The organism is Pseudomonas sp. Rh2 (assembly GCF_040762985.1).
In the GTDB taxonomy this organism is placed as follows: domain Bacteria; phylum Pseudomonadota; class Gammaproteobacteria; order Pseudomonadales; family Pseudomonadaceae; genus Aquipseudomonas; species Aquipseudomonas taiwanensis.
Map to the genome: position 1 here is coordinate 4,492,146 of NZ_CP142890.1, position 55,336 is coordinate 4,547,481.

The 55,336-nt window shown below is 61.6% G+C and carries 57 protein-coding genes and 2 tRNA genes (2 of these 59 only partly in view); 19 read left to right on the forward strand and 40 right to left on the reverse strand.

Features of this window, described 5'->3' with window-relative positions; genetic code table 11:
* A protein-coding gene (locus VXM67_RS20480; RefSeq protein WP_104881365.1) for an aldehyde dehydrogenase (NADP(+)) crosses the window boundary here: on the forward strand, positions 1-953 show its 3' portion. It extends 625 nt beyond the left edge of the window; only the last 953 of its 1,578 coding nucleotides appear in the window; the start codon falls outside the window, past its left edge; it ends in the stop codon at positions 951-953.
* Between the two features lie 2 nt (positions 954-955).
* Positions 956-2,203, forward strand: coding sequence for an FAD-dependent oxidoreductase (locus VXM67_RS20485; RefSeq protein WP_104883384.1), 1,248 nt, complete (start codon positions 956-958; stop codon positions 2,201-2,203).
* Between the two features lie 59 nt (positions 2,204-2,262).
* Here the strand turns inward: VXM67_RS20485 and xenA are convergent, their stop codons facing one another.
* Positions 2,263-3,354: a xenobiotic reductase XenA gene (gene xenA / locus VXM67_RS20490; protein ID WP_023381785.1), complete on the reverse strand. Its 1,092-nt coding sequence runs from the start codon at positions 3,352-3,354 to the stop codon at positions 2,263-2,265.
* A gap of 53 nt (positions 3,355-3,407) precedes the next feature.
* On the opposite strand from xenA, the gene VXM67_RS20495 reads away from it, so the two are divergent.
* Positions 3,408-3,743 carry a helix-turn-helix transcriptional regulator gene (locus VXM67_RS20495; protein WP_023381786.1) on the forward strand — a complete coding sequence of 112 codons (336 nt, stop codon included), beginning with the start codon at positions 3,408-3,410 and terminating at the stop codon, positions 3,741-3,743.
* Positions 3,744-3,880: 137 nt separating this feature from the next.
* Here VXM67_RS20495 and mqo read toward each other — a convergent pair whose 3' ends face one another.
* Entirely contained in the window at positions 3,881-5,518 is a 1,638-nt protein-coding gene (gene mqo, locus VXM67_RS20500; RefSeq protein ID WP_023381787.1) for a malate dehydrogenase (quinone), read from the reverse strand.
* Positions 5,519-5,850: 332 nt separating this feature from the next.
* The gene (locus tag VXM67_RS20505) at positions 5,851-6,369 is read right to left on the reverse strand and encodes a carboxymuconolactone decarboxylase family protein (protein ID WP_023381788.1); all 519 of its coding nucleotides are present in this window, start codon (positions 6,367-6,369) and stop codon (positions 5,851-5,853) included.
* 129 nt (positions 6,370-6,498) lie between these two features.
* Between VXM67_RS20505 and VXM67_RS20510 the strand changes: the two genes are divergently transcribed.
* Positions 6,499-7,329, forward strand: a complete 831-nt coding sequence (locus tag VXM67_RS20510) for an AraC family transcriptional regulator (protein ID WP_027907417.1) — start codon at positions 6,499-6,501, stop codon at positions 7,327-7,329.
* A 66-nt stretch (positions 7,330-7,395) separates the two neighbouring features.
* Here the strand turns inward: VXM67_RS20510 and VXM67_RS20515 are convergent, their stop codons facing one another.
* The 3 genes from VXM67_RS20515 to VXM67_RS20525 all read right to left on the reverse strand — a co-directional run bounded on the left by VXM67_RS20515 (position 7,396) and on the right by VXM67_RS20525 (position 11,492).
* Complete coding sequence (locus tag VXM67_RS20515) at positions 7,396-8,763, reverse strand: MFS transporter (protein ID WP_023381790.1); 1,368 nt, start codon at positions 8,761-8,763, stop codon at positions 7,396-7,398.
* A gap of 99 nt (positions 8,764-8,862) precedes the next feature.
* Complete coding sequence (locus VXM67_RS20520) at positions 8,863-10,446, reverse strand: aldehyde dehydrogenase (NADP(+)) (protein ID WP_027907416.1); 1,584 nt, start codon at positions 10,444-10,446, stop codon at positions 8,863-8,865.
* 101 nt (positions 10,447-10,547) lie between these two features.
* Complete coding sequence (locus tag VXM67_RS20525; protein ID WP_027907415.1) at positions 10,548-11,492, reverse strand: LysR family transcriptional regulator; 945 nt, start codon at positions 11,490-11,492, stop codon at positions 10,548-10,550.
* Between the two features lie 115 nt (positions 11,493-11,607).
* Between VXM67_RS20525 and VXM67_RS20530 the strand changes: the two genes are divergently transcribed.
* Complete coding sequence (locus tag VXM67_RS20530; protein WP_027907414.1) at positions 11,608-12,789, forward strand: fumarylacetoacetate hydrolase family protein; 1,182 nt, start codon at positions 11,608-11,610, stop codon at positions 12,787-12,789.
* A gap of 274 nt (positions 12,790-13,063) precedes the next feature.
* A complete protein-coding gene (locus VXM67_RS20535; RefSeq protein WP_027907413.1) occupies positions 13,064-14,851 on the forward strand; it encodes an IlvD/Edd family dehydratase in 1,788 nt (595 codons plus the stop codon).
* A gap of 321 nt (positions 14,852-15,172) precedes the next feature.
* Here VXM67_RS20535 and VXM67_RS20540 read toward each other — a convergent pair whose 3' ends face one another.
* Both VXM67_RS20540 and VXM67_RS20545 read right to left on the reverse strand, forming a co-directional pair.
* Complete coding sequence (locus VXM67_RS20540; RefSeq protein WP_027907412.1) at positions 15,173-16,516, reverse strand: ATP-binding protein; 1,344 nt, start codon at positions 16,514-16,516, stop codon at positions 15,173-15,175.
* Positions 16,513-17,172, reverse strand: a complete 660-nt coding sequence (locus tag VXM67_RS20545; RefSeq protein ID WP_023381798.1) for a response regulator transcription factor — start codon at positions 17,170-17,172, stop codon at positions 16,513-16,515. Before VXM67_RS20545 ends, VXM67_RS20540 begins: the two co-directional genes overlap by 4 nt.
* A 132-nt stretch (positions 17,173-17,304) precedes the next feature.
* Between VXM67_RS20545 and VXM67_RS20550 the strand changes: the two genes are divergently transcribed.
* The 4 genes from VXM67_RS20550 to VXM67_RS20565 are packed head-to-tail and all read left to right on the forward strand — an operon-like array spanning position 17,305 to position 21,103.
* Entirely contained in the window at positions 17,305-17,475 is a 171-nt protein-coding gene (locus VXM67_RS20550; RefSeq protein ID WP_155950781.1) for a hypothetical protein, read from the forward strand.
* Positions 17,472-17,942: a DUF2271 domain-containing protein gene (locus VXM67_RS20555; protein WP_027907411.1), complete on the forward strand. Its 471-nt coding sequence runs from the start codon at positions 17,472-17,474 to the stop codon at positions 17,940-17,942. Before VXM67_RS20550 ends, VXM67_RS20555 begins: the two co-directional genes overlap by 4 nt.
* Before the next feature lie 25 nt (positions 17,943-17,967).
* A complete protein-coding gene (locus VXM67_RS20560; RefSeq protein WP_367237346.1) occupies positions 17,968-20,148 on the forward strand; it encodes a PepSY domain-containing protein in 2,181 nt (726 codons plus the stop codon).
* Positions 20,138-21,103, forward strand: coding sequence for an FAD:protein FMN transferase (locus tag VXM67_RS20565; protein WP_023381802.1), 966 nt, complete (start codon positions 20,138-20,140; stop codon positions 21,101-21,103). Before VXM67_RS20560 ends, VXM67_RS20565 begins: the two co-directional genes overlap by 11 nt.
* 78 nt (positions 21,104-21,181) lie before the next feature.
* Here VXM67_RS20565 and VXM67_RS20570 read toward each other — a convergent pair whose 3' ends face one another.
* A complete protein-coding gene (locus tag VXM67_RS20570; RefSeq protein ID WP_023381803.1) occupies positions 21,182-21,487 on the reverse strand; it encodes a DUF6482 family protein in 306 nt (101 codons plus the stop codon).
* Positions 21,488-21,776: 289 nt separating this feature from the next.
* Here VXM67_RS20570 and VXM67_RS20575 point away from each other — a divergent pair, with 289 nt between their 5' ends.
* Together VXM67_RS20575 and VXM67_RS20580 are read left to right on the forward strand one after the other, a co-directional pair.
* Complete coding sequence (locus tag VXM67_RS20575) at positions 21,777-22,268, forward strand: DUF1543 domain-containing protein (RefSeq protein WP_023381804.1); 492 nt, start codon at positions 21,777-21,779, stop codon at positions 22,266-22,268.
* 56 nt (positions 22,269-22,324) lie between these two features.
* On the forward strand, positions 22,325-22,540 hold the full coding sequence (locus VXM67_RS20580) for a TIGR02450 family Trp-rich protein (protein WP_023381805.1): 216 nt from the start codon (positions 22,325-22,327) through the stop codon (positions 22,538-22,540).
* Between the two features lie 68 nt (positions 22,541-22,608).
* On the opposite strand, the gene VXM67_RS20585 is transcribed toward VXM67_RS20580, so the two are convergent.
* The 8 genes from VXM67_RS20585 to dapA form a co-directional block, all read right to left on the reverse strand.
* Positions 22,609-23,067, reverse strand: coding sequence for a DUF3429 domain-containing protein (locus VXM67_RS20585; protein WP_027907409.1), 459 nt, complete (start codon positions 23,065-23,067; stop codon positions 22,609-22,611).
* Positions 23,068-23,137: 70 nt separating this feature from the next.
* Positions 23,138-23,695: a GTP cyclohydrolase I FolE gene (gene folE / locus VXM67_RS20590; protein WP_023381807.1), complete on the reverse strand. Its 558-nt coding sequence runs from the start codon at positions 23,693-23,695 to the stop codon at positions 23,138-23,140.
* Positions 23,680-24,093 (reverse strand): thiol-disulfide oxidoreductase DCC family protein, encoded by a 414-nt coding sequence (locus VXM67_RS20595; RefSeq protein ID WP_023381808.1) that lies wholly within the window; start codon positions 24,091-24,093, stop codon positions 23,680-23,682. Before VXM67_RS20595 ends, folE begins: the two co-directional genes overlap by 16 nt.
* A 237-nt stretch (positions 24,094-24,330) precedes the next feature.
* Positions 24,331-24,420 (reverse strand) — tRNA-Ser (locus VXM67_RS20600).
* Between the two features lie 92 nt (positions 24,421-24,512).
* The gene (gene purC, locus VXM67_RS20605; RefSeq protein WP_104883379.1) at positions 24,513-25,223 is read right to left on the reverse strand and encodes a phosphoribosylaminoimidazolesuccinocarboxamide synthase; all 711 of its coding nucleotides are present in this window, start codon (positions 25,221-25,223) and stop codon (positions 24,513-24,515) included.
* Positions 25,224-25,255: 32 nt separating this feature from the next.
* The gene (locus VXM67_RS20610) at positions 25,256-26,014 is read right to left on the reverse strand and encodes an MBL fold metallo-hydrolase (protein ID WP_367237347.1); all 759 of its coding nucleotides are present in this window, start codon (positions 26,012-26,014) and stop codon (positions 25,256-25,258) included.
* Positions 26,015-27,133, reverse strand: coding sequence for an outer membrane protein assembly factor BamC (bamC, locus tag VXM67_RS20615; RefSeq protein WP_023381873.1), 1,119 nt, complete (start codon positions 27,131-27,133; stop codon positions 26,015-26,017).
* Between the two features lie 17 nt (positions 27,134-27,150).
* Positions 27,151-28,038, reverse strand: coding sequence for a 4-hydroxy-tetrahydrodipicolinate synthase (gene dapA / locus VXM67_RS20620; RefSeq protein WP_023381874.1), 888 nt, complete (start codon positions 28,036-28,038; stop codon positions 27,151-27,153).
* Positions 28,039-28,297: 259 nt separating this feature from the next.
* Here dapA and VXM67_RS20625 point away from each other — a divergent pair, with 259 nt between their 5' ends.
* On the forward strand, positions 28,298-28,858 hold the full coding sequence (locus VXM67_RS20625; protein WP_023381875.1) for a glycine cleavage system protein R: 561 nt from the start codon (positions 28,298-28,300) through the stop codon (positions 28,856-28,858).
* Between the two features lie 11 nt (positions 28,859-28,869).
* Positions 28,870-29,343: a peroxiredoxin gene (locus VXM67_RS20630; protein WP_023381876.1), complete on the forward strand. Its 474-nt coding sequence runs from the start codon at positions 28,870-28,872 to the stop codon at positions 29,341-29,343.
* A gap of 32 nt (positions 29,344-29,375) precedes the next feature.
* Here the strand turns inward: VXM67_RS20630 and VXM67_RS20635 are convergent, their stop codons facing one another.
* The gene (locus VXM67_RS20635) at positions 29,376-30,446 is read right to left on the reverse strand and encodes an AI-2E family transporter (protein ID WP_023381877.1); all 1,071 of its coding nucleotides are present in this window, start codon (positions 30,444-30,446) and stop codon (positions 29,376-29,378) included.
* A gap of 20 nt (positions 30,447-30,466) precedes the next feature.
* Positions 30,467-30,706: a sulfurtransferase TusA family protein gene (locus VXM67_RS20640; RefSeq protein ID WP_023381878.1), complete on the reverse strand. Its 240-nt coding sequence runs from the start codon at positions 30,704-30,706 to the stop codon at positions 30,467-30,469.
* Between the two features lie 110 nt (positions 30,707-30,816).
* On the opposite strand from VXM67_RS20640, the gene VXM67_RS20645 reads away from it, so the two are divergent.
* On the forward strand, positions 30,817-32,253 hold the full coding sequence (locus tag VXM67_RS20645; protein ID WP_023381879.1) for a M48 family metalloprotease: 1,437 nt from the start codon (positions 30,817-30,819) through the stop codon (positions 32,251-32,253).
* 75 nt (positions 32,254-32,328) lie between these two features.
* Here VXM67_RS20645 and nadA read toward each other — a convergent pair whose 3' ends face one another.
* Entirely contained in the window at positions 32,329-33,387 is a 1,059-nt protein-coding gene (nadA, locus tag VXM67_RS20650; protein ID WP_023381880.1) for a quinolinate synthase NadA, read from the reverse strand.
* A 302-nt stretch (positions 33,388-33,689) separates the two neighbouring features.
* A complete protein-coding gene (locus VXM67_RS20655) occupies positions 33,690-35,198 on the reverse strand; it encodes a YdgA family protein (RefSeq protein WP_027907407.1) in 1,509 nt (502 codons plus the stop codon).
* Positions 35,199-35,749: 551 nt separating this feature from the next.
* On the opposite strand from VXM67_RS20655, the gene VXM67_RS20660 reads away from it, so the two are divergent.
* The 4 genes from VXM67_RS20660 (at position 35,750) to VXM67_RS20675 (ending at position 41,114) form a co-directional block, all read left to right on the forward strand.
* Positions 35,750-37,102: an APC family permease gene (locus tag VXM67_RS20660; RefSeq protein WP_023381882.1), complete on the forward strand. Its 1,353-nt coding sequence runs from the start codon at positions 35,750-35,752 to the stop codon at positions 37,100-37,102.
* A 65-nt stretch (positions 37,103-37,167) separates the two neighbouring features.
* Positions 37,168-39,234: a methyl-accepting chemotaxis protein gene (locus tag VXM67_RS20665; protein WP_027907406.1), complete on the forward strand. Its 2,067-nt coding sequence runs from the start codon at positions 37,168-37,170 to the stop codon at positions 39,232-39,234.
* A 76-nt stretch (positions 39,235-39,310) separates the two neighbouring features.
* A complete protein-coding gene (locus VXM67_RS20670; RefSeq protein WP_023381884.1) occupies positions 39,311-40,270 on the forward strand; it encodes a cation transporter in 960 nt (319 codons plus the stop codon).
* A 154-nt stretch (positions 40,271-40,424) separates the two neighbouring features.
* Positions 40,425-41,114 carry a CatB-related O-acetyltransferase gene (locus VXM67_RS20675; RefSeq protein ID WP_023381885.1) on the forward strand — a complete coding sequence of 230 codons (690 nt, stop codon included), beginning with the start codon at positions 40,425-40,427 and terminating at the stop codon, positions 41,112-41,114.
* A 40-nt stretch (positions 41,115-41,154) separates the two neighbouring features.
* Here the strand turns inward: VXM67_RS20675 and VXM67_RS20680 are convergent, their stop codons facing one another.
* From VXM67_RS20680 to VXM67_RS20770, 19 genes are all read right to left on the reverse strand, one after another.
* The gene (locus VXM67_RS20680) at positions 41,155-41,670 is read right to left on the reverse strand and encodes a GNAT family N-acetyltransferase (RefSeq protein ID WP_049818777.1); all 516 of its coding nucleotides are present in this window, start codon (positions 41,668-41,670) and stop codon (positions 41,155-41,157) included.
* A gap of 172 nt (positions 41,671-41,842) precedes the next feature.
* Positions 41,843-41,918: transfer RNA gene (locus VXM67_RS20685), tRNA-Lys, on the reverse strand.
* 61 nt (positions 41,919-41,979) lie between these two features.
* A complete protein-coding gene (queC, locus tag VXM67_RS20690) occupies positions 41,980-42,654 on the reverse strand; it encodes a 7-cyano-7-deazaguanine synthase QueC (protein WP_023381894.1) in 675 nt (224 codons plus the stop codon).
* 18 nt (positions 42,655-42,672) lie between these two features.
* Complete coding sequence (gene queE, locus VXM67_RS20695; RefSeq protein ID WP_023381895.1) at positions 42,673-43,320, reverse strand: 7-carboxy-7-deazaguanine synthase QueE; 648 nt, start codon at positions 43,318-43,320, stop codon at positions 42,673-42,675.
* 160 nt (positions 43,321-43,480) lie between these two features.
* A complete protein-coding gene (gene ybgF, locus VXM67_RS20700; RefSeq protein ID WP_027907403.1) occupies positions 43,481-44,296 on the reverse strand; it encodes a tol-pal system protein YbgF in 816 nt (271 codons plus the stop codon).
* 6 nt (positions 44,297-44,302) lie between these two features.
* Positions 44,303-44,800, reverse strand: coding sequence for a peptidoglycan-associated lipoprotein Pal (pal, locus tag VXM67_RS20705; protein WP_023381906.1), 498 nt, complete (start codon positions 44,798-44,800; stop codon positions 44,303-44,305).
* A 53-nt stretch (positions 44,801-44,853) separates the two neighbouring features.
* On the reverse strand, positions 44,854-46,134 hold the full coding sequence (tolB, locus tag VXM67_RS20710) for a Tol-Pal system beta propeller repeat protein TolB (RefSeq protein WP_177325266.1): 1,281 nt from the start codon (positions 46,132-46,134) through the stop codon (positions 44,854-44,856).
* Between the two features lie 17 nt (positions 46,135-46,151).
* Positions 46,152-47,228: a cell envelope integrity protein TolA gene (tolA, locus tag VXM67_RS20715; protein WP_023381908.1), complete on the reverse strand. Its 1,077-nt coding sequence runs from the start codon at positions 47,226-47,228 to the stop codon at positions 46,152-46,154.
* Positions 47,228-47,680, reverse strand: a complete 453-nt coding sequence (gene tolR, locus VXM67_RS20720; protein ID WP_012315816.1) for a protein TolR — start codon at positions 47,678-47,680, stop codon at positions 47,228-47,230. The genes tolA and tolR overlap by 1 nt, the downstream gene beginning before the upstream one ends.
* A gap of 14 nt (positions 47,681-47,694) precedes the next feature.
* Positions 47,695-48,390, reverse strand: coding sequence for a protein TolQ (tolQ, locus tag VXM67_RS20725; protein ID WP_023381909.1), 696 nt, complete (start codon positions 48,388-48,390; stop codon positions 47,695-47,697).
* Positions 48,391-48,392: 2 nt separating this feature from the next.
* Complete coding sequence (ybgC, locus tag VXM67_RS20730) at positions 48,393-48,845, reverse strand: tol-pal system-associated acyl-CoA thioesterase (protein ID WP_023381910.1); 453 nt, start codon at positions 48,843-48,845, stop codon at positions 48,393-48,395.
* A gap of 125 nt (positions 48,846-48,970) precedes the next feature.
* The gene (gene ruvB, locus VXM67_RS20735) at positions 48,971-50,017 is read right to left on the reverse strand and encodes a Holliday junction branch migration DNA helicase RuvB (RefSeq protein WP_023381911.1); all 1,047 of its coding nucleotides are present in this window, start codon (positions 50,015-50,017) and stop codon (positions 48,971-48,973) included.
* The gene (gene ruvA / locus VXM67_RS20740) at positions 50,014-50,631 is read right to left on the reverse strand and encodes a Holliday junction branch migration protein RuvA (protein ID WP_023381912.1); all 618 of its coding nucleotides are present in this window, start codon (positions 50,629-50,631) and stop codon (positions 50,014-50,016) included. The genes ruvB and ruvA overlap by 4 nt, the downstream gene beginning before the upstream one ends.
* Positions 50,632-50,740: 109 nt before the next feature.
* Complete coding sequence (gene ruvC, locus VXM67_RS20745) at positions 50,741-51,265, reverse strand: crossover junction endodeoxyribonuclease RuvC (RefSeq protein WP_004375291.1); 525 nt, start codon at positions 51,263-51,265, stop codon at positions 50,741-50,743.
* Between the two features lie 130 nt (positions 51,266-51,395).
* A complete protein-coding gene (locus VXM67_RS20750; protein WP_023381913.1) occupies positions 51,396-52,142 on the reverse strand; it encodes a YebC/PmpR family DNA-binding transcriptional regulator in 747 nt (248 codons plus the stop codon).
* Between the two features lie 112 nt (positions 52,143-52,254).
* The gene (aspS, locus tag VXM67_RS20755) at positions 52,255-54,030 is read right to left on the reverse strand and encodes an aspartate--tRNA ligase (protein WP_027907400.1); all 1,776 of its coding nucleotides are present in this window, start codon (positions 54,028-54,030) and stop codon (positions 52,255-52,257) included.
* 94 nt (positions 54,031-54,124) lie between these two features.
* Entirely contained in the window at positions 54,125-54,346 is a 222-nt protein-coding gene (locus tag VXM67_RS20760; protein WP_023381915.1) for an FmdB family zinc ribbon protein, read from the reverse strand.
* Positions 54,347-54,438: 92 nt separating this feature from the next.
* Positions 54,439-54,756 carry a ribbon-helix-helix domain-containing protein gene (locus VXM67_RS20765; protein ID WP_104882341.1) on the reverse strand — a complete coding sequence of 106 codons (318 nt, stop codon included), beginning with the start codon at positions 54,754-54,756 and terminating at the stop codon, positions 54,439-54,441.
* Between the two features lie 170 nt (positions 54,757-54,926).
* Positions 54,927-55,336, reverse strand: the 3' portion of a protein-coding gene (locus tag VXM67_RS20770) for a Dps family protein (protein ID WP_367237348.1). 64 nt of this gene lie beyond the right edge of the window; the window shows 410 of its 474 coding nt (coding positions 65-474); its start codon lies off the right edge, out of view; its stop codon occupies positions 54,927-54,929.

Genomic DNA, 55,336 nt, shown 5'->3' on the forward strand with positions numbered 1-55,336 from the left:
TGCCCGAGGGCGTGTTCTCGCTGTTGTACGGGGCAGGCCGTGAAGTCGGCATCGCCCTGGTCAGCGACCCGCGTATCAAGGCTGTCGGCTTCACCGGCTCGCGCAGCGGTGGCATCGCTTTGTGCCAGGCTGCCCAGGCGCGCTCGGAACCTATCCCCGTCTATGCGGAAATGAGCTCGATCAACCCGGTGTTCCTGTTCGAAGCCGCGCTGCAAGCCCGTGGCGAGGCACTGGCCCAAGGCTTCGTCGCCTCGTTGATCCAAGGCGCGGGCCAGTTCTGCACTAACCCCGGCCTAGTGATCGCTCGCCAGGGGCAGGCCCTGCAACGCTTCATCCAGGCAGCCAGCGAGCAGCTCCGGCAGGCGGACGCACAGACCATGCTCGCCCCTGGCATCTTCGCCGCCTATGAAGCCGGCGTCGGCGCCCTGGCCGCGAACGCCAATGCCCAGCATGCGGCCAGCGGCAAGCCGCACACTGGCCCGAACCAGTGCCAGGCGCAGCTGTTCATCACCCAGGCCAGTGCATTGCTTGCCGACCCGGCGTTGCAGGCAGAAGTGTTCGGCGCGGCTTCGTTGGTGGTGGCCTGCGACAATGACGAGCAGATGCGCCAAGTTGCCGAACACCTGGAGGGCCAACTCACCGCCACGCTGCACCTGGACGATGCCGATATCGGCCGCGCACGTGCCCTGCTGCCGACACTTGAACGCAAGGCCGGGCGCATTCTGGTCAACGGCTGGCCGACCGGCGTCGAAGTGTGCGATGCCATGGTCCATGGCGGGCCGTTCCCGGCCACATCCGATGCACGCAGCACCTCGGTCGGTACTGCGGCGATCCTGCGCTTCCTGCGCCCGGTGTGCTACCAGGGCATGCCTGATGCACTGCTGCCGCCGGCACTCAAGCACGACAATCCGTTGCAGTTGCGCCGCCTGCTCGACGGTAGACGGGAAAGCTAGCCATGGTCGAAACCCTTGAAACCGATATCGCCGTGGTTGGCGCCGGCATCGTCGGAGTCGCCTGTGCCCTGCAACTGGCCCGACAAGGCCGCCGCGTGCTGCTGATCGACCGTCAGCAACCAGGCCTTGGCGCCTCCTACGGCAATGCCGGACACCTGGCGACCGAGCAGGTGTTCCCTATCGCCGACCTGTCGATACTCAAGCGCCTGCCCCGCATGCTGTTGGACCCGATGGGCCCGTTGCGGCTGGACTGGAAGTACCTGCCAAAGGCCTTACCCTGGTTCACCCGCCTGCTGCTCAACCTGCGGCCGGCACCGTTCCAACGCAGTGTGGCCGGCATCCGGGCGCTGAACGAAGCCAGCCTGGGGGCATGGCAGCGGTTGCTGGGGTCGATCGGGCGCAACGACCTTTTCAAGGAAGATGGCTCGTTGCTGGTGTTCGAGCGACCGGAAACGCGGCAGGCGCTCGATGCCCTGCAGGCGCGCATGCGTGAGCAGGCCGTGCCGGTGGAATACTGGTCCGGTTCTGCTGTTCAGACGGCGGCGCCGCAGCTCAATGCGCAGATCCAGGGCGGCTTGTTCTTCCCCCGTACCGGGCATTTCCTGGACCCTCACCGCGTGGTCGCCGAGCTGTTCGACGCTGCACGATCCTGTGGCATGCAGTTCGCTCGCCATGAAGTCGTGGGAGCCACACTGGAAGCGCATGGCGTGACCTTGGCCACCGCCCAACGTCAGCTCAAGGCGCGCCAGGTGCTGATCGCCTGTGGTGCCCATTCGGCGAAACTCACCAGCGCTCTGACCGGCAAACCGGTGCCGTTGGACACCGAGCGCGGCTACCACCTGATGTTGCCTGACGAGCAGCAGCGGTTGCCGTTCGCCGTCACCTCGTTCGAACGCAAGTTCATCATGACGCCCATGGCCGAGGGCCTGCGCCTGGCCGGCACGGTGGAATTCGCCGGGCTCGACGCGCCGCCGAGCATGCAGCGTGCCTGGCAGTTGCACCGTTTGAGCAAAGGGTTGTTCCGGCGAGACCTGAGCATCGAGGGGGCCACGCCATGGATGGGCTTCAGGCCATCATTGCCGGACTCGTTGCCGGTGATCGACCAGGTGTGCGAAGGACGGGTGATATTGGCGTTCGGGCATCAGCATCTGGGGCTGACCCAAGCGGCGGTGACGGCGCAATGGATTGCGCAAATGGTGGCGGGTAAGAGGGGATCGCAGATGGAGGCTTACCGGCTGGACCGGTTCTGATCCCCATTGCAAAGGCCGCGTCCACCTGTGGAAGCGGCCTTGCGTCGCGAAAGGGCCGCTCAGCGATAGCGCTCGAGCCAGTGTGCATATGGCGCTGGCAAGGTCCACGAGGCTTTATCGACCCCCAGTTCCTTGGCCGCGAAATACGCCCAATGCGGGTCCGCCAAATGGGCGCGGCCCACCGACACCAGGTCGAGCTGATCGGCCTTCAGTGCCCCTTCCGCCAACTGTGGCGTACCGAAGCCCCACGCCGAAGTCACCGGCAGACCCGCCTCACGGCGCACACGCTGGGCAATCGGCCCCATGAAGGCGGGCCCCCACGGAATGTGGGTGTCGGGAATGGTGAAACCGACGCTGACACTCAGCAGGTCCAGGCCACCCGCCTTGAAACGGCGCGCCAGCTCGATCGACTCTTCAAGGGTCTGCTCGTCGCGACCGTCATATTCCAGCACACCAAAACGCGCGGTCAGCGGCAGGTGCTCTGGCCACACTTCGCGCACGGCGGCGAGGGTTTCCAGCAGAAAGCGGCTGCGGTTCTCGAAGCTTCCACCATAGGCATCGGTCCGCCGGTTGGAATGCTCGGAGAAGAAGCTCTGGCCCAGGTAGCCATGGGCGAAGTGCAGTTCGATCCACTCAAACCCAGCATCGCGGGCACGGCGGGCGGCGTCGACGAAGTCCTGCTTGACCCGTGCGATATCCTCCAGGGTCATCGCACGGGGTACTTTCGGCAAGTGGGCACCGAAGGCGATGGCCGAAGGGGCGATGGTGTCCCAGCCTCGGGCGTCGTCGGCAGCGATATGGTCATCGCCCTCCCAGGGGCGGTTGGCACTGGCCTTGCGGCCGGCGTGGGCGATCTGGATGCCCGGCACCGAGCCTGCGGCCTTGATCGCCTTCACCACCGGGACGAAAGCTTCGGCATGCGCATCGCTCCAGATGCCCGCGCAACCGGGGGTGATGCGCCCTTCTGGCGATACTGCCGTGGCCTCGACCACCAGCAGGCCAGCACCACCCCGGGCAAGACCTGCCAAGTGCACATGGTGCCAGTCATTGATCATGCCGTCCTCGGCCATGTATTGGCACATCGGCGGGATCGCGATGCGGTTACGCAGGGTGACATCCTTGAGGGTATAGGGTTCGAACAGCGCGGACATGGACAGACTCCAAGGGTTAACGACATTTACGATAGTTCGATCATATTCGAACTATGGCAATTTGTGAAACCCCCGTTATCATGGCGACCATGCGAGCCTACAAACATCCCAACCCCGAAGACCTCATCCTGGAGCGCGTGCTCTACGCCCTGAGCGACCCTGTGCGCATGGAGATCGTGCGCCATCTGGCAGGCGTGGCCGAGGCCAGTTGTGGCGAGCTGGACGGCGGTCGGCCAAAATCCAGCATGTCCCATCACTTCCGGGTATTGAGGGATGCGGGGCTGGTGCATACGCGCAACGTCGGCACCACGCACATGAATTCACTGCGTAGCGAAATGCTCGATGAGCGCTTCCCTGGCTTGCTGGGGTGCATCCTGCGGCAGGTGTAGAGAACGAACGAGCTTCTCGGTGCCCGCACCGGCCCTTTCGCGGGTGAACTCGCGTCTGCAGGCTCCATCACTGCCTACCCAAGCCAAAAAAAAGCCACGAGGTCACCCCCCGTGGCTTTCGTTCACGACGCTGCCGCTTACAGCGCCATGTCGTTCTCGGGCTTACTTTCCAGCGGCTGGCTCACACCGGTGCTGGTACCGACGCTCTGGTCGATCACCGGCGGTTTCTCCAGTTGCAGCACTTCAGCGGTGTAGTTCCACTCTTTCTGAGTAGCCGCCGCCGAATCGTTCAACTTGGTGCCGTAGCTCGGGATGATCTGCTTGATCTTGGCCTGCCACTCAGGGGTCGCGACCTTCTCCTTGAACACGGTTTCAAGCACATGCAGCATGATCGGCGCTGCAGTCGAGGCGCCTGGCGAGGCACCCAGCAGGCCAGCGATGGTGCGGTCTTGCGAGGCAACCACTTCGGTACCCAGCTTCAGCACGCCGCCTTGGGCTTCGTCACGCTTGATGATCTGCACGCGCTGACCAGCCTGCCAAAGTTTCCAGTCTTCTTTCTTAGCGTTCGGGAAGTAGGTGCGCAGGGCTTCGAAGCGGTCGTCGTCAGACTGCATCAACTGACCGGCGAGGTATTCCACCAGCGGGTACTGGTCGATACCCACCTTGGCCATCGGCCATACGTTGTGGGTGGTGGTGCTGCTCAGCAGGTCCAGGTACGAGCCGTTCTTCAGGAACTTGGTCGAGAAGGTAGCGAATGGCCCGAACAGGATCACGCGCTTGCCGTCCAGTACGCGGGTGTCCAGGTGCGGAACCGACATGGGCGGCGCGCCGGTCGAGGCGATGCCATAGGCCTTGGCCATGTGCTGCATGGCCACGGTCGGGTTCTCGGTGACCAGGAACGAGCCACCCACTGGGAAGCCTGCGTACTCCTTGGCTTCAGGAATGCCCGACTTCTGCAGCAGCTTCAGCGCGCCGCCACCGGCGCCGATGAACAGGAACTTGGCATCGGTAGCCGACTCGGTACCGTCCTTCAGGTTCTTGTACTCGACGTGCCACGAGCCGTCTTCGTTGCGGGTGATGTCCTGCACTTCGGTGGACAGTTTCAGGTCGAACTTGTCCTGGGTCTTGAGGTGACCGACGAACTGGCGGGTGATCTCGCCGAAGTTGACGTCGGTACCGATGGGGGTCCAGGTCACGGCCAGCTTCTGGTTCGGGTCGCGGCCTTCCATCATCAGCGGGACCCACTTGGCGATCTGCGCGTGGTCCTCGGAATACTGCATCGGGCGGAACAGCGGGCTCGCCTGCAGCGCGTCATAGCGCTTCTTCAGGAACTTGATGTTGTCGTCGCCCCACACGAAGCTCATGTGCGGGGTGGTGTTGATGAACGAGTGCGGGTTCTTCAACACGCCCTGGCGTACCTGCCAGGCCCAGAACTGACGCGAGATCTGGAAGGCTTCGTTGATTTCGATGGCCTTGGAGATGTTGACGTTGCCGTCTTTGTCTTCCGGCGTGTAGTTCAGTTCGGCCAGCGCGGAGTGGCCGGTACCGGCGTTGTTCCAGCCGTTGGAGCTTTCTTCGGCGACGCCGTCCAGGCGCTCGACCATTTCCATCGACCAGCTTGGCTCCAGCTCGTGCAGCCACACGGCCAGGGTGGAGCTCATGATGCCGCCGCCGACCAGCAGCACATCGACTTTCTTGGTTTCTTCGGCGTGCGCTTGCATGAAGCTTGCAGCGACAGCCAGACCCAGCAAGGTCTTGCCAGCTTTCTTGAACATTGATCAATTCCAGTCAGTAGAACGAAGGGGGTCTGTGGCTAACCCGGGTATTGCTTGTTCTTCAGCGCAGGCTTGTTGTTGATCATTGTTCAGCAGCCAGAGAACCAGAAAACGACCCAGCCTTTTGTCGTATTGACCGACATGGCTGAATCGTTTCGCCGATTGTATCTGAAATGCCAGCACAAACAAATTGCAGGGCCCAGCGTCAAGGCGACAGGATGTCTCAGTGGACATCCACCGCTTGCGCCTGATTCCCCCCCAGGATATCCGGTCCCCCTGGTAAGGCGCAGTGGGTTTCCCCCCGACTTCTGGGCGCTTTGCCAGCGTACCTCCTAGTGTCCCGACGGCGGGAAGTCGATCTCGGTAGTGGCGATGTTGTTCAGGTAGTTGGTCAGGGTCAACAACGTGACCTGTGCCACCACCTCCACGATCTTGCCATCGTCAAGACCGGCCTCGCGTGCCGCAGCGATCTGCTCGTCGCTCAATTGGCCTCGGCTCTCGGTGATCTGGTGAGCCAGCGCTGCAACTGCGCTGAGTGTGCCGCTGCGGGCTTGGCCAATGGCCTCATCGCTCAGACCAGCCTTGGCACCAAAGAAGGCGTGTGCAGCCAGGCAGTAGTCGCAACCATTGATTTGCGAGGTGGCAAGGGCAACGACTTCACGCTCGGCGGCGCTCAGTGAGCTCTTGCCCAAGGCTTGGGCGAGGCCCAGGTAGCCCGTGAGCGCAGCCGGGGAGTGAGCCAGGGTCTTGAAGGCGTTGGGAATGAAGCCGAGACCTTTTTGAATGCCTTCGAGGGCTGTGCGCGAGCCAGCAGGAGCGTGGTCCAGCGAGAGAGCAGCGATACGCGTCATGGTAGTTCTCCAGTAGGTTGATTAGCCAGCTTGTCGATCAAGCCTGGAGCCAATCTTAGGGAGGTGGACTATCCTTTCGGATTCAGATCGTCGAATATTTGCAACAGATCGTCTAAATTCGAGTGCGCCATGGACCGATTATCGACACTGCTCAAGCACTTCAACCTGCACGCGTCCACCTTCCACCAGGGTGGTTTCTGTGGAACGACCGGCTTTGATGGGCAACACAGTCTCGGCCACGCACATCTGCTGCGTTCAGGGCGTCTGGCCTTCAGCGGCGCGCGCGGCCAGCTCACCGAGCTGACCGAACCCAGCCTGATTCTGGCGGTGCGGCCGCAGGCGCATCAGCTGCTGGCCAGCGAGGCAGATGAAGCAGAATTGGTGTGCGCTACCTTGCAGTTCGATGGCGGGGCCAATAATCCGCTGACCCTGGCTTTGCCGGACTTCATCATCAAGCCACTGCGCGAATTGCAGGGCCTCGATGGCACCCTCGACTGGTTGTTCGAAGAGGCCTTCGGCGACGAATGTGGACGGGATGTCATCCTCAATCGGCTGTTCGAGCTGATGGTGATCCAGCTACTTCGCCATCTGATCGCCAGCCGCAGCATTGCCTCGGGGATGATGGCCGGGTTGGCCAATGCTCAGCTGTCCCGCGCGCTGGTGAGTATCCACAACGAGCCACAGCGCAATTGGTCCGTGGCGCAGCTGGCTGATCGCTCAGGCATGTCACGCGCAAGCTTTGCTACGCACTTTCGCGACACCGTGGGTGTCACCCCCGCGGATTACCTGGCGAACTGGCGAATCAGCCTGACGCAAAAGCGCCTGCGCGAAGGCCGCCCCATCGCCCTGATTGCCGATGAGGTCGGCTACGAAAGTCCGTCAGCGCTGGCCCGCACCTTTCGCCGAAAGGTAGGCACGAGCCCAAGGGAATGGCTGCAGCAGATCACGCAAGACGCCTAGCCGAACGCTTTCCCCATTGCGTAAGCATCAACAGCACCGGCCTCGGCGTCCTGGTATGCAAGGTGCTCATGCCATCTCCGGCTCCATTTGCGTACGTCGCTCGACGCCGGACCGCTTCAGCATTGCAGCAGGTATCGCCAGGATGAGCATGCCACTGATGAATAGGCACAAGCCCAGCACGTAGGTGCCGTTGTTGATATTGCCAGTGAGGTTCTCCGCCACTGCCGTGATCATCGAGCCGGTGAAGCCGGACAAGTTGCCAATCGCGTTGATCATGCCAATGCCCGCCGCCGCCGCGACTCCCGACAACACGGTGCCTGGCAGCGTCCAGAAGATCGGCATCAGGCTCAGCACACCAGAAGCGGCAACCGTGAGGAAAACAATCGACAGCATGACGTTATCTGCGAACGCGGCGCTGAGCATCAAACCACAGCCGCCGATGAACGCAGGTATCGCTGCATGCCAGCGGCGCTCGCCCGTACGGTTGGAATGGCGCGCATTCAGGAACATCGCAATGACCGCCACGCTGTAAGGAATGGCGGTCAACAAGCCGATCTCCAGGCTGCTGGTCACGCCCGCGCTCTTGATGATCGACGGCATCCAGAAGGCCAAGCCATAGAAACCGGTATTGAACGTCAGGAGGATCAAGACCAGCAACCAGACTCGCGGGTTGAAGAATACATCGCCCAACCGCGAGACCTTACCGTGTTCCTCCTGTTGCAGGTTGGCCTTGAGCAATTGCTTTTGCGCATCCGACAGCCAACCAGCCTTGTCGATGTTGTCGCACAGGCAGGTGAACACCACCACGGCCATGATCACCGAGGGCAAGCCTTCGATCAGCAGCATCCATTGCCACCCCGCCAGGTCATGCCAACCATCCATTCGGGTCATCAGCCAACCCGACAGCATGCCGCCGAGGGTGAGGCTGACAGGCATCGCCATCAAAAAGCCCGACATGACTCGGCTTTGCCGATGAGTCGGGAACCAGTAGTTGAGGTACAGGATTACTCCAGGGAAAAAACCAGCCTCGCAAATACCCAGCAGAAAGCGCAGCACATAGAACATGGTGCTGGACTCGACGTGGAAAAACCCTGCCAACGGCTGGGTGAACGCGACGGCCATCGAAATGATCGCCCAACTCAGCATGATCCGCGCGATCCAGAAGCGCGCGCCGTAGCGATGCAACAGCAGGTTGCTCGGTACCTCGAACAGGAAATAGCCCCAGAAGAACACGCTCGCGCCCAGGGCGTACACGGTGTTGCTGAACTGCAGGTCATCGAGCATGCTCAGTTTGGCAAAGCCGATGTTGACCCGGTCCAGGTAGGCTGCGATGTAGCACAGCAACAGGACTGGCAGGATACGCAAGATGACCTTGCGGTAGGTGCGATCTTCGAACGCCTGATCGGGGGCGGGGGCGACATTGTGTTGAGCCATGGCCAAGCCTCTTGGCATGTCGTGCATGCCTGTTGTTGTTATCGAATGAGCACCGGGTACGACCGCACCCGGTGGTATTGCGCCTATCGGTAGCAGTGTTCAGCGAATCGGTTCACGGGTGGGCTGGCCGTCGACCAATCTCAGCAGCCCCAGGGGGTTGGCGTCGCGCAGTGCCTCGGGAAGCAGTGCATCAGGGAAGTTCTGGTAGCACACCGGACGCAGGAAGCGGTCGATCGCCAGCGTGCCGACAGAGGTGCCACGGCTGTCCGAGGTGGCCGGATACGGGCCACCATGAACCATCGCGTCACTGACTTCGACGCCAGTCGGGTAACCGTTGACCAGCACCCGGCCAACCTTCTGTTCGAGCACCGCCACCCAAGGCGCGGCCTGCGCCAGGTCGCCGGGTTCGCCAATCAGCGTGGCGGTCAGTTGGCCGCCAAGCGCGTGCAACGCGGCAACAAGCTGGTCCTGGTCAGCCAGTTCAACCACCACCGTGGCCGGGCCGAAGATCTCTTCTTGCAGCAGCGGCTCCCCCTCCAGCAACAAGTGCGCATCGGCCTGGAACAGCTGAGGCCAGGCCTGGTTACCCTGCTGCTCGGCCCCTGCAAGAAGGCGGATGCCGGCCCGCGCCTTGAGGGTGTCTACCCCCCGGGCGTAGCTGGCCAGGGTGTCGGCGTTGAGCATGGTTTGCGGCGCCTGCTCGGCCATCTGTGCGCACAGGTGCTCGACGAAGGCGCTGAATTGCGCTGAGCGTACCCCCAGCACCAAGCCTGGGTTGGTGCAGAACTGTCCACATCCCAATACCACCGAAGCGGTCAGTTCACGTGCCACGGCCTCGCCGCGAACGGCCAGCGCCTGGGGCAGCACCAGCACCGGGTTGATGCTGCTCATTTCGGCGAATACCGGAATCGGTCGAGGTCGCGCCGCCGCCATATCGCACAAGGCACGCCCCCCCTTGAGCGAACCGGTGAAGCCGACGGCCTGAATGTCAGGGTGCTTGACCAACGCCTCGCCGACCCTGCCGCCAAACACCATGTTGAATACACCCGCCGGCATGGCGCAGCGTTCAGCAGCGCCGACGATCGCCTCGGCGACCCACTGCGCCGTGGCCATGTGGCCGCTGTGTGCCTTGAACACCACGGGGCAGCCGGCGGCCAACGCTGCGGCGGTATCGCCACCGGCCGTCGAGAATGCCAGGGGGAAGTTGCTGGCGCCAAAGACGGCGACCGGCCCCAGGCCTATGCGGCATTGGCGGATGTCCAGGCGAGGCACTGGCTGACGCTCGGGCTGTGCACGATCGATGCGAGCGCCGGTGAAATCACCTCGTCGCAGTACGGTGGCGAACAGCCTCAGCTGGCCGCTGGTCCGCACCCTCTCGCCCTGGATACGCGCGGGGGGCAAGGCCGTTTCACGGCATACGGTTTCGATGAAGTCATCACCCAAGCCATCCAGGGCGTCGGCGATCGCATCGAGGAACTCGGCCCGGCGCGCGGCGGACAGTGCCCGGTAGACCGGATAGGCTGCAGCTGCCGCACGGGCAGCGGCGTCCACCTCCTGTTCCGTGGCTTGATGAAAGGCGTCGGGCAGTGCCTGTCCGGTGCGCGCATCGATGCTGTAAAGGGTCGCCTGGCCAGTAGCGCGGCGGCCCCCACCGATGAATTGTTGGCCTGCGTGTGACGTCATGGGTGATTCCTCGGCGTTACGAAAGACATGGGGCGCTAATCTAGGCGGCTCTGCGATTCTTGCCCAATGGCTTTTAGGGATCATCCGATAACGGAACGTTATCAATCCTCCGAAACACGACGCGCATGCGTCAGGAGGATCTCGGCAAATTCCAAGGCCGCGCCGCTCAAGGGCTCACCCTTGCGGGTGAGAATGCCGTAGTCCTGGGGTGTGAGGTGCAGTGGCGTGTCCAGATTGACCAGCACGCCACTGGCCAGGTGCGGCTCGACCATCGCCTGGGGCAACATGCCGATCATGGGCCCGCCCAGTAGCACCTTGAGGAAGGTCTGCATGGAAATGGTATCGATGGTGTTGCGCGGCACGGCAACGCCCGCCTCGGCGAAGGCCCGCTCCATGCGTCCGCGGATGGGCGTGCCCTTGGGGTAGAGAATCCACGGCCACTCCAGCAATTGTGGCAAGGTCACCGGCCCAACATTGCTCAAAGGGTGCTGGTCGTTGACCACGAAGCAGAAGGGCTCCGGCGCCAGCGGCTGGAAGTCGAAGCGCTGGCGCTGGGACACGTCGGTAAAGCGGGCCACAGCCAGGTGCAGGATCTTGTCTTCGAGCATGGCCATCAGGTGATCGCTGGTTTGCTCCACCACCTCGATCGACAGCAATGGCTTGCGCTGCTTGATCTCGACGATGGCATCCGGCAACGCCACGGCGGTGGCCGCGAAAATGCCACCCACCTTCAAGTGGCCGTGCCCACCCTGGCGCAGGCTGTCGATCTGATCGACGAAGTTGCGCGCATCGTTCAATGCGACCTGGGCATAGCGCAATACCTGCTCGCCCAATGCGGTGGGCGGCATGCTGCGCGGCAGGCGGTCGAACAGGGCGAAACCGAGCAGGTTTTCGATTTCCTTGAGCATCTTGCTGATCGCCGGCTGGGTAAGGTTCATCTGCTGCGCCGCCAAGTGCATGTTGTGGGTGCGCCCAAGGGTGTCGATGAGCAACAGGTGGCGGAACTTGAGCCAGTTGCAGACGTGGGAGAAAGACAGGTCCGACATGTGATCCACCTTTGTTGCAATAACCATATGTTATCGAATAGTGAAAAGATGCCATTGGAGTTTATCGCGCGGCTTGCCTAGCGTGCAGCTTTCCTGTTCCAAGAGATTTGATGCCATGCCGATAACCCTCACGCCCGCCAACACCCTGCCCGAGGATGGCCTGACCGGCACCCTGATCGGTCGCGCCTGGACCCCCGGCGAACCTGGGGGCCCTTCGCTGATCACCCTGCGAGCCGATGGCGTGTTCGATCTCTCCGAGCGCTTCGCCACCCTCAGCCAGCTACTCGAAAGCCAAGACCCCGTGCAGGCAGTGCGCAGCACCCCAGGCCGCTTCCTGGGCAGCGTAGAGGACTTGCTGGGCAACAGCGGCGAAGCGTTCGACGCCGACCTGCCCTATCTGCTCGCGCCGGTCGACCTGCAGGTGATCAAAGCAGCGGGCGTGACCTTCGCCGCCAGCATGATCGAGCGGGTGATCGAGGAGCAGGCTGGTGGCGATGCCAGCAAGGCGGAGTCCGTGCGCGCCACGGTGCGCTCGGTGATCGGCGACAACCTGCGCGCAGTGCGCCCTGGTTCTCAACAGGCCATGGCGCTCAAGGCACTGCTGATCGAACAGGGCATGTGGTCGCAGTATCTGGAGGTCGGCATCGGCCCGGATGCCGAGGTGTTCACCAAGGCCCCGGTGTTGGCGGCGGTCGGCAGTGGCAGCGCCATCGGCGTGCATCCGCATTCGGCCTGGAACAACCCCGAGCCTGAGGTGGTGCTTGCAGTGGACAGCCGCGGTCGCATCCACGGCGCGACCCTGGGCAATGACGTCAACCTGCGCGACTTCGAGGGGCGCAGCGCGCTGCTGCTGAGCAAGGCCAAGGACAACAACGCCTCCTGCGCGGTCGGCCCGTTCATTCGACTGTTTGACGAGACCTTCGACCTGGACGCGGTGCGCCGCTGCGTGATCGACCTGGAAGTCGTAGGCACCGACGGTTACCGCCTGATCGGCAGCAGCTCGATGGATCAGATCAGTCGCGACCCAGAGGATCTGGTCCGGCAGACGCTCAATGAAAACCACCAGTACCCCGACGGTTTCCTACTGTTCCTCGGCACCCTGTTCGCCCCGACCGAGGATCGCGACCTGCCTGGTGCGGGGTTCACCCACAAGCCTGGCGACCAGGTGCGCATCGCCAGCCCCTTGCTGGGCCAGTTGCACAACCAGGTGACCACGAGTGACAAGGCCCACCCCTGGACCTTCGGCCTCGGCGCGATGATGCGCAACCTGGCCGCCCGAGGGCTGCTGCAACACTGACGCAACGGGCACCCCTGGCACATGAAATCGGCGCCATGCGCTCCGGCGGCCTGGCGCCGATCCTGGGTATCTTCTGGTCGGCCTGACCGGTGGGGCCTACTGGGTGCTGACGCTCTATACACTGGCGCTGTCTGAGCTAGCCCTGATCGGCACCTGGCTGTCGACCGAAACCCGTGATAACGCGATTGGCAGCACCGTCTCAGGGGTGCCCAGCCTTGCCCAGGCCAGCGTGTTGCAACGCCGACCGGTGCCCATAAATACAAGAGAGAATGACATGACCGATACCCTGAAACGCCCGTTGCGCAGCCAGCAATGGTTCGACGACCCGAGCCACGCCGACATGACCGCGCTGTACGTCGAGCGCTACATGAACTACGGCCTGACCCGCGACGAACTGCAATCCGGGCGGCCGATCATCGGCATCGCCCAGACCGGCAGCGACCTGACGCCTTGCAACCGCCACCACCTGGAACTGGCCCAACGGGTCAAGGCGGGGATTCGCGATGCTGGAGGGATCCCCATGGAGTTTCCGGTGCACCCGATCGCCGAGCAGAGCCGCCGACCAACCGCCGCGCTGGACCGTAATCTCGCCTACCTGGGCCTGGTGGAAATCCTCCACGGCTACCCGCTGGATGGCGTCGTGCTGACCACCGGCTGCGACAAGACCACACCGGCCTGCCTGATGGCCGCTGCCACCACGGACATGCCAGCCATCGTGCTCTCCGGTGGGCCTATGCTCGATGGCCACCACAAGGGCCAGCTGATCGGGTCGGGCACGGTGTTGTGGCATGCGCGCAACCTGATGGCCGCGGGCGAAATCGACTACGAAGGCTTCATGGAGATGACCACCGCCGCCTCGCCGTCGGTTGGCCACTGCAACACCATGGGCACAGCACTGTCGATGAACGCCCTGGCCGAGGCACTGGGCATGTCGCTGCCAGGCTGTGCAAGCATCCCCGCGCCCTACCGCGAACGCGGGCAGATGGCCTATGCCACCGGCCGACGCATCTGCGAGCTGGTGATGCAGGACGTACGCCCGTCGTCGATCATGACCCGCGAGGCGTTCGAGAATGCCATTGCCGTGGCTTCGGCCCTGGGCGCTTCGAGCAACTGTCCGCCGCACCTGATCGCTATCGCCCGGCACATGGGGATCGAGCTGTCGCTGGACGACTGGCAGCGCATCGGAGAGGACGTGCCGCTGCTGGTCAACTGCATGCCGGCGGGCAAATACCTGGGTGAAGGCTTCCACCGCGCGGGCGGCGTACCGGCGGTGATGCACGAACTGCGCAAGGCCGGCCGTCTGCACGAGGCATGCGCGACAGTCAGCGGCAAGACCATCGGCGAGGTGGTTCGCGATGCAGTCACCAGCAATCGCGAAGTCATTCTCCCGTTCGATGCCCCGCTCAAGCACAACGCCGGATTCATCGTGCTCAGCGGCAACTTCTTCGACAGTGCGATCATGAAGATGTCGGTCGTCGGTGAAGCCTTCCGCAAGACCTATCTGGCCGAACCCGGCAAGGAGAACAGCTTCGAGGCCAGGGCCATCGTGTTCGAGGGGCCAGAGGACTACCACGCCCGCATCGACGACCCTGAACTGGACATCGACGAGCGTTGCATTCTGGTGATTCGTGGCGCCGGCACCGTGGGTTACCCAGGCAGCGCCGAGGTGGTCAACATGGCGCCACCTGCCGCGCTGATCAAGAAAGGCATCGACTCGCTGCCGTGTCTGGGGGATGGACGCCAGAGCGGTACGTCGGCCAGCCCTTCGATCCTCAACATGTCACCGGAGGCAGCCGTCGGCGGTGGCCTGGCGCTGCTGCAGACCAACGACTGGCTACGGGTGGACCTCAACCAGCGGCGCGTCGACCTTCTGGTGGACGACGAAGAGGTGGCACGCCGGCGTGCAGCCTGGACGCCGAACATCCCTGCCTCGCAGACACCATGGCAGGAGCTCTATCGCCAACTCGTTGGGCAGTTGTCCACCGGCGGCTGCCTGGAGCCGGCGACGCTGCACATGCGTGTGATCGCCAGGACGGGCGGAGTGCCACGGCATTCTCATTGAAGATCCTGGAAAGGGCTCCCACGGTGAACCTGTGGGAGCTGGCGCAGCTTGCGATCGGACGCCATCACCCCCGCACCAGAGGCTGTTGGGCTACGTAAGGGACATGCCCCTCGCGTGCACGATGGACAGCGATGAACGCTCATCCGGGCCTCGCATGACCTGGACCCAATGGCCAAGGCGCTGCTGGAGGAAGCTGCGCTGGGGAGGATAAAACATTCAGACCGCAACACGGAAAAGCCCCAGAAAACCTACCGTTTTCCAAGGCGTGATGTGCTCCCGGCAAGGGCTGATTCATGGTACCAATAGAACGCCGGTGACATCTCAGTCTTTTAGGTTGGGGGCAAGCGGTAACCAGATGCAGACTTCAAACCCGTCTTCTCGACCTGTTGCCGGGGAGCGCAATTTCATGCTGGCATTCACCCCCTGCACGATGGTTTTGGCAATCGCCAAGCCCAGTCCAGAACCACTGATCTCACTGTGACCGCGCACAAAACGCTCGGTCAGGTGCTCCAAGGTAGACTTCGGCACCGTTGGGCCGCTATTGATAACCCGTAGCTGTGCTTGTTCGGTCAGGCTGACTTCGACCGGTTGGTCCGTTGCTCCATACTTCAGCGCATTTTCAATCAGGTTGCGCAGCAGAATGCCAAAGGCATCCGGGTCGATGATCGAGTAGACACCCGTCTGGCTTGGCAGTTGCAACTCAATGCGCTGCCCGCTGCGTTGGTTCCACTCGTCCACTCCGTGGGCAAGCAATGGAATCAGGTCCTGTGGCGTTTCGGACAACAGCCCGCCGCCCTCGGCTTTGGCCAGCTGCATGAGTTTTTCTGAAAGCCGTGAAAGCTCGCGCAACGCGTTCTCGATCTTCTGCGCACGCCTTCGTAATGGACCGTCGGGCGCTTCACGGTGTAACCGCTGGATCTGCGCCAGGGTCGAGGCCAACGGTGTGCGTAGTTCGTGGGCACTGTTGGCGGTAAAGCTGCGCTCGGCCTCCAGGGCATTGCGCAAGCGCTCCAGCAGGTGATTGACCGCCTCAGCCAGCGGATCGATTTCAGCCGGCAGGTGCTCCACCTTGATCGGCGACAGATCACCCACACCACGCGCTTCGATAGCACGGCGGTAAGCCAGCACGCTGCCAAGGCTGAAACGCACAAATAACCAGGTGCCCAGCAGGCTGATAGGAATCAACACCAACAAAGGCAACAACAACGCAAACAAGGCCTCCCGCGCGGCTTCGCGACGGTGACCAAGCGGTTCGGCAATCTCGATGAACAACGTCTGGCGCAGTGCACTGGCGCCATACAGTCGGTACTTTTCAGAAGTGGAAAAACCTTCGGTGGGTTGTCGATTGAAGATCTCCGGATTGGCGTCGTGAGACTGCATCAGAATCTTGCCCTTGGCATCGCGCACCAGGTACGTCAGGTATTCCTTGTGCATTTTCAGGGTCGCAACGTGCTGCGCAGTCCGAGGCGCTTGCCGATTGCTGATTTCCAGCTCGACCAAAGGCAGGATGCGTTGCGCTGTCTCTTCCAACGCGCCGTCGAACGCTTCGTTCAACTCGTGTCGCACCACCAGCCAGGCACCAACTGTCGCCAGCAGCCAGAGTAAAGTCATTCCCAGGGTTAGCCCCAGGCCGAGACGTATTTGCAGGCTCGAAGACGGCTTCATGCGGACATCAACCGGTAGCCCATGCCCCGCACGGTTTCAATCAGGTCGCGCCCAAGTTTTTTACGTAGGCGGCTGATGTAGACCTCGATGGTATTGCTTTCGATTTCGGCGCCGAAGGCATACAGCCGCTCTTCAAGCTGCGATTTGGACAGCAGCGCACCGGGGCGTTGTACAAACGCCTCGAACAGCGCCCACTCCCGCGCCGTGAGGTCCACCGTCGCACCGCTGCGCTGCACCGTACGGGCACTCATGTCGACCTGCAAGTCGCCGAGCTTGATCTGTGGATTGGGGTTGCCGCTATAACGTCGGGCCACCGCCGCTACACGGGCCGAGAGCTCAAACAGGTCGAACGGTTTAACCAGGTAGTCATCGGCACCGGCATTGAGACCCGCGATACGATCGGATATCTGGTCCTGTGCGGTCAGGATGATCACCGGCGTCACCTCCCCTGCCGAGCGTTGTTGACGCAGAAAATCCAGGCCAAGCCCATCCGGGAGCATCAGGTCCAGCAGAATCAAGTCGTAAGGCGTAGTACGGACGCTAGTGCGTGCGTGATCCAGGCGCTGCACCCAATCGACGGCGTGGCCGTCATCGGCAATCTGCTCGCGCACCGCTTCCCCCAAGCCTGGAGCGTCCTCGACCAATAGAACTCGCATCTGACACCTCCTGTGATGGTTGTCGGGCGGCACCTTAATCGTCCTAGCTGACGTGAATCTGAAGATTCAGCTGGTTGTCAGGAATGCACCTTAGGGTATGCCACAGACACCGACCCCGGCAGGAGATAGATCATGAAATCAGATTGTATCGCCAATGCCAGGCAGTTGAGCCTGCTGGTCAGCGGTTACGCCCTGGCCGCAGCCCTCGCGCCGAACGACGCCTCACCTGTCGATGAGTTTCAGGTTGCTGTCAGCAAGCAGGTCCAGACTCTCGATCCAACGATCAACAGGACGCTTTCATGAAAAAGATCATTGCAGCAACCTGCCTCGTCGGCGCCATTGCGCTGCCGGCGCTGGCCCAGGCCCGCGAAGTGGCCTTGACCACACAACTCAAGGACTACAGCGGTAACGATGCCTACCTGGCGATCTACGTCACCGATGCCAATGGCCAATATCAGAAAACCCTCTGGGTAGCCGGCAAGAAGGCCAAATATTACAAACACTTGGGCGACTGGGCCCGTGGCAGCGGCATGAACCCGAGTGAGTTCGATGGGGTCAGCGGCGCCAGTGTCGGCAGTGGAAGCACGCTCAACGTCAGCGTGGAACTGGCAGACACCCTGATCGATGCCGGGTATCAGATTCGCATCGACAGCGCGGTGGAGGACAAACGTGACGCCCGCGGCGATGTGAGCGTACCCCTGACGTCCAAGGGCTCAGGCAAGCCCGCGGCCGGCAGTGTCTACGTCGACACCTTTACTTACGATCTGTAACACCCGCCACCGCTGGAGGCTGAACATGCTTCGCCAGTTCCATTCTCTTCCTGGCCTGATCGCCGCGCTGTTGGTCATGGTATTGGCCATGAGCGGCGCGATCCTGTCTGTCGAGCCAGCGCTGGAACGCCTACACGCCACGTCCACCTCTGCCGGAGAACGCACCGTCGCCCAACTGGCAGATCGCGTTGCCAACCACTTTACAGGCGTGGAGCAGATCCAACGCTCAGCGTCCGGCACGGTGATCGTCTACTACAACCAGAATGGCCAGGCCCGAGCGGAAAAGGTCGACCCTCTGACCGGCCAAGGCCTCGCCCCTTACGAACCATCCGCGTTCTCCCGCTGGATGAAAAACCTGCACCGCTCGTTATTGCTCGGCACACCGGGACATGGAGTGTCGGCTATCGGTGCCCTGTTCATACTGACGTTGTCAGTGTCCGGCGCGCTATTGCTGGCCCGGCGCCTGGGTGGCTGGCACAACCTGCTGCGGCCGCTGCGGGGTACTTTCAGCCAGCGCTGGCACGCTGAAGTCGGGCGACTGGCCTTGCTTGGGATGCTGCTGTCGGCATTGACCGGGCTCTATATGTCCGCCACCACCTTTGGTTTGATCGCTGAGGGCAATCAACATGAACCCGCCTTCCCCACTCACCTCAATGCCGGCCCGACTTTGCCGGTGGCGAAGCTGCAAGCCTTGCAGGCCACCGACCTGAACGACCTGCGCGAGTTGGTCTACCCGAGTCCCGGCAACCCCCACGATGTGTTTTCCCTGCGCACGGGCCAGGGCGACGGCTATGTGGACCAGGCCAGCGGCGCCTTACTGTCCTATCAAACGCATGATTCGATGCACAACCTCTACGAACTGGTCTACCAGTTGCACACAGGCGAAGGCCTCTGGTGGCTGGGCCTGCCGCTGGGGCTATGCGCCCTCTGCGTGCCGTTGATGAGCGTGACCGGCATAGTGTTATGGTGGCGCCGCCGCAAAGCCGGCCCGAGCATCCGCCACAACAGCCCGGCTCACTCCGCCGACAGCGTGATTCTGGTTGGCAGTGAAAACAACAGCACCTGGGGTTTTGCCAAGACCTTGCATGACGCCTTGCACCAGAGTGGCCATCAAGTGCACAGCACGGCGATGAATGAATGGTCGGCCGATTACCGTAATGCCCAACGGGTGTTCATCCTCACAGCGACCCACGGAGACGGCGATGCGCCGGCTTCGGCTTCGCAGTTCCTCGCGCGGCTCGCCAAAACCGGCCTCAAGCCCGGCCTGCCCTTCGCAGTGCTGGGCCTGGGCGATCGCCAGTTTGCGCAGTTCTGTCAGTACGCGTACCAAGTGCAGGATGCAATGGTGCAGGCCGGTGGCTCGCCATTGCTGGGACTGGAAACCATCAACCGCCAGTCTTCTCAGGAGTTCGCTCGCTGGGGCCACGCGTTGAGCGACGTGTTGGGACAGGAGTTGGCACTGGTTCACACCCCGCAACAGCCGCGTACCCATTCATTGCAGTTGACAGAGCGGATCACCTATGGCGAAGAAGTGAACGCACCTACCCATATCCTGCGCTTCAAGGCTTGCGGCGAACTGCCAGGCTTCCTGGCCGGCGACCTGGTAGGGATTTTCCCCCCGGGCAGCCCAATCCCCCGCCTCTACTCGCTGGCCAGCGGTTCCCAAGACGGCACGTTGGAGATCTGTGTGCGTAAACACACCGCTGGCCTGTGCTCGGAGTATCTTCATGGCCTGGACATCGGCGCGCAGATCGAAGCCTTCATCCAGCCCAACCCGCAATTTCGTCCCGCGTCGGGCGTGCACCCGGTGATCCTGATCGGCGCCGGTACCGGTATCGGTCCTCTGGCCGGCTTTATCCGCAACAACAAGGCCCGACACCCGATGCACTTGTATTGGGGCGGCCGCAACCCAGCCTCGGACTTTCTCTACGAACCGCAGCTCAACCAATATTTGTCCGACCGCCGCCTAACGGCACTGCGAGCCGCCTTTTCTCAGGTCCAGGACCGCAGCTACGTGCAGGACAGGCTGATCAGCGATGCCCTGGCCTTGCGCAGGCTGTTTGAAAAAGGTGCCCAAGTACTGGTGTGTGGCAGCCGCGAAATGGCCAAGGGCGTCAAGCAGGCCCTTGATGAAGTATTGGCGCCGCTTAACCTCAGTGTACTGACCCTCAGGGCACAAGGACGCTACCGTGAAGATGTCTACTGAACTGAAGCGCTACAGCCTGAACGGCGAAACCATGGGTACCCGCTATACCGCCCTTTTTTATGCCGCCGCCGGGCTCGATATCGACGAAGTTAGGTTGCGCCTGACCCGCGCCGTGGCCCGGGTGGATCAGCAGATGTCTACCTGGAAACCCGACTCGGACCTCAACCGCCTCAATGCAGCCCCCGAGCAGCAATGGGTGCCGGTGCCCAAGGAACTGACAACGGTCCTGACTGCTGCATTGCACGTCAGCCAGCAATCCGGCGGTGCCTTCGACATCGCTGTCGGTGACCTGGTGAACGCCTGGGGCTTCGGCCCAGGGAAGCAGACGGTCACCGCGCAGGCGATCGGCACCCTGACGCCGGGCGCCCGGCTGTTAGCCAGCGCCGCATTGGTGGTTGATCCACAACGCAATCAGGTGCTCAAGCGCGAGCCGTTGAACCTTGACTTGAGTGGCATCGCCAAAGGTTTTGGCGTGGATGAACTGGCCCGTTGCCTGGAGACTCTGGGTATCACTCGCTACCTGGTCGGTATCGATGGCGAGATGCGCGCCCGCGGTCTCAAACCTGACGGCCAAAGCTGGGCCGTGGCCCTGGAAAAGCCCAAACGAGGCGTGCGTGAAGTCATGGGCGTGATGGAACTCAGTGATGCCTCAATCGCGACTTCCGGCGACTATCGACACTGGGTCGACGTGGCCGGTCAGTCCTATGCTCACACCATGAACCCGGCCACCGGCGCGCCGCTGTGCAGTCCGCTCGCCGCCGTCACCGTGGTGGCGGCCTCGTGCATGCTCGCCGATGCCTGGGCCACGGCGCTCATGGTCCTGGGCGAGACCGAAGGCCCGCGCCTGGCTCAGGAACGCGGGATGGACGCGCTATTCGTACTGCGCGAGGGGGAACAGCTCAAAGAACTATCCATTGTCGGCGGACAGTTGCAGACGCAAATCGACACCCGCTGACACGGATGCGGACGTGTTCCTGTCCGCGGTGTACCGCCTGATAACAGTGAATCACGTTGCACAGGCGCAGCGTTCAGGCTACCACTGGCTGGTCAGTGTTATCGGGACACGCAGCGGCGCAGCGGGGCCGTTACGCTGCCCGCACATCTCGTCGTGCACCACCTGTTGGACCAACATGCAGGGAATCGGTGGCATGTCGGCCAGCAAGTGCCGCAGCTCGGTCGTCGAGCGCACGCGAACCGGTTGCCCATGGGCATCGCTCAATGTCACGGGACCGGCGTCGGTCAAGGCACGGAGGACGTAGAAGCCACCCTCCAGCGACAACAGTTCCAATTCCTTTGCTTCGCCGGTCGATACCAGTTGGGTAAGCGCGATCAAGTTCATGATGTACCCTCGGACAGGTGGCGGAAAATAGGTTGGATCGACCGCTCTCCACGCCTGGTCGGCTTGCGTTCGAGGCGGCTGATCAGGGTGTCGTCATCCATGAGGTGCATCCAGTCGTCCAGTGCCGCCCGCCGACCGCAGCCCAACGAGCAGCACCCCATAATTCTGTACAAATATAGCACCACGTACAGATATTATACTTACTTGCATAGATTTCCATGCGCAGTGCCCCCGGTCAGGCAACGGCCTGGGCACCGCACGAGGCCAAGCCGGAAAGAAGGATTCGCTCATGCTGTACATAGTCATGCTCGGTGGTCGCCATCCACGGGCACGTATCGAGGTACACGACGTGCTGTTTGCACAGGCCGACTCACTCGAGCAAACGTACCCACAACTGTGCCAAGGCTGGTTCGGGAGCCGCCAGGGCCTGCACATCGACTCGTGGATCGAAGTCAGCGGTGTCGACCACTACCGCGTCGAGTTCAGTCAGGCGGCGCCTGGGTCGGATGACCCTCGACTGTTCTTCATCAACCTTGGAGGCTATGAGGACGGGGTGTTTGGCGAGGCCCACCGTTACCTGCTGGTGGTGGCCAGGGACAAGGCAGAGGCCAAGCGTCTGGGCAAACGACGCCTGCAGGCAAACTGGCTCAAGCAGCATATCGATACGGTACTGGAAGTCGACGACTGTTTGCCGATTGAGTGGGTGAACGGCCGTTACGTGCACCTGATCGAAGGGCCCCATGACGGCTTACGGCAATACAGCGACTATATCGTGCTCTGACCTTGTACAGGTTTAGCCTCGATCAACACTGCAACAGCCCACCGGAGGACCGCCTGATGAATCGCATTGCACCTGCGAAATTAAAGCTCTCCAAATGGACCGCGCGGCACCCTGAGAATAAAGAAAAGCACTTCCTGGTGACGGACCTTGAGCTCGACGACGATGGCATCTTGCTGCGTGTCGAACTGGAAGCGGTGCACAGTGGCCGTAGCCAATGGCTGGATTGGCGAACACTGCGCGACTCAGAGACCTGGATGATGGGCTGGCGCTGAAAACATCCGCCCGCACGCCGTGCACGGCGTCTTCGTGCAAGCCGATCGGGCTCCGCCATGTAGATCGGCTAGAACTCAAACAACACGGCAAATGCGCTGAGCAGCAAGCAGAGGCTCACCACAAGGGTTAAATACCCTCGCATCGGCAAGTACCATCGAGGCAACGCTTGCGCCAATTTCTGGTCCTGCCAAAGATGAACGATAAAACCGGCAGTCAACATCAAACAGCCCAATGGCACGGCGACAAGTGTACTGACCCAACCAACAAGGGCAGGTATGACGCTCCACACGAGCCGCGCTCGACGATGCTCAGCGAGCATACCCTGCACGGCCATGGCGAATCCCCAGTGCAAGGCGCCGATGAAGCTCAATATCACAGCGCCATAGCTCACCAGCATAGCCGACCACAACGACCGGTATTGAGCATAAAAAAGGACAAGCAACGTTAATCCAATAAACGGCAGCAAACCGCCGTAACCAAGGACAGCAAAGCGGCTGGGCGATAACGGGGTAGATACTGAATTCATTTGAATGACCCTCTTCGACCGGCACCCAATGGACCAGTCAACCAGACGCTTCTTTTCATACCGGTGTCAGTTATTTCTGCCCGATGAGCTGAAGAAACTCTTGTCGGGTCGTCGGTGAGTCGCGAAATTCGCCCAACATCACAGATGACAGCATGACGGAGTTCTGCTTCTCGACACCGCGCATCATCATGCACATATGCTTTGCTTCAATAACCACTGCCACCCCGGCAGCATCGGTAATATCCTGGATGGCACAGGCGATTTGCCGCGTTAAGTTTTCCTGTATCTGCAAACGACGCGCGAACATGTCGACCACACGAGCAACCTTCGATAGGCCGAGCACCCGTCCTGTCGGCAGGTAGGCGACATGAGCCTTGCCGATAAATGGCAATAAGTGGTGTTCGCACAGTGAATAAAGCTCAATGTCACGGACCACGATCATTTCATCGTTCTGAGACTCGAACAAAGCACCGTTTATGACCTCGTCAAGCTTCAAGGTATAACCGTTGCAGAGGTGCTGCATTGCTTTTGCCGCACGCTGAGGCGTATCCAAAAGCCCTTCGCGCTGCGGGTTTTCTCCAATGCCGATAAGAATGTCGCGGTAATACGCAGCTAACGATGGGTACATTTGGACGCCTCACGGGTGCAACGAAGAGCACCGTCGGGATGGGGTAGCCACGCCAAGTGTGGCCTCAAGCGACAGAAAAGCCTGTAACAACCGGCAAGCAGTGGGCGTAAAGGGCGCCAGGCCAGTGGCGCAACATACATGCCCACCCCTGCGGCCCGCCAGCTCCATAGGGTCGCGTCCAAGCCGGTGACCCATAGCCCATTGGCGAACCTCCCATGCAAAGAAGCCTTCAGTTGCTCGACAGTGACGCCCAACGATCCGGGGTCGAAATCCGCATCTCCGATGTCTACCAGAAGCAGCCTGCCCCCCGTCGACCGCCGCCGCAGGAAAGCGATTTCCCTGGCGCACAGTGGGCAAGCACCGTCGAAGTACAACGTCAAAGGCCATTCGCAATACATGTACAACACCTAATTTTTGTATAGGTTTTTGTACAATTTAGCCGACTTCGGGAAATGCGCAATACCCACGTGGTGCAACCACCACGTTCGAGACGGGGCCGTCTTTCAGGGGATGGGGTACAAGACGTAATGGCAGGGCCTGCAGTGGCCGGGTAAAACGCGGACCCTGAACGCGCCCCAAAAACACAAAACCCCTGACTCCTTATCAGGAATCAGGGGTTTCGCGCTTCACATGTATGGCGGAGAGATAGGGATTTGAACCCTAGGTACTGTTGCCAGTACAACGGATTTCGAATCCGTCCCGTTCGACCACTCCGGCATCTCTCCAATGCCGCGCATCATACCAGCGAATTCTGAAAACGCAAACCTTTATTTGCAAAAAAATCGCGTGGTATCAGGCGCTTGCGTGAACATGCGCCTTACAGCGGCACGCCCAGGCGCTTGGCAACTTCTTCGTAGGCTTCGATCACGTCGCCCAGACCTTGGCGGAAGCGGTCCTTGTCCATCTTCTTACGGGTTTCTTTGTCCCACAGGCGGCAGCCGTCGGGGCTGAACTCGTCGCCCAGGACGATCTGGCCGTGGAACACGCCGAACTCCAGCTTGAAGTCGACCAGCAGCAGGCCTGCGTCGTCAAACAGCTTGGTCAGTACCTCGTTGACCTTTAGCGACAGCTTTTTCATCTCTGACAGCTGCTCGGCGGTGCCCCAACCGAAGGCAACGACGTGGGATTCGTTGATGAACGGGTCGCCCTTCTCGTCGTTCTTCAGGAACAGCTCGAAGGTGGACGGCTCGAGCTTGATGCCCTCTTCCACGCCCAGGCGCTTGACCAGGCTGCCCGCTGCGTAGTTACGCACCACGCACTCGACCGGAATCATGTCCAGCTTCTTGACCAGGCACTCGTTGTCGCCCAGCAGCTTGTCGAACTGGGTCGGCACGCCGGCTTCTTCCAGTTTCTGCATGATGAAGGCGTTGAACTTGTTGTTCACCATGCCTTTGCGGTCGAGCTGTTCGATACGCTTGCCGTCGAACGCCGAGGTGTCGTTACGGAACAGCAGGATCAAGCGGTCGGCGTCGTCGGTCTTGTAAACCGATTTGGCTTTGCCGCGGTAGAGTTCGTCGCGTTTTTCCATGATGGAGGGCTCCGCTTGCTTGAGTTGTTGGGCTAGGCGATTTCACGCCAGTCGAGCCCGTGTTCCTGATTCGCCACCTGGAGCCAGTCCGGGTCGCACCCAAGGGTGTCGACAAAGCACTGGCGGGCCAGTTGTGGCAGGTTGTTCTTGCTGCTGAGGTGGGCCAGCACCAGGTGTTGCAGGTGCTGCCAGCCCAGCTCGGCCACCAGGTTTGCTGCCTGGTGGTTGTTCAAATGTCCTTGGCTGCCGCCGACCCTCAACTTCAAGAAGTGCGGGTAATGGCCGCGGGCAAGCAGGTCGCGGCAATGGTTGGCCTCGATGAGCAATGCATCCAGGCCTTGGTAACGCTCGACCAGGTGCCTGTCGTACGAGCCCAGGTCGGTCAGCATGCCAAACCGTCGGCGCCCATCGCTGAACACATACTGCAACGGTTCGAATGCATCGTGCTCGACCCGCAGCGCGCTGACTTCCAGGCTGCCGATACGCAAGCAGTCGCCACAGGCGAGAAAACTGGCCACCTCCACCGGCTTGCGCAAACCGCGCAAGGTGCCCTGGCTGAGGTAGACCGGTACATTGTAGCGCCGTGACAGCAAGCCCACCCCATGCACGTGGTCGGCATGTTCGTGGGTCACCAGCACCGCGCTCAGCTGGGCCGGCGACACACCGAGCAGCGCCAGGCGTCGCTCGGTTTCACGCAGGGAAAAGCCACAATCGACCAGGATGAAGGTGTCACCACTGGCGATCAGCGTGCCATTTCCCTGGCTGCCGCTTCCGAGTACCGCGAAGCGCACTTAGCCCAGGTGGTCCTGAATGGCGCTCAGCACGCGGCGGGCAACATCGGCCGGAGCCACGGTGTTGATGTTCTTCTCGACCGTTACCTGCACGCTCTCGCCCACCTTGCTCAGGCGGACCTGATAACGCTCGGCACGGGCTTCACGTTCTTCCTTGGTTGGCTCGCTGCCGAACATGCGGCCGAAGAAACCAGGCTCGTTCTGCTTGTCTTCAGGCTTTTCCGACAGGTTGATGTAGTACAGGCCCAGACTGCGGTTGATGTCCTCGACACGCCACTCGCCACCCTGCTCCAGGGCACGGCCTACGCTGGACCAAGCGCGGTCCAGGTCGGCGCCCAGGTACAGCACCGGGTTGCCACTGCCGTCTTCGCTCAGACTGACGCGGCTCGGAGCATCGAAGTCGCGGGCCGCGAGCAGCGAAACCGAACCGCCCTTCTCGGCGCTGCGGTTCATGCTGGCAAGCATTTCATCGACCAGCAGGGCATCGGCGCCGGTATTGCTGGAGCTGGACGGGAAGTCAGGCTCGGCGGTGCTACCGGCCGGGCGCTCGACGCTGACGACGTACACCTCGGAGGTGTTGCGCTGCACGCCGGGTTCCATGCGAACACGTACGCGCACTTCGCTGTCGCCGCTGCTGGCGGTGCTCGCCAGGCGCTGGCCGAGCGAAGCGGACAGTTCGTCGAAGCGCTGCCAGGTGGTGTTGAATTCACCGGTCTGCGGGCGCTCTTCGGCAATGCGGAAACCATTGTCCTCGAAGAACTGACGGGCCACCGGCCACACCTCGGCAGGCGAGTGCTGGGCCAGCACCCAACGGCTGTTGCCGCTGCGTTGCAGGCTGTAGTCGCTGGCTTCGGCCGCAGCGGTCAGTGGTTGCGGACGTGGCACTTCGAACTCGCCAGTGGCGCGGTCGTCGGCGACGTTGCGGGGGATCGGCAACAGCGGGTCAAGGCGCTTGACGTTGCTGGCGTCCGGCGGCAGCTGCATCGGCGCGGTCGGGTGCGCTTGCAGGTAGTCGCTGCCGCGGTCGCGGAAATAGCCATCCTCGCCCCACAACCAGCCACAACCACTGGTGCTGGAGATGATCAGGGCGAGCGTGGAAAGACCAGCCAGTCGCTTCATGCGGTGTACTTCCTCGATTAAACCAGTACGCCGGACTGGCGCAAGGCAGTACGGACTTTTTCGTGACAGCCTTCGCTCAGCCAGGTCAGCGGCAGGCGGATGCCCTTCTGCATCAGGCCCATTTCCACCAGCGCCCATTTCACCGGGATCGGGTTGGACTCGCAGAACAGGTCTTTGTGCAGCGGCATGAGTTTTTCGTTGATTGCACGGGCCTTCTCGGCATTGCCCTCAAGGGCGGCCTCGCACAGGTCGGCCATTTCGCGCGGGGCGACGTTGGCGGTAACGGAGATGTTGCCCTTGCCGCCCATCAGGATCAGCTCGACAGCGGTCGGGTCGTCGCCAGACATGACGATGAAGTCCTTGTCGACGCCATCGAGGATGGCCTTGGCACGCTGCAGGTCGCCAGTGGCTTCCTTGATACCGATGATGTTCTTGACCTTCGACAGGCGGATCACGGTCTCGGCCTGCATGTCGCAGGAGGTGCGGCCGGGTACGTTATAGAGGATCTGCGGGATGTCGACGGCTTCGGCGATGTGCTTGAAGTGCTGGTACAGGCCTTCCTGGGTCGGCTTGTTGTAGTACGGGACCACCAGCAGGCAGGCGTCGGCGCCAGCGTTCTTGGCGTTCTGGGTCAGGTGCACGGCTTCAGCGGTGGAGTTGGCACCAGTACCGGCGATGACCGGAATCGGCTTCTTGCTGTGCTTGACGCGCTCGACCACGTGCTTGATGACCAGGATGTGTTCTTCGACATCCAGCGTGGCCGACTCACCGGTAGTGCCGACTGCGACGATCGCATGGGTGCCGTTTTCCAGGTGGAAGTCTACAAGTTTGTCGAGGCTGTCCCAATCAAGACGCCCTTGTGCATCCATGGGTGTGACCAATGCCACCATACTGCCCGCAATCATGTAACTGCTCCTGCCGGAAAAAGAGAGCGGTAATGGTACTGGGGGCATCGGCCTTGCACAAGCGAAGCAGGCGGGCGGAGCATTCCCCTTCGCGTCGGTTTTCGCTACCCTTGATCCTTTGATCGGTGCAGCACGGCCCGCCGGGCCGTCGACCCTGCTCCCCGCCAGCGTCCGCGACCTCGCATGCGAGCCCGGGGCCCTGTCGACCGGAGGCTTTCGCCCGTCCTGTGCCGACCGCTCATCGCTTTAGGAATGCTGCATGTCCACCCCCACCGTCCGCGAACAATTCCTCGTCATCAGCGCCCTGGGGCCCAACCCCATGGAGCTGGCCAATGTCCTCAGCCGCGCCGCCTTCGAAAACCGCTGCGCGGTGGTCACCTCGCGCCTGAGCCGCCATGGCGAGACCAGCGCCCTGGTCCTGCAGGTCGGTGGCAGCTGGGATGCCCTGGCGCGCCTGGAAGCCATGCTGCCGGGCCTGGGCAAGAAACACGGCCTGACCCTCGATGTAGTGCGCAGCGCCGACCAGGAGGTACGCCCCCAGGCCCTGCCATACGTCGCCTACATCAGCGCCGCCTACCGCCCGGATATCATCAGCGAGCTGTGCCAGTTCTTCCTTGACCACCGCGTCGAACTGGAAGCCTTGACCTGCGACACCTACCTGGCGCCGCAGACCGGTAGCAGCATGCTCAATGCCCAGTTCACCGTGATCCTGCCGGCCGGCACCCAGATCAGCTGGCTGCGCGACCAGTTCCTCGACTTCGCCGATGCCCTGAACCTGGATGCCTTGATCGAGCCTTGGCGCCCACAGAACCCCATGTAAGGAAGCTTCCCATGGCCGTAGAACTCGACAAACCCGTCGCCGATTTCCAGGCCCAGGCCACCAGTGGCCAGGCCGTGAGCCTCGCTGCGCTCAAGGGCCGCCAAGTGGTGCTGTACTTCTACCCGAAGGACAGCACGCCGGGCTGCACCACCGAAGGCCAGGGTTTCCGTGACCAGCACGCAGCCTTCGAGGCCGCCAACACCGTGGTGTTCGGTGTTTCCCGCGATGGCATCAAGTCCCATGAGAATTTCAAGGCCAAGCAGGGCTTCCCGTTCGAGCTGATCAGCGACAAGGACGAGGCGCTTTGCCAATTGTTCGACGTGATCAAGCTGAAGAAGCTGTATGGCAAGGAGTACCTGGGCGTCGACCGGAGCACCTTCCTGATCGACAAGGACGGTGTGCTGCGCCAGGAATGGCGTGGGGTGAAGGTGCCGGGGCATGTGGACGCCGTGTTGGCGGCGGCCCAGGCATTGAACAAGGCTTGAGCCTGATGGGGCTGCCCTGCAGCCCCCCCAGATTACAACATCGGCGAAACGCTAGGCTCCTGCCGCGGCCAGGCATCCAGTACCGCCTTGATCAACGTCGCCAGCGGGATCGCGAAGAAGATCCCCCAGAAACCCCACAACCCGCCGAACAGCAACACCGCACAGATGATCGCCACCGGATGCAGGCTCACCGCTTCGGAGAACAACAACGGCACCAGCACGTTGCCATCGAGTGCCTGAATGATCGCGTACACCGTCATCAGGTAGATGAACTGATCACCCCAGCCCCATTGGAACAGCGCAATCAGCGTCACCGGCACGGTCACCACCACCGCTCCGACATAGGGCACCACCACCGACAGCCCCACCAACAGTGCCAGCAGCGCGGCATAGTTGAGTCCCAGGCTGATGAAGGCGATGTAAGTGGCAATGCCGCAGATCAGGATCTCGATGCCCTTGCCGCGAATATAATTGGCAATCTGCCGGTTCATTTCGCTGCCAACCCGGTTGAGCAGGCTGCGCTGACGCGGCAGGTAACCGCTGACCCAGCGGGCGATCAACTCGCGGTCCTTGAGGAAGAAGAACACCAGAATCGGCACCAGCACCAGGTAGATCATGGCGTTGACCAGCAAGGGCAGGCTGGACAGCGAGAAGGTCAGCGCCCACTGGCCGAACTTGCCGATTTCACCGCGCACCGACTCGATGGCGTGCAACACCTGCTCATCCGAGACCAAGTGCGGGTAGCGCTCTGGCAACAGCAGCAACAGCGACTGCCACTTGCCCAACATCCCCGGCAACTCGTTGAACAGCGTGATCAACTGGTGCCAGAGCAACGGTACCAGCACCAGCAGGACCACCGCCAAAGCCCCCATGAACAGCGCGAACACCACGCTTACCGCCACCCGCGTAGGTACCCGCAGGCGCTCCAGGGCGTTGACCAGCCCCTGCATCAGGAAGGCCAGCACCAGGCCCGCGAGCACCGGCGCCAACATGCCGCCAAGGGTCAGCACCGCCGTGAAGGCCAGGAACAGCAGGACCGCCAGCACCACCGCCTCCTCATCGGAGAAGTAGCGCTGTATCCAGTCGCGAAGCACTTTGAACATTGACGATCCTTGATTGAGACTCAGGCCTTGCGCAGCCAGTAGGTGAAGACGCCGGCCTCGGCCGTTTCGTGCAGCAGGGTATGACCGGCCAGCTGGGCAAAAGTGCGGAAGTCGCGCTGCGAGCCGGCATCGGTGGCGACCACCTTGAGCACCGCGCCACTGGCCAGGCGGTTAAGCTCCATCTTCGCCTTGAGCAGGGGCAGCGGGCAGTTCAGCCCGCTGGCGTCGAGTTCGGCGTCGCAGGTCAGGGTGTCACTCATTGCAGGCGTCTCCAGAGGCTTGGTCAGGCAGGTTCGCTAGGATACCGCCACTGGTCGCCAACGTGTGAGCGGGCTACAGTAGGGGCTTTGATCCGACGCGAGCTTCGTGCATGAATCTACTGCGCCCTACCCTGCTGACGCTGGCCTGCCTGATGGCCCTTCCCGGCCACGCCGACGACCTGCCGTCACTGGGCGACGCCAGTTCAGCAATCGTCTCGCCGCAGCAGGAGCACCAGCTTGGCCGCGCCTGGCTGAGCCTGTTGCGCGGCAACGTCAACCAGCTGAACGACCCACAACTCAAAGACTACGTCGAAACCAGCGTGTACCGGCTGGCCGAAACCAGCCAACTGCAAGACCGACGCCTTGAGTTCATTCTGATCGACAGCCGCGAACTCAACGCCTTTGCAGCGCCTGGCGGCATCGTCGGGGTCAACGGTGGCCTGTTCCTCAATGCCCAGACCGAAGGCGAATACGCCTCGGTCCTGGCCCACGAACTGGCGCACTTGTCCCAGCGCCACTTCGCCCGCGGCGTCGAGGCCCAGCAACGCATGCAGTTGCCGATGATGGCAGCGCTGCTGGCTGGTATCGTGCTGGCCGCAGGTGGTGGCGGCGATGCCGGCATCGGCGTGATCGCCGGCACCCAGGCAGCGGCCATTCAGGAGCAACGGCGTTTCTCGCGGCAGAACGAGCAGGAAGCCGACCGCATCGGCATCCAGAACCTCGAGAAAGCTGGCTACGACCCGCGCAACATGCCATCGATGTTCGAACGCCTGGCGCGCCAGTACCGCTACGATGCCAAGCCACCCGAATTTCTGCTGACGCACCCGGTGACCGAGTCGCGTATCGCCGACACCCGCAACCGCGCCGAACAGGCGCCCAAGGGGGGGGTGGAAGACAGCCTGCGCTACCAACTGATCCGCGCCCGCGTGGCATTGACCTACGAAGGCACCCCAGGCCTTGCAGCCAAGCGCTTCCGCGCCCAGCTCGACGAAAATCCGAACATGGACGCCGCCCGCTATGGCCTGGCCCTGGCGCAGATCAAGGGCGGCCAACTCAATGAAGCGCGGGAGAACCTCAAGCCGCTGCTGGCCAAGGCACCCAACGACATCACCTACAACCTGGCGCAGATCGACCTGGACATTACCAACAACCGCCTGGCCGATGCCATGCAGCGGGTGGAGCGGATGCGCGGTTTGTACCCGGGCAATTATCCGTTGAAACAAGTGCGTGCCGACCTGCTGGTCAAGCAGGGCAAGCCAGCCGAGGCGGAAAAAGTTCTGGATGACCTGCTCAAGAGCCGCCCGGACGACCCGGACGTGTGGTACGACGTGGCTGAAGTTCGCGGACTGTCAGGCAATACCATTGGCTTGCATCGCGCCCGCGCGGAGTACTTCACCCTGGTGGGCGATTTCGACCAGGCGATCCAGCAGCTCGACTACGCCAAGCGCCGTGCGGGCAGCAACTTCCCGTTGGCGGCGCAGATCGACCAGCGCCAGCGCGAGGTGATGGAGCAGCAGCGGATGGTCAAGGACATGATGGGACGCTGACGAGCGCCCGATCACTGCCAAGCCAGCACCTACAGGCATAGCACTTGTAGGCGCCGGCTTGCCGACGATCAGGTTTCAAGCATTTCCGGAAAGCTTCAGGCGCGCCGCCTGGGTGAAGTCCAGCATGCGATTCAAAGGCTTGATCGCCTTCGGCACCAGCGCTGGGTCCACGAAGATTTCATTGCTGCCCTTGCGCAGGCAATCCAGCACCCGCTCCAGGGTGTTCATGGCCATCCATGGGCAATGTGCGCAGCTGCGGCAAGCGGCGCCGTTACCCGCGGTGGGCGCTTCGACGAACTCTTTGTCTGGGCACAGCTGCTGCATCTTGTAGAAGATGCCGCGGTCGGTGGCGACGATGAAGGTCTTGTTCGGTAGGGTCTGGGCAGCCTTGATCAACTGGCTGGTGGAACCTACCGCATCGGCCAGCTCGATGACCGACTCCGGCGACTCCGGGTGAACCAGAATGGCAGCGTCCGGATAAAGCGCTTTCATATCGGCCAGCTGACGCGACTTGAATTCTTCATGGACGATGCACGCGCCGTCCCACAGCAGCATGTCGGCCCCGGTCTGCTTCTGGATGTACCGCCCCAAGTGCTGGTCCGGGCCCCAGATGATGGTTTCGCCGTTGTCCATCAGGCTTTCGACGATTTCAAGGGCGCAGCTGGAGGTCACCACCCAGTCGGCACGCGCCTTCACTGCGGCGGAGGTGTTGGCGTAAACCACCACGGTGCGCTCGGGGTGCTGGTCGCAGAAAGCGGAGAACTCTTCGACCGGGCAACCCAGGTCGAGCGAGCAGGTCGCTTCCAGGGTCGGCATCAGCACGCGTTTTTGCGGCGTGAGGATCTTGGCCGTTTCGCCCATGAAGCGCACGCCGGCGACAACCACGGTTTCGGCCGGGTGATTCTTGCCGAAACGCGCCATTTCCAGCGAGTCGGACACACAGCCACCGGTCTCTTCGGCCAGCGCCTGGATGACCGGGTCGCAGTAATAGTGAGCCACCAGAACGGCGTTCTGGGCCTTGAGCTCGGCGGCGATGGCCGCACGGTATTCGGCCTCCTGCTCGGCTGTCAGCGGGTTGGGCTGCTTGGCGTCAAGATGGGCCTGAACCAAAAGGCGTTCGGAAATCTGGGTCATGATCGCTGGACCTGCGGGCGCGCATGCGCGTCATATCGAGTGTATCACCCGGCCCTGGCAGATCGGCTAGCGGTGCCGGACGGCAGGCATGCCGCCACGGCCCTCTGCGGGCGCGGATTATTATCGGACGCCGAAGGCTACAGACAATCAAGGGAATTCAAAAGCGGTTTTTTGTGTTGCCGGTGCAGGCCTATTGCGGCCTGCGCCTGCTCCAACAGGTGCCACCCCCTGAAGGCTGTGGTTACCCGTATGAGCCGGCGCAGCCTGCAACAAGGCCAGCAGCAGCGCCCCAAAGAGTGGGTTTAGCCCTGAGGCTGCATCGACGCGAAGTGCGCCGCGAGAATCATGGCGAACTCTTCGACGGTCATCTTCTTGCCATTGAAGTCGACCATGCCGTTGGCGTAGTGCAGGCTCGACACCACATCAGTGCCTTGCACGGTCGCCATACCGCTTTGCAGCGCCATCATGCCGACCATTTCGCCGGCCTGGCTCGACTGCTGGGCGATCGCCTGGGCATCCGTCTGGCCCTCGAGCAGCGCCCGCAGGGTAGCCAGGTCTCCGATCATGGGCTTGGACAGCGACAGCTTGCCCTTCACCTCGGTAACCAACTGCTTGCCCAACTGGTCGGGCGGCAGGTCGAACGAGTCGGGCTTGGCGAAGTCCATCGACAGGCTGAAACGGCTCTCGCCATTGGCAGTCTTGAACGACAGGTTCTCCAGGGCCACCTGTGGCTTGGATGCCAGCAACTGCTGCAGGTCACCTTGGAATTTGGCCTTTTCCGCCTCGTCCATCTGGATTACCGGCACCGCCTGGCCAGCCTCCGCTGCCTCCTGGAATTCCGGCAGGTGCGCCTGGTACCACTTCGACAGTGCCTCCATGGCCGGGGCATTCAACGACTTGAGGCTTATCGCCATCTGCGCGCTGCCCACTGCGCGGCCATCCCAGGTGATGTCCTGCACCTTGTAGTCCACGCGACCACCAATGGTGTCCGGGCCATCCAGCGCTTGCACGGCTTTCTGTTCGAAGCCCTTGAGCATCAGCACTTCCTGCTTAAGCCCCAAGGTCGCCTTGGCCTCGGCCAGCAACAGATCGAAGTTGCCGACATAGAGTGCTTCGTGTTCGGTGGCGGCGAGGTTGCCGTCGACAGCCAACCCCTTCAGTTCGAACGTGGCAGGCGGATGATCGTCGCCCACCAGCTTCATCTCGAAACGCTCGGCGGTGCCATGGAACTTCGATGCCTTGCCTTCCCGGTCACTACTGACCGCCAACTGCATACCTGAGAAGTCCAGGGTCGAGCCATTGTCCTCAGTCACCTTCACGGGGGCCAGGAATAGGGTGCCTTCGACGCTGCCGTCATAACCGAGGCTGGTGTGCGACGTCAGGGGCGCCTTGTCCCCTGCCGCGGCATACCAGGCTGCGGTCGAGTCGTCCTTGTCCAGCGCACTGTTGCTGGCCGCCATCACTGGCACAAGCTTGAACGCTTTCACCCGAGACCATGGGAACGGGCCATGCTCGATCTGGTCGGTGACACCCAGATCGAAGCTCAGGGTTTCGCCATCGGACAGGTGAATATCCTTGGCCTTGACGCGATAGTGCGCGGTGCTGCTGAAAAAGTGCTGCTCGAGGGAGGCCACTTCGACGGTCATGCTACCGCCAATGCCGACCAGGGCTTTTTCAAGCTGTACGTTGGCCTGCTTGACGGAGCGCTCCAGCTCCGCCGGAAGTTGCTTGCCGGTGTACCAGGCGCCCGCGGTGGTTGCGACGGCAATGGCGATGGCCAGGCCGGAAAGAATGCCTACTGATTTCTTCATGAATAGAACCGATTGATGTCCATATGGGCGTGCACGCAGCCGAGGGCTACGTGGCAGCGGAAGAATATCACCGACACCCTTCCGGGGTGATGGCCAAGGGGTAGAAATAGCGTTTTTAGGAAACGCCTGACGCGTGAATTGGCAACGTCCTATTCGTCAATTTTTTCGAACATATGCAATGATCAAAACCGCAAAAAATCGCGCACAAAGCGAACAAATAGGGCTTTACGCTGATAAATATGACGTTTTCGTAACATCTTGTCATGTTTAACTTGACACCCACCCCACCCATCGTTTTTTATTTTTCTCACCTTGCTAGCGCCCGATCCACAAAGAAGAAAAGTCGCGTCGTGATCATGCCTTTTTGCACCCATCCTCACGCACCACCGTCCTAGCCCCAGGACCCGCCATACCCGACACCGGCGCCCGTCCGCGCCTCTTCCTGCTCCACACAATAAAGGTGAACAACATGGAGCCCACCCGCTCGCCCTTGCCGCACGCGCAGCTCGCCGCGCACGCCGTCCACGCCCAGCCGCAGGAGCCATGCCAGCATGCAGACTGACCACAGCGCCTCCGGCAGCCACCAGTTCCGCAAGTCCCTGCGTCTCTGGCATGTGGTGATCATCGGCCTCGCCTACCTGACACCAATGACCGTTTTCGACACGTTCGGCATCGTTTCAGGGATTACCTCCGGGCATGTACCCAGCGCCTACATCCTCGCACTGTTGGGCGTGCTGTTCACCGCCGTGAGCTATGGCACCCTGGTGCGACGCTTCCCTCAGTCGGGCTCGGCCTACACCTACACCCAACGCGCGATCAACCCGCATGTTGGCTTCCTGGTGGGTTGGTCGTCGCTGCTGGACTACTTGCTGCTGCCAATGGTCAACGCGCTGCTGGCCAAGCTGTACCTGTCGGCGATGTTCCCGGAAGTGCCGGAGTGGATGTGGGTGGCTGGCTTCGTCAGCCTGATCAGCCTGATCAACATGCGCAGCATCAACCTGGTGGCACACTTCAACCTGCTGTTCGTGGTGGTACAACTGGCAATCATGTCGGTGTTCGTCTACCTCTGCGTACGCGGCCTGAGCCAGGGCGAAGGCGTGGGCACCACCTGGAGCCTGACACCGTTCACCGACGCCCAGACCCAGTTCAGCGCCCTGGCAGCCGGTGCGACCATCCTGTGCTTCTCGTTCCTGGGCTTCGACGCGGTCACCTGCCTGTCCGAGGAAACCAAAGAGCCGGGCAAGATCATCCCTCGGGCGATCTTCCTTACCGCACTGATTGGCGGCGTGGTGTTCATCACCGTTTCATACTTCATGCAGGCTTACTTCCCGAACAACGCACGCTTCCATGACCCGGAAGCAGCCTTGCCGGAAATCGCCCTGTACGTCGGCGGCAAGCTGTTCCAGTCGATCTTCATCGCTTGCACCGTGATCAACACCATCGCCTCGGGCCTGGCCTCGCAGACCAGCGTCTCGCGCCTGCTGTACGTGATGGGCCGCGACAACGTGATTCCAAGCGGTGTGTTCGCCCGCCTGCACTCCCGCTACAAGACCCCGGTGGTCAACATCGCCGTGGTTGGCCTGATCTCGTTGTCGGCGATCTTCTTCGACCTGGTCACCGCAACGTCGATCATCAACTTCGGCGCACTGGTCGCGTTCAGCTTCGTCAACTTGTCGGTGATCAGCCACTGCTACCTGCGCGAAGGCAACCGTCAGGGGCTGGCCAACCAGATGAAGTACCTGGTCCTGCCGACCATTGGCTTCTGCATCATCGCCAAGCTGTGGCTCGACCTGAACGAGCACTCGCTGATGTTCGGCGGTATCTGGGCGCTGCTTGGCCTGCTGCACCTGGCCTGGCTGACCAAGGCGTTCCGGGTTGCGCCACCGAACTACATCGCTGAATGACGCTTGCCCCCGACAACGCCCGCGCCTGATCGCGGGCGTTGCCATTGATCGAAAAGGAAAGCCCCATGCCGCTGCGCCGCCTCTCTATCCAGTGGAAGATCACCCTGCTCGCCGGCCTGTGCCTGCTGGTTATCGTTGCATTGCTGGTATCGACCTCGCTGACCCAGGCCCGCCGCAGCGCGGCGCTGGTAAACCAGGCCAACACCGAAATGCTCGACCACAGCGCGCGCCTGCGCCTGCAAGCCCACGCCGAGACCCAGGCATTGCGCATCCAGCGCTACTTCATGGACGCCTATCAGTACGGCAATGGTTTCGCCCGCCTGGTGCAGGTGCTCAAGGCGCGCGGCGACGCCGACCTGCGCCCGGCCCTCACCCAACAGGCCAAGGCTGCCCTGGCGGCCAACCCGGATCTGTTCGGCCTGTACCTGGTGTTCCAGCCCAATGCACTGGACAATCAGGACACCCAGCACATCGCCCGCAGCAACGAGGGCAGTAACGACGCTGGCCGATTCTCGATGTACTGGTCGCAGCCGCGCCCCGGCACGCTGGAACTGGAAGCCATGCCCGAGTCGATGCTGGCGGACACCACCCTGGGCGTCGCCGGCTTCCCCAGCAACCGCTGGCTGACCTGCCCGCTAGAAACCGCCAAGCCCTGTGTGCTGGACCCTTACTTCGACGAAGTCAACGGCCGACAGGTGCTGATGACCAGCATCGCCCTGCCCCTACTGGAGAACGGCAAGGTGGTGGGCGTGATCGGCCTGGACATCGGCTTGGACAACCTCCAGCAACTGGCCCTCGCGGGCCGCAAGGAGCTGTTCGATGGCCAGGGCCAGGTCAGCATCGTCAGCCCGGCCGGCCTGCAGGCCGGCAACAGTCGCGACAGCAGCCAGCTGTCCAAACCTCTGAGCCAAACCCCTGCCGACGGCTTGCTGCGCATTGCCCGCAGCTTCGCCCCCATTCCCAATGCCGCGCCCTGGCAGGTGCTGCTAGAGTTGCCCGAGGCGGTGCTGCAAGCCCCGGCAGTAGCCCTGAACAAGCGCCTGGACGGGCACAATCAAAGTGCCAATCTCACCAGCCTGCTGATCGGCCTGGGCGCCGCGGTGATCGGCCTGTTGCTGGTATGGCTGACCGCCCGCGGCGTTACCCGACCGATTCTCGCCGTGGCAGCACGCCTGCAAGACATCGCCAGCGGTGAAGGCGACCTGACCCGGCGCCTGGACTATGCCCGCCAGGATGAACTGGGCCAGCTCACTGGCTGGTTCAATCGTTTCCTCGACAAGCTTCAGCCGGTGATCGCCCAGGTCAAAGGGTCGCTGCAGGAAGCTCGCGGGACCGCCGACCAGTCTGCCGCCATTGCCAGCCAGACCAGCGATGGCATGCAGCAACAGCAAAGGGAAATCGAACAGGTGGCCACCGCCGCCAACGAAATGAGTGCCACCGCGCAGGATGTCGCCCATAACGCGGCCCAGGCTGCCCAAGCCGCCCGGGGCGCAGACCAGGCCAGCCGCGAAGGGCTGCAACTCGTTGCCAGCACACGCCAGACCATCGACCAGCTGGCCGCCGACATGGACGCGGCCATGATCGAAGCCCGCAACCTGGAGAGCCGCAGCGAGCAGATCGGCTCGGTGCTGGAGGTGATCCGCGCCATTGCCGAGCAAACCAACCTGCTGGCCCTCAACGCCGCCATCGAAGCGGCCCGCGCGGGCGAAGCCGGCCGTGGCTTTGCGGTGGTGGCCGACGAAGTGCGCAGCCTGGCGCAACGCACCCAGGTGTCGGTGGAAGAGATCCGCCAGGTGATCGAAGGCCTGCAGCAAGGCACCCAGGATGTGGTGGGCGCCATGCATGAAGGCCAGCGCCAGGCCCAGACCAGCGCCACGCACATGGAACAGGCATTACCGGCACTGCAGCGTATCGGCGAGGCGGTGGCCGTGATCAGCGACATGAACCTGCAGATCGCCTCGGCTGCCGAGGAGCAGAGCGCCGTGGCCGAGGAGGTGAACCGTAACGTGGCGGGCATTCGCGACGTTACCGAGTCGCTGTCGGGCCAGGCCGACGAGTCGGCGCGGATCAGCCAGGCGCTGAACCGGCTGGCTAACCAGCAACAGGCACTGATGGAACAATTCCGCGTCTAGCCTGTAAAGGCCCCATCGCCGGCAAGCCGGCGACAAGGCCAACGCAAGACCCGCCCTTTCTGATCGAGCCATGACCATGGATGCACCCAACAAAACCCCATTCTTCGACCTGACCAGCGAACAGGGCCTGCTGCGGGCCTCTATTGCTGTCACCCTGTTCATCGCCACCATCGGTATCGCGTTCGGCGTAGCCTCCGGCTCGTTCTCGATCGTCTTCGATGGCGTCTATTCGCTGGTCGACGCCAGCATGAGCGGGCTGTCACTGGTGGTGGTCAAGCTGATCACCTCCCATACCACCACCCTGCATATGTCGCGCAAGCTGCGCGAGCGCTTCACCATGGGCTTCTGGCACCTGGAACCGATGGTGCTGGCGCTCAACGGCATCCTGCTGTGCAGCGTGGCCATCTATGCTTTGATCAACGCAGTGCTCAGCCTGCTGGAAGGCGGACGCCATCTGGAGTTCGACATCGCGATCATCTACGCGGTGCTTACCGTGATCGCCTGCGTCACCATTGCCATGATCGAAGCCCGCGCCAATCGCAAGCTCGGCTCGGACTTCGTGCGCATGGACGTCAAAGGCTGGATCATGTCGGCGAGCATCACCGCGGCCCTGTTGATCGCCTTCTGCTTCGGCTACGCCGTTCAGGGCACTGCCTGGGAATGGATGTCGCCATACATCGACCCGGCGGTGCTGGGCCTGGTCTGCCTGGTGATCATTCCGCTGCCACTGTCGGTGATCCGCCAGGCGCTGTCGGAGATCTTCCTGGTCACCCCCAGCGACCTGAAACTGCATGTCGATGAGGTGGCCAAGCACTTCGTCGCCCTTCACGGCCTGCAGTCGTACCGCGCCTACGTGGCCAAGGTCGGACGCTCGCGAGAGATCGAACTGTTCTTCATCGTGCCACCGGACATGGGGGCCAAGACCATTGCCGAATGGGACGCACTGCGCGATGAGGTGGGCAATGCGATTGGCGGCGAAGGGCCGGATCGCTGGCTGACGGTGGTGTTTACCGGGGACAAGGAGTGGGCGGAGTAAGGCGCGCTATGGGGCGACCACCGGCAAGCCGATCTGCCCACGTGATTTTTTTCGACGCCGTCTTTCCACTGACGGGATTGAGCACGCTGCAAAAGCTGCGGACAATGGGGCGCGATACCTCATCGCCCAATACCTTCCCGATGCGAACAGCGCCATGCTCAAAATCTTCAGAGAAAAAAAATTCAAGAAAGCATTCCGAAAAATGGGAGGCAAGGCAGCCGGGGGGCCAGATTCCTTCGCCTCCCGCGCCAGCGCATCCATCGAGGAGGGTGTCAAGCTAGGACACATCCGAGTGGAGCCCCCTTCGTTGTCGATTGGTGCGCATACCTACATCAGAAGCGGGACCAAATTATCCTTGATCGCCGAAATTGGCCGCTTTTGCTCCATTGGGTCTGACTGCACGCTCGGCCAGGAGAAACACACGCACCCAATGGACTGGGTGAGCACACACCCGTTTCAATACGAGACCGGAGCATTGTCCTACTCCCCCCAACTATCCTGGACCACCGTAGGACACGACGTTTGGATCGGGCACGGCGCCACCGTGTTGGAGGGCGTGAATGTCGGTACAGGGGCAATCATTGCGACAAGAGCCTTGGTGACCCGCGACGTGCCACCCTACGCAATCGTGGGGGGAAACCCAGCGAAGATCATCAGATACCGCCACAGCGCCGAAACCATTGAGCGACTTCTCCAAAGCGAATGGTGGAACCTTGACCTCGAATTCCTGAGAAGCCTTCCTCTTGACGATACGGAGGCGTTTCTCAAGATTATCGAAAACAGCGCCGGTCTACCGCAGGCAACGTACTCAAGATTGAAAGTCGCCAAACGCACCGCGCAGTGAACGTCCGCAATGGAGTGAAGGAGCCTTGAAAGGTTCGTGTTCAGGCCACCGGCCATACCATGGCACAGCGACTTTCCGGCGCGAATCCGTGCTTGTACTCCTCGCTCAGTATCGCCGCCAGCCGCTGATCAAGGTCTTTGGGGGCCTTGGCCTCAAAGCCCAGGCGGGCGTAAAAGGGGGCGTTCCACGGCACGCTCGTGAATGTCGTAAGCGTGACGAAACCAAGTCTGTGTGACCGCGCGTGATCCTTCGCCGCTTCGATCAGATGCCGCCCTATACCCTGACCTTGCATCGATTGGTCCACCGATACTTCATGGATGTGAAGTTCATTGCCGTGGCGCTCAGCGCTGAGAAATCCTTGCGGTCGATGTTCGGCATCGATTGCAACCCAGCAGGTCGACTGTGCAATGAGTTGGCGATGACGCTCTACGGACATCGGAGGCGACTCAGCCAGCCAACTCAGCTGATCGATCAGGCGAAAGGATTGAGCGGCGGAAGTTTCTATGGCGGGCAGAAGTGGCGCATCTTCCGGCACAGCGGGGCGGATGATAAGCATGCGTCGTCCAAAAAGGGTCACGGATCGTTCATGAATGCTAGAACGAAAAAGCCCACCATAGAAGGTGGGCTTTTCAACACATCTAAGTGAGGCTTGGGTGCCTCATACAGCAGCATGACCAGGTATGGCTTAGTGAAGCCGTGTTTCCTGTACTCACGAACCGCTGTGAATATGGTGGGTCGTGTAGGATTCGAACCTACGACCAATTGGTTAAAAGCCAACTGCTCTACCAACTGAGCTAACGACCCGTTGGATGGCGCGTATAATACTGATTTCTAACGGGAAATCAACACCCCATCGCAAAATTTTTTAAAAATATCGCGTCGGGTCCTGTACACCGGCGGCCTTGAAGCCCTCGGCACGCAGGCGGCAGCTGTCGCATTTGCCACAGGCACGGCCGTCATCGTCGGCCTGGTAGCAGGACACGGTGAGGCTGTAGTCCACGCCGCGAGCAAGACCCGCCTGGACGATCTGTGCCTTGCTCATGTTCTGCAGTGGCGCCTGGATACGGAAGCCCTGCCCCTCTACACCAGCCTTGGTGGCAAGGTTGGCCATGCGCTCGAACGCTTCGACGAACTCAGGGCGGCAATCGGGATAGCCGGAATAGTCCACCGCGTTCACACCAATAAAGATATCGCGCGCTTCGAGCACTTCAGCCCAACCCAGCGCCAGCGACAGGAACACCGTATTGCGAGCCGGCACGTAGGTCACCGGAATGCCCTCGCCCGGGGTTTCCGGCACATCGATGCTGCTGTCGGTCAGGGCCGAACCGCCAATACCATCAAGGTTCAGGCCGATGACCTTATGTTCGACGACACCCAGGTCCCGCGCTACGCGAGCGGCTGCGTTAAGCTCGGCACGGTGGCGCTGGCCGTAATCGAAGCTCATGGTATAGCAGCTGTAGCCCTCGGCCTTGGCCATGGCCACCACCGTGGCCGAATCCAGGCCGCCGGACAGCAGAATTACCGCGCGTTTCTCACTCATGTACTGCTACTCCTTCAATCAACGTCCGGGTTCGTCGTTCCACAGCAGCTTGTGCAGCTGCAGCTGGAAGCGCACGGGCAGGTTGTCGGCTACGATCCAGTCCGCAAGGTCGGTGGCGCTCACCTGGTGATGACTTGGTGAGAACAACACTTCCCCGGCACGTTCAGCGAGGTTGTACTGAATGAGCTTGGAAACCGCCCAGTCATAGTCCTCGCGAGAGCAGATGACGAACTTGACCTGGTCATTGTGGGTCAGGTGCTCGATGTTCTCGTAACGGTTTCGGTGAGACTCCTCCGAGCCGGGCGTCTTGAGGTCGACTACACGGCTGACGCGGGTATCGGTGCCGGCGATATCCAGGGCACCGCTGGTCTCGAGGGAGACTTCGTAGCCGGCATCGCACAGCCGCTGCAGCAGCGGCAAGGCGTTGGGCTGGGCCAACGGCTCGCCACCGGTTACACAGACGTAACGCGGCTTGTAACCGGCCACCTGCTCGAGAATGTCGTCGAGGGTGCGGACGGTGCCGCCACTGAAGGCGTAGGCACTGTCGCAGTACTGGCAACGCAGGGGACAACCGGTAAGGCGCACGAATACTGTGGGCAGCCCAGCCGTTCGCGTTTCACCCTGCAAAGAGTAAAAGACTTCGGTGATGCGTAATGTGTCTTGCATGATCGCCACGGGCGTGACAGCTAAACAGGCTGTCCGCCTCCGTCAGGCACTGTTGCGGACTCGACATGGCGTTATCCGCAGCAGCGTGTTTACGAAAAAAGGGCATTGATTCTAACGAAAAAACCCGCGACAAGCGCGGGTTTCTTTCAAGCATTTCAGCTTAGAGCTTCTGCAGGTCACGCTGGGCCAGTTGCGCGGCGGATGTGCCTGGGTACTGACTGATGACTTGCTGGAGGATGCCCTTGACCTTGTCGGTATGCCCCATACGGCGCTCGACATCAGCCAGTTTGTACAGCGAATCCGGCACCTTGCTGTGCTTGGGGTACTTCTGGCCAACCTGGGCGAAGGCCTGGCTGGCAGCCTGCAGATCGCCCTTGGCCAAGTTCACCTCACCCAGCCAATACTGGGCATTGCCGGCGTACTGACTGTTGGGGTACTTGCGAAGGAAGGCGCCGAAGGCTTGTGCAGCCTTGTCGAAGTCCTTCTGCTTGATCAGGTCGAAAGCGGCATCGTAATACAGCTTCTCTTTCGCCGGATCACCCGGTTCGCTACTGGCGGCCGGTTGTTGCGCAGCAGCGCCAGCGGCACCTGCTGCAGCACCGGCGGCGGCACCAGGTGCACCGCCGGTAGAAGAATTGTCAGGGGTCGCGGCTGGCGCGGCGCCACTGTTGATGCGACGGTCCAGATCCTGGTAACGCTCCAGGTTTTCCTGCTTCATGCGGGCCACATCGTTCTGCAACTCTTCGATGATGCCCTGCTGGCGGGAAATCTGATCCTGCATCTGTTGCAGCTGCATGAACAGCTGGCCCTGTGCAGAGGCAGGGGTCGAAGCCCCTGCCCCGGCATAGGCGCCGCTCGTGCCATAACCCGAAGGTGGGTAAGCACCTGCGTTGTCATCTACTACAGGAACCTCAGCCCAAGCCGCAAGCGGCAGGCTGAGTGCGAGGACGGTTACTACACGGCGGCACATACGCATGAGAACTTACTTACGCAGTTCTACGCGACGGTTCTGAGCCCAGGACTGCTCGTCGTTGCCAGTGGCAACCGGACGCTCTTCGCCGTAGGAGACCAGTTCCAGTTGAGCAGGGGAAACGCCCTGCAGAACCAGGTAGCGCTGAACGGCCTTGGCACGACGCTCACCCAGAGCCATGTTGTACTCGCGGGTGCCGCGCTCGTCGGTGTTGCCTTCCAGAACAACGCGGTTGCCGTTGGCTTTCAGGTCCTTGGCGTGAACGTCCAGGGCGCGCATGGCTTCTGGCTTCAGATCCGAGCTGTCGTATTCGAAGTAGAAGGTGGTGATTGCGCGCAGGGCGGCTTCTTCGCTCAGGGAGCCGTCGACAGCGCCAGTGTTGGCACCGTAGCCAGCGTTCGGGTCAACAGCGCCTTCACCAGCGTTGTCGCCGCCTTTCGAGGAGCAACCTACAGCTACGGCCATGGCCAGAGCCAGCGCAGCAAATTTACCAAACTTCAGCATTTCCATCGTGAAACTCCTAATGAAACCCCAGTGTGTTAAGCAAAAGTATTACGCCGCAATCAGTTCAGGTAAGGGGACCAGGACGGTTCTCTGACTTCGCCTTGAGCGGTAGGAAGTGGGAGCCTCACGCGTCCATTAAGCGACACGAGCATCAAGACTCCCCGGCCCTGCTGGCGGGTGGCGTAGATTAGCATGGTGCCGTTTGGCGCAACAGTGGGAGACTCATCAAGACTGGTCTCGGAGAGAATCTTTACACTTCCACGTTGCAGATCCTGGGCAGCCACTTTGAAGTTGGTGAAACCCTGCTGACGGTGAATCATCACCAAGGTCTTTTCATCGGCCGAAAGTTTCGGGTTGGCGTTGTAGTTACCCACGAAAGTTACGCGCTCGGCACCACCACCGCTGACCGACTGCTTGTAGATCTGCGGTTTGCCGCCACGGTCGGAGGTGAAGTACAGGGTGTTGCCATCTTTACCCCAGAACGGTTCGGTATTGATACCCGGGCCGGCGGTGACGCGGCTGATCTGGCGCGAGGCAACGTTCATCACATAAATGTCCGGATTGCCATCCTTCGAAAGTACGAAGGCCAGGCGGGTGCCATCCGGGGACCAGGCTGGTGCACCGTTCAGGCCCTCGAAGTTGGTGACCTGTTCGCGGCGACCGGTATCGATGTGCTGGATGAAGATACGCGGACGCTTCTGCTCGAACGAGACATAGGCGATGCGTTTGCCATCCGGTGCGAAGCGCGGCGACAGGATCGGCTCGCGCGACTGCAGCAGGGTCACAGCGCGGGCACCATCGTAGTCCGAACGCTGCAGGGTGTAGCGGGTGTTGTTGGCCGAGAAGCGCTCAGCGGTCACGTACAGCATGCGGGTGGAGAATGCACCCTTGATGCCGGTGAGCTTCTCGAACGACTGGTCGGCGATGTAGTGGGACATGTCGCGCAACTGGTCGACACCGCCCGCGACGCTGCCGGTCAGCACTTGCTGCTCGGTGGCGACGTTGAACAGTGCGTATTGAACCTGCAGGCGCCCGCCCGACGGCACGATGCTGCCAACCATGACGTACTGGGCACCAAGGGCTTTCCAGTCACGGAAGATCACTTCGCTGGCCTGGGTCGGCTGGCTGATCATGTTCTGCCGTGGAATTGGCGCGTAGTAGCCAGAGTTGCGCAGGTCGTTACCAATGATATCGGCCATGTCTTCCGGCAGCACGCTACCACCCTGCAGACCGAACGGCACAACCGCGATGGGCGTAGCCCTGTCGCTGCCGCTGGTGACCAGGATGTTCTTTTCCTCTGCCATGGCCATGCCAGCCACGCAGCAGAGCATGACCAGCATTCCTCGAAGGAGTTTAATCACAACGCAAGATCCTCAGGTGTAAATGTCATCTTGAACGAACGGTACGGATTGAACTCGTTCGGCTTCAAGCCCTGCATTTCGGTCAAGCGACCGATGTTCTTCACTGCTGCCACCGCCGAACTGTCGAATGGACCGTCTCCACTGGAGCGAGCCACACTGACGCCGGTAATGGTGCCATCCGGCAGCATGCTGATCTGCAGGACTACCGTCATGCCTTTGCGCGCAGAAGGTGGACGCGCCCAGCCTTCGGCCGCGCGCATACGAATCAGGTCGTCGAAATCGCCGGCCACCTGGTCCCCCTGCTCGTCGGCCAGGGCCTGCTGCCGCTCGGTGGTGTCGGACAACAGCTCGGCCAATGCCTGGGCTTTCTTGTCTTCCGCCGCCTTGCGAGCCGCTTCCTGTGCCTTCTTCTTCTGGGCATCTGCCGCGGCCTTTTTCTTGGCCTCTTCAGCTGCCTTCTTCTTCGCTTCCTCGGCCGCCGCTTTCTTCTTGGCGTCCTCGGCTGCTTTCTTCTTCGCCTCCTCGGCGGCCTTTTTCTTGGCCTCCTCAGCGGCTTGTTTCTTGGCTTCTTCCTCGGCCTGCTTCTTGGCCTCTTCCTCTGCCTTTTTCTTGGCGATGTCAGCCTGCTGTTTCTCAGCGGCTTTCTTCGCTTCTTCAGCCTTCTTGGCTTCGGCGGCTTTCTTGGCCTCGGCAGCCTTGGCAGCCTCTTCGGCCTTCTTGGCCTCGGCGGCTTCGCGGGCCTCTTCGGCCTTTTGAGCGGCGTCGGCTTTCTTTTGTTCCGCGGCCTTTATGGCCTCCTGCTCGACCTTCTTCTGCTCCAGCTGCTCGACCTCGGTCTGGCGCGAAGCGGTTTTCTTCGCTTCCCCGGCAATCTTCTGATTGGTCTGGGTGGTCGCCTGGCTCTTGGATTTGAGCTGGTACAGGGTCGCCTGGACGATCGGCTTGGAAGGCGGCAGCTCAGGCGTCATCGCAAAGCTGACGAACAGCATGGCGAACACCAGCACATGCAGGCCGATGGCCCAGATGCTGGGCCAGAAGTAGCTTTCCGAGGCGGATGGCTCTCGCTGCTGCATCAGGGCGCCTCGGTAATCAGGCCAACGTTACCGACACCGGCCTTCTGCAACCCGCCCATGGCGCCCATGACGGCGCCGTAGTCGACAGCCTTGTCGCCACGAATGAAGACCTGGGTCTGTTTGCCCTGGTCGCGACCGGCGGCGATGATCTTGGTCACCGCACTGGTCATTTCCGGCAGGGTCATGGCCTTGTCCATCTGCTTGTCGGTGTCGACTTCGCTGCCGAGGTTCCAGTAGTAGGTTTTGTCGGCCTTGATGGAGATGGTCAGGATCTGGACGTTGTTGTCCTGCGGCAAGGCTTCACTGGAAACCTTGGGCAGGTCGACCTTCACGCCCTGGTTGAGCATGGGGGCCGTCACCATGAAGATAACCAGCAGCACCAGCATCACGTCGATGTAGGGCACCACGTTCATCTCGGCGACCGGCTTGCGTTTGTGGCGAACTCGGGCCATGGGCTTCTACCTGCTTACTCTTCGCTGGTGTGCACTTTACGGTGCAGGATCGCCTGGAACTCGTCGGCGAAGGTGTAGTAACGGCCGATCAGCACTTCACTGCGGGCAGCAAAACGGTTGTAGGCGATGACCGCGGGAATTGCGGCGAACAGGCCGATTGCGGTGGCGATCAGGGCCTCGGCGATACCAGGAGCGACAGTGGCCAAGGTGGCCTGCTGGGCGCTGGCCAGGCCACGGAAGGAGTTCATGATGCCCCATACGGTACCGAACAGGCCGATGTACGGGCTGGTGGAACCGACGGTGGCCAGGAACGGCAGGCTCTGCTCGAGCTTTTCTTCCTCGCGGGAGATGGCAACGCGCATGGCACGGCCAACGCCTTCCATCACTGCATCCGGGTCGACGCCAGGTTGCTGGCGCAGACGCGAGAACTCTTTGAAACCGGCACGAAAGACCTGTTCAACACCGGAGTCAGGATCGGGGTTGCTGCCAGCCTGGCGATAGAGCTTGGACAGATCGATACCCGACCAGAAACGCTCCTCGAAAGCATCCAGCGCACGACGACCGGCACGCAGCATGGTGCTGCGCTGGAAGATCATGATCCATGAAGTGACCGAGGCAGCCACCAAGGCCAGCATGACCAACTGCACCACGATGCTGGCATTGCTGACCAGACTCCACATGGAGGTATGGTCGACGACGTTAGCTTCCACGCTTATTCTCCTGCATTCGATTGAGTACCCGTGCCGTCCGCCAGGAAGGCGTCACGCAGCTCTGGGGGAATGGCCCGGGGTTTGAAAGTGTCGGCGCGCACGGCGGCCACCAGGAACTGCCCCTCGCAGAGCAGCGTTTCATCCTTTTCCCGCCAGACCTGCTGTACGAAACGCAGACTGGCGCGATTGAGTTCAAGTACTTGCGCGGTGACCCGGAGCTCGTCGTCCAGGCGCGCCGGCGCGTGATAGCGTGCTTCGCTGGAGTGGACCACGAACAGGAGGTTTTCTCCGGCCAGCTGCGCCTGGGAAAAGCCCAGGTGGCGCAACCGCTCCGTGCGCGCACGCTCCATGAATTTCAGATAATTGACGTAATACACCACGCCACCGGCATCGGTGTCCTCGTAATAGACGCGACAACGGTGTGCGAACGGTTCCAGGCCATTTTGCGCGCGCATACTCTAGTGCTTACTCCTCAGCTTGCCAATCCGCTGTAGCAACTGTTTTTTCTTAAATAATGTCTGATTGCCAGCAACCCTGCGGCATGCCAGCGGTAGGACCACGAAAAGCGGGATTCGATCTGTCATTCATCGCCTGGCTCGCAATAATCGCCCCCCTCCCCCAGCCTTCCGGGCACGTTCAGACCGAAATGCAGGTAGGCATGCCGCGTGACTACGCGCCCGCGCGGGGTGCGCATGATATAGCCTTGCTGGATCAGGTAAGGCTCGAGCACATCCTCGATGGTGTGGCGCTCTTCGCTGATGGCCGCCGCCAGGTTGTCCACGCCCACAGGACCGCCGTCGAACTTCTCGATCATGGTCAGCAGCAGGCGGCGGTCGGAGTGGTCGAAACCACGCTCGTCGACATCCAGCAGGTTCAACGCCAAGTCGGCCACGGCCTTGGTGATCTGCCCCTTGCCACGCACTTCGGCGTAGTCGCGCACCCGGCGTAGCAGTCGGTTGGCGATACGCGGCGTGCCACGGGCACGCCGGGCAATTTCGAAGGCACCCTGGTCCTCGATCGAAAGCCCGAGGATGCTGGCCGACCGACTGACGATGGTGGCCAGGTCCTGGTTGCTGTAGAACTCCAGACGCTGAACGATACCGAAGCGATCGCGCAGCGGGTTGGTGAGCATGCCGGCACGGGTGGTGGCACCGACCAGGGTGAACGGCGGCAGGTCGAGCTTGATCGAGCGGGCGGCAGGCCCTTCGCCGATCATGATGTCGAGCTGGAAGTCTTCCATGGCCGGATACAGCACTTCTTCGACCACTGGCGACAGCCGGTGGATTTCGTCGATGAACAGTACGTCATGAGGTTCAAGGTTGGTCAGCATGGCTGCCAGGTCACCCGGCCGCTCGAGAATAGGGCCCGAGGTACTTTTGACCGATACGCCCATCTCATGGGCGATGATATTGGCCAGGGTGGTCTTGCCCAGCCCGGGCGGACCAAAAATCAGGGTGTGATCCAGCGACTCGTGGCGACCGCGAGCAGCCTGGATGAACAGGGACATCTGCTCGCGCACGACGGGCTGGCCGATGTATTCATCCAGCCGCAGCGGGCGAATCGCCCGGTCCTGGACTTCTTCACGGTCGCGGCCAGTGGCGGCGATCAAGCGGTCGGCTTCGATCACTTGGTAATCATCCCCTTCAGGCTACGGCGAATCAGCTCTTCGCTACTCAGGCCAGCCTTGTCCTTGATGGCGGATACCGCCTTGCTCGCCTCCTGAGGCTTGTAGCCCAGAGACACCAGCGCACTGACCGCATCGGCCTCGGCGTTATTGGCGCTGCTGACCGGCACCGGCCCATCGGAGACGAGCGTGAACATCGCAGGCGAGGTTTCCCAGGCCTTGAACCGGTCCTTGAGCTCGACCAGCAAGCGCTCCGCGGTCTTCTTGCCAACGCCGGGCACCCGCACCAGCGTCGAAGCGTCCTGGGCCTGGACACAGCGCACCAGTTCGTCGACCTCAAGGCCAGACATCAAGGCCAACGCCAGCTTCGGTCCTACGCCATTGAGACGAATCAGCTCGCGAAACAGCTCACGCTCGCGCTTTTCATGAAACCCATACAGCAGGTGCGCATCCTCGCGCACCACCAGGTGGGTATGCACGGTGACCGACTCGCCCACCTTGGGCAGACGGTACAGGGTGGTCATCGGCACTTCGAGCTCATAGCCCACGCCATTGACATCGATAATCAGGTGCGGCGGCTGTTTTTCCGCCAGGGTGCCGCGCAAACGTCCAATCACGTTCCGATCCTTCCTCTCGGGGAGCCGATCAAAGACCGCACAACCCTATCAGCAAAAGCAGCGGGTGAACGTTTCACCCGAGCAAAATGTGTATCAGCGCATGAAGTGCTTACAGACGCAAGCGTCCACCACGCCGCCGAGCCGTCGCCAAGCCGTGAGGCACCAGGCTGGAGCGGGTATGGGCATGACACAAGGCGATGGCCAGTGCGTCGGATGCATCGATCTGCGGTTTCTGGGTCAATTTGAGCAAATGCATGACCATCATCATCACCTGCTCCTTGTTGGCCCCCCCGGTACCGGCAACGGCCTGCTTGACCTGGGTGGCACTGTACTCGGCGATTTCCAGACCCGCCTCGGCGGCGGCAACGATCGCCGCGCCACGGGCCTGGCCAAGCTTGAGCGCCGAGTCGGCATTGCGAGCCATGAACACCCGCTCGATCCCCATGGTCACCGGGCCGTGCTGGGCGATGATTTCTCCGACACCACGAAAGACGATCTGCAATCGCTCATGCAGCTCGCCACTGCCGGTGCGGATGCAGCCCGACGCCACGTACTCGCAACCACGCGCGGTTTGGCGTACCACGCCGTAACCGGTGATCCGCGAGCCGGGGTCGATACCAAGAATCAGAGTCATAGTGCCTGTCGTACAAAGCCCATGTTTAAACACCATTGGGGCCGCTGCGCGCCCCATCACTGCAAGCCAGCGATGGGCTGCACAGCGGCCCCAATAAAGCTACCTGCCTGGCCCGGATGCCCAGGACACCTTAGCCAAGTTTTTCCAGGATCTCTTCGGAAATCTCGGCATTGGAGTAGACGTTCTGTACGTCATCCAGGTCTTCGAGCATGTCGATCAGCTTGAGCACCTTCTCGGCCCCGTCCTGGTCCAGTTCGGCGCTGGTGGTCGGCTGCATCACGATCTCGGCATCGGCGGCCTTGAAGCCAGCTTCCTCCAAGGCGTTACGCACGGCATAGAAGCTGTTGAACGAGGTAAACACATCGAACGAACCGTCTTCGTTGGCCACAACGTCATCGGCATCGGCCTCCATGGCCGCTTCCATCAGGGCATCCTCGTCAAGGCCAGGGGCAAAGCTGATCTGCCCCTTGCGCTCGAACAGGTACGCGACCGAACCATCGGTACCGAGGTTGCCGCCACATTTGGTGAAGGCATGGCGAACGGCCGCTGCGGTGCGGTTGCGATTGTCGGTCATGGCTTCGACCATGATGGCCACGCCACCTGGGCCATAACCTTCGTAGCTGAGCTCTTCGACGTTGTCGCTTTCGTTGGTGCCAGCACCACGGGCCACGGCCCGGTCGATGATGTCGCGGCTCATGTTGGCGCCCAGCGCCTTGTCCAACGCCAGACGCAGGCGCGGGTTGGAGGCCGGATCAGGCCCGCCCTGCTTGGCGGCGACCGTCAGCTCGCGGATCCACTTGGTGAAGATCTTGCCTCTCTTGGCATCCTGGCGCTCTTTGCGGTGCTTGATGTTCGCCCACTTGGAATGACCAGCCATATCGACTCCAAAATCCTTGATACAGAAACAAGTTCCGCCCCGTAGGGCGGAACGCGTGTGATCTTGCGCAAAAGCGCATGGGCGCAACCCTGCGGGTGCGCCCGCGGTCCGCTTACTCGACCTTGGTCTGCTCGCGCAGACGGATGTGCAGCTCGCGCAGTGCCTTGGCATCGACCATGCCAGGGGCCTGGGTCATGACGCACGCGGCGCTCTGGGTTTTCGGGAAGGCGATCACTTCACGGATCGACTGGGCGCCGGTCATCAGCATGACCAGACGGTCCAGACCGAAGGCCAGACCACCGTGTGGCGGTGCGCCGAACTTCAGAGCGTCGAGCAGGAAGCCGAACTTCTCTTCCTGCTCTGCCGCCTCGATACCCAGCAGGCGGAATACCGCCTGTTGCATTTCCTTGCGGTGAATACGGATCGAACCGCCACCCAGTTCGGTACCGTTGAGCACCATGTCGTAGGCACGGGACAGCGCGCCGGCCGGGTTGGCCTCGAGCTCTTCAGGGGTGCACTTCGGCGCGGTGAACGGGTGATGCAGCGCGGTGAAGCTGCCGTCTTCGTTCTCTTCGAACATCGGGAAGTCGACCACCCACATCGGCGCCCACTCGCAGGTCAGCAGCTCGAAGTCGTGGCCCAGGCGGATACGCAGCGCGCCCAGGGCTTCGCTGACGATCTTGAACTTGTCGGCACCGAAGAACACGATGTCGCCGTCGACCGCACCCACGCGATCGAGGATCACGTTGAGGTTGGCCTCAGGTATGTTCTTGACGATTGGCGACTGCAGGCCTTCGACGCCCTTGGCACGCTCGTTGACCTTGATGTACGCCAGGCCCTTGGCACCATAGATGCCCACGAACTTGGTGTACTCGTCGATCTTGCTGCGCGGCATGCTGGCACCGCCAGGCAGGCGCAGGGCGGTCACGCGGCACTTCGGATCGTTGGCCGGGCCGGCGAAGACTTTGAAGTCGACGTCCTTGAGCTGATCGGCAACGTCGACCAGCTCCAGCGGAATACGCAGGTCTGGCTTGTCGGAACCGTAACGACGCATGGCCTCCTCGAAGGTCATGTGCGGGAACTCGCCGAACTCCAGGTCCAGCACTTCCTTGAACAGCTTGCGGATCATGCTCTCGGTGAGGCCCATGATCTCGGATTCGTCCAGGAAGCTGGTTTCGATGTCGATCTGGGTGAATTCCGGCTGACGGTCGGCACGCAGGTCCTCGTCACGGAAGCACTTGGCAATTTGGTAGTAACGGTCGAAACCGGCCACCATCAGCAGCTGCTTGAACAGCTGCGGCGACTGCGGCAGAGCAAAGAAGCTGCCAGCGTGGGTACGGCTCGGCACCAGGTAGTCGCGCGCACCTTCCGGCGTGGCTCGGGTGAGGATCGGGGTTTCGACGTCGAGGAAGCCGTTCTCGTCGAGGAAGCGACGAATGCTGCTGGTGATGCGCGAACGCAGGCGCAGCTTGTCGGCCATTTCCGGACGACGCAGGTCGATGAAGCGGTAGCGCAGACGGGTTTCCTCGCCCACGTCGGAGTATTCGTTCAACGGGAAGGGAGGGGTTTCCGCTTCGTTGAGCACATTCAGCTGGTAGCCGAGGATTTCGATGGCGCCGGAGGCCATGTTGGCGTTCACCGCACCTTCCGGACGCTTGCGTACCTTGCCAGTGATCTGCACGACATACTCGCTGCGCACGCGGTCGGCAGCGGCGAAGGTTTCGGCGCGATCCGGGTCGAACACGACCTGAGCCATGCCTTCGCGGTCACGGATATCGAGGAAGATCACCCCGCCGTGGTCGCGGCGACGATGGACCCAGCCGCAAAGGGTGACTTCCTGGCCGTCCAGGCTCTCGTTCAGTTGGCCGCAATAATGGCTGCGCATCATGATGGTGGTTTCGCTTCTCGTGATTCGTGTATTCGGTGGAGGTCTTGACCGCCCAGAGGGCTAATACTGCAAGACCCGACTACTGCAATTCAACTCAGTCGGCCTTGTCGCCGCCTGCCAGATTCTTTTTTGCCCCGGTCTTGAAGTCGGTTTCGTACCAACCGTTACCGCTCAGGCGGAAACCGGGCACCGACAGCAGCTTCTTCAACGCAGGCGCCTGACACGCCGGGCAATCGGTCAGCGGCGCGGCGCTGATCTTCTGCAACACCTCCATCCGGTGATCGCAGGATTCACATTGATAGTCATACAGGGGCATGGATGTCTCTCGTCAACCACAACGCAGGCTGCCGGGGCAGCAAAAAGCGGGATTATATATGGTTAACAGGCGCTGCGCAGCCCGCCCGGCGATCAGCGTCCGCTCGGCGGCTCAAGCAGCCAGGCGACGCAGATCACCCGAATCAGGCCACTGAAGTTCCTCACCCCGCCCTGACGCAGGTGCACCTCGCGGTCCACGTACGACAGCACAGCACTGACCGAACAGCCATTGGCTGCGGCAATCCGCTCCAGGATGCGCCAGTAGACCGCCTCCAGGCGCAAGCAGGTGGAAAATCCGTTGAGCCTTACCGAACGGGACACCGGCTGGATCTGCAACATGTCGAAATCGGCCTTGAACGGGTCGACGCACTGCCGACCTGGCCAGCGCCCTTGATTACCCCCTCGCTTCATCGCTTGCGTCGTGTCTTGCATCGGGTCACTCCACTGCCACGGGAACTCAGCCCCAATGAAGCCCGCGACACCCACCGCTAAGCAGCGGCAAGGGTTTCCCGCCAAAACGCCAAAGCCCGATTGCGCTGGGCACAACCGGGCTTTATCAGGATTCCGACGCAATAAGACGACTATTTACCGTCCAACAGCACCCGCAACATCCAGGCCGTCTTCTCGTGCACCTGCATCCGTTGAGTCAGCAGGTCGGCGGTCGGCTCGTCACTGACCTTGTCCACCACCGGGAAAATGCTGCGCGCCGTACGCACCACCGCCTCCTGGCCCTGCACCAGCTGCCGGATCATTTCGTCCGCTGCTGGCACGCCCTCTTCTTCCTTGATCGACGAATGTCGCGCGTAAAAGGCATAGGAACCGGGCGCAGGGAAGCCCAAGGCACGAATGCGCTCGGCGATCAAATCGACGGCCAGCGCCAACTCGTTGTATTGCTCCTCGAACATCAGGTGCAACGTGCGGAAGGACGGGCCGGTGACGTTCCAGTGAAAGTTGTGGGTTTTCAGATACAGCACATAGGTATCCGACAACA

Bases quoted from the DNA above. Each gene is read 5' to 3' on its own strand.
- VXM67_RS20485 (WP_104883384.1), top strand. From the start codon at position 956: ATGGTCGAAACCCTTGAAACCGATATCGCCGTGGTTGGCGCCGGCATC.
- xenA (WP_023381785.1), bottom strand. From the start codon at position 3,354: ATGTCCGCGCTGTTCGAACCCTATACCCTCAAGGATGTCACCCTGCGT.
- VXM67_RS20495 (WP_023381786.1), top strand. From the start codon at position 3,408: ATGGCAATTTGTGAAACCCCCGTTATCATGGCGACCATGCGAGCCTAC.
- mqo (WP_023381787.1), bottom strand. From the start codon at position 5,518: ATGTTCAAGAAAGCTGGCAAGACCTTGCTGGGTCTGGCTGTCGCTGCA.
- VXM67_RS20505 (WP_023381788.1), bottom strand. From the start codon at position 6,369: ATGACGCGTATCGCTGCTCTCTCGCTGGACCACGCTCCTGCTGGCTCG.
- VXM67_RS20510 (WP_027907417.1), top strand. From the start codon at position 6,499: ATGGACCGATTATCGACACTGCTCAAGCACTTCAACCTGCACGCGTCC.
- VXM67_RS20515 (WP_023381790.1), bottom strand. From the start codon at position 8,763: ATGGCTCAACACAATGTCGCCCCCGCCCCCGATCAGGCGTTCGAAGAT.
- VXM67_RS20520 (WP_027907416.1), bottom strand. From the start codon at position 10,446: ATGACGTCACACGCAGGCCAACAATTCATCGGTGGGGGCCGCCGCGCT.
- VXM67_RS20525 (WP_027907415.1), bottom strand. From the start codon at position 11,492: ATGTCGGACCTGTCTTTCTCCCACGTCTGCAACTGGCTCAAGTTCCGC.
- VXM67_RS20530 (WP_027907414.1), top strand. From the start codon at position 11,608: ATGCCGATAACCCTCACGCCCGCCAACACCCTGCCCGAGGATGGCCTG.
- VXM67_RS20535 (WP_027907413.1), top strand. From the start codon at position 13,064: ATGACCGATACCCTGAAACGCCCGTTGCGCAGCCAGCAATGGTTCGAC.
- VXM67_RS20540 (WP_027907412.1), bottom strand. From the start codon at position 16,516: ATGAAGCCGTCTTCGAGCCTGCAAATACGTCTCGGCCTGGGGCTAACC.
- VXM67_RS20545 (WP_023381798.1), bottom strand. From the start codon at position 17,172: ATGCGAGTTCTATTGGTCGAGGACGCTCCAGGCTTGGGGGAAGCGGTG.
- VXM67_RS20550 (WP_155950781.1), top strand. From the start codon at position 17,305: ATGAAATCAGATTGTATCGCCAATGCCAGGCAGTTGAGCCTGCTGGTC.
- VXM67_RS20555 (WP_027907411.1), top strand. From the start codon at position 17,472: ATGAAAAAGATCATTGCAGCAACCTGCCTCGTCGGCGCCATTGCGCTG.
- VXM67_RS20560 (WP_367237346.1), top strand. From the start codon at position 17,968: ATGCTTCGCCAGTTCCATTCTCTTCCTGGCCTGATCGCCGCGCTGTTG.
- VXM67_RS20565 (WP_023381802.1), top strand. From the start codon at position 20,138: ATGTCTACTGAACTGAAGCGCTACAGCCTGAACGGCGAAACCATGGGT.
- VXM67_RS20570 (WP_023381803.1), bottom strand. From the start codon at position 21,487: ATGAACTTGATCGCGCTTACCCAACTGGTATCGACCGGCGAAGCAAAG.
- VXM67_RS20575 (WP_023381804.1), top strand. From the start codon at position 21,777: ATGCTGTACATAGTCATGCTCGGTGGTCGCCATCCACGGGCACGTATC.
- VXM67_RS20580 (WP_023381805.1), top strand. From the start codon at position 22,325: ATGAATCGCATTGCACCTGCGAAATTAAAGCTCTCCAAATGGACCGCG.
- VXM67_RS20585 (WP_027907409.1), bottom strand. From the start codon at position 23,067: ATGAATTCAGTATCTACCCCGTTATCGCCCAGCCGCTTTGCTGTCCTT.
- folE (WP_023381807.1), bottom strand. From the start codon at position 23,695: ATGTACCCATCGTTAGCTGCGTATTACCGCGACATTCTTATCGGCATT.
- VXM67_RS20595 (WP_023381808.1), bottom strand. From the start codon at position 24,093: ATGTATTGCGAATGGCCTTTGACGTTGTACTTCGACGGTGCTTGCCCA.
- purC (WP_104883379.1), bottom strand. From the start codon at position 25,223: ATGGAAAAACGCGACGAACTCTACCGCGGCAAAGCCAAATCGGTTTAC.
- bamC (WP_023381873.1), bottom strand. From the start codon at position 27,133: ATGAAGCGACTGGCTGGTCTTTCCACGCTCGCCCTGATCATCTCCAGC.
- dapA (WP_023381874.1), bottom strand. From the start codon at position 28,038: ATGATTGCGGGCAGTATGGTGGCATTGGTCACACCCATGGATGCACAA.
- VXM67_RS20625 (WP_023381875.1), top strand. From the start codon at position 28,298: ATGTCCACCCCCACCGTCCGCGAACAATTCCTCGTCATCAGCGCCCTG.
- VXM67_RS20630 (WP_023381876.1), top strand. From the start codon at position 28,870: ATGGCCGTAGAACTCGACAAACCCGTCGCCGATTTCCAGGCCCAGGCC.
- VXM67_RS20635 (WP_023381877.1), bottom strand. From the start codon at position 30,446: ATGTTCAAAGTGCTTCGCGACTGGATACAGCGCTACTTCTCCGATGAG.
- VXM67_RS20640 (WP_023381878.1), bottom strand. From the start codon at position 30,706: ATGAGTGACACCCTGACCTGCGACGCCGAACTCGACGCCAGCGGGCTG.
- VXM67_RS20645 (WP_023381879.1), top strand. From the start codon at position 30,817: ATGAATCTACTGCGCCCTACCCTGCTGACGCTGGCCTGCCTGATGGCC.
- nadA (WP_023381880.1), bottom strand. From the start codon at position 33,387: ATGACCCAGATTTCCGAACGCCTTTTGGTTCAGGCCCATCTTGACGCC.
- VXM67_RS20655 (WP_027907407.1), bottom strand. From the start codon at position 35,198: ATGAAGAAATCAGTAGGCATTCTTTCCGGCCTGGCCATCGCCATTGCC.
- VXM67_RS20660 (WP_023381882.1), top strand. From the start codon at position 35,750: ATGCAGACTGACCACAGCGCCTCCGGCAGCCACCAGTTCCGCAAGTCC.
- VXM67_RS20665 (WP_027907406.1), top strand. From the start codon at position 37,168: ATGCCGCTGCGCCGCCTCTCTATCCAGTGGAAGATCACCCTGCTCGCC.
- VXM67_RS20670 (WP_023381884.1), top strand. From the start codon at position 39,311: ATGGATGCACCCAACAAAACCCCATTCTTCGACCTGACCAGCGAACAG.
- VXM67_RS20675 (WP_023381885.1), top strand. From the start codon at position 40,425: ATGCTCAAAATCTTCAGAGAAAAAAAATTCAAGAAAGCATTCCGAAAA.
- VXM67_RS20680 (WP_049818777.1), bottom strand. From the start codon at position 41,670: ATGCTTATCATCCGCCCCGCTGTGCCGGAAGATGCGCCACTTCTGCCC.
- queC (WP_023381894.1), bottom strand. From the start codon at position 42,654: ATGAGTGAGAAACGCGCGGTAATTCTGCTGTCCGGCGGCCTGGATTCG.
- queE (WP_023381895.1), bottom strand. From the start codon at position 43,320: ATGCAAGACACATTACGCATCACCGAAGTCTTTTACTCTTTGCAGGGT.
- ybgF (WP_027907403.1), bottom strand. From the start codon at position 44,296: ATGCGTATGTGCCGCCGTGTAGTAACCGTCCTCGCACTCAGCCTGCCG.
- pal (WP_023381906.1), bottom strand. From the start codon at position 44,800: ATGGAAATGCTGAAGTTTGGTAAATTTGCTGCGCTGGCTCTGGCCATG.
- tolB (WP_177325266.1), bottom strand. From the start codon at position 46,134: ATGCTGGTCATGCTCTGCTGCGTGGCTGGCATGGCCATGGCAGAGGAA.
- tolA (WP_023381908.1), bottom strand. From the start codon at position 47,228: ATGCAGCAGCGAGAGCCATCCGCCTCGGAAAGCTACTTCTGGCCCAGC.
- tolR (WP_012315816.1), bottom strand. From the start codon at position 47,680: ATGGCCCGAGTTCGCCACAAACGCAAGCCGGTCGCCGAGATGAACGTG.
- ybgC (WP_023381910.1), bottom strand. From the start codon at position 48,845: ATGCGCGCGCAAAATGGCCTGGAACCGTTCGCACACCGTTGTCGCGTC.
- ruvC (WP_004375291.1), bottom strand. From the start codon at position 51,265: ATGACTCTGATTCTTGGTATCGACCCCGGCTCGCGGATCACCGGTTAC.
- VXM67_RS20750 (WP_023381913.1), bottom strand. From the start codon at position 52,142: ATGGCTGGTCATTCCAAGTGGGCGAACATCAAGCACCGCAAAGAGCGC.
- aspS (WP_027907400.1), bottom strand. From the start codon at position 54,030: ATGATGCGCAGCCATTATTGCGGCCAACTGAACGAGAGCCTGGACGGC.
- VXM67_RS20760 (WP_023381915.1), bottom strand. From the start codon at position 54,346: ATGCCCCTGTATGACTATCAATGTGAATCCTGCGATCACCGGATGGAG.
- VXM67_RS20765 (WP_104882341.1), bottom strand. From the start codon at position 54,756: ATGAAGCGAGGGGGTAATCAAGGGCGCTGGCCAGGTCGGCAGTGCGTC.